Here is a 44,700-nt window from a genome sequence, read left to right on the forward strand (position 1 = left end):
CCAAGCTTAATTGATTCATATTGTAAGGCGGAAGGATTTTGGCCAGTTCACCCATAATGCTTGGACTTGCCACCGCATACCCCATCCGCAAGCCGGCAAAGCCGATTTTACTGATGGTGCGCATTACGACCAGATTTTCGACTTCACCCGCCCACGGAAGGAAACTGTCATGATGAAACGCGCCATATGCCTCATCGACAACCACAATGCCGGTAGCCGCACGAATGACCGCCTCCACTTCTTCCCGCTTAAAGCACACGCCGGTAGGGTTATTGGGATAGGCAATAAAAATTAATGACGGCTGATGTTGCTCAATCGCAGACAGAACGGCAGGAAGATTTAAAGAGAAATCCGGATTTAAGGGAACGCCGACATATTCCATGCCATAAAGCGCGGCATTATGACGATACATAACAAAACTTGGCTCAATACCCAATACCTTCGTATTTGGTTTGGCAACCAGCATAGTCAAAAATTGGATAAGCTCGTCGGAGCCGTTACCCAACGCGATTTCCGCCTTATCGGGAATACCGAAAACCTCCCTCAATTCTTCATAAATACCGCTCTTGGCAGTATGGGGATACAAATGAATCGGTGCCTGCTTTGCCAAGTCCGCCCATTCCGATAATAAAGATTCATACCCGGCGAAAGGATGATGCGGACACTCCATGGCATCCAACTTAATAAAACCTTCCGGCAAATCGGCAACCTGATAGGCTGTCATTACTTTAATATCATCACGGATAACATCAGCAACGCGATTCATGGTTTTCTATCCTCCTGAGATAAAGTATTTATAATAGTAGCACAATCTTTATTAGATATATATATTAATAAGACTATAAAATAAGATAAAGTTTCATTCGTTTGAAGAAAAAACAATAAATCCTTTCTTCAGCATCTTTAAGCAATATTCTTGGCTTACCCTGCCTTTTTAGCGGTATAATTTTAAGTTTCCCAGTACGGCTTACGCCCTCAATATTGTGAACGATACACGCTCCCCATTACCTTATCTTGCAACTTCCATAAGCCTTATCCTGCTGATTCTGCTTTCCTTGTCGTGGGAATTATGGATCGCGCCATTACGCGAAGGCGGCTCATGGTTGGCACTGAAAGCCCTGCCCCTGTGTCTGCCGTTGACCGGCATTTTGAAAAAACGCATCTACACTTATCAATACAGCTCCATGCTGATTCTGATTTACTTTGCCGAAGCCTGTATGCGCCTGGCTGACACAGCCGTCGCCAGCCGGATTTGCGCCGCCGTTTCCGTATTATTGTGCATTGCTTTTTTCCTCGGCTGCCTTGCATTTATCAAACAACAAAAACACACATCAAAATGACATACCACACACTTTCAGACGGCCTGACTGAATCTTCAGTGAAAACCTTTTGGCCTTTATGGCTCAGTTTTCTTTGGATTTGCGCTGTCCCTTTTCTTTCACTCTACCGAGTCGGTCCACTGCCCAGCTTTTATTTGGAAGCCATCTCACTGAGCGGCTCATTGGTACTGACATTGATTAGCACACACAAAGGCCTGTTGAACATCCGCCTTCCCGCACTCAGTATCGGTTTGTTTGCCATGGCTGCATTTTGGTCACTCCAAGCGCGCTTCATGCATTCTACCTACCCCGGTATGAGCGACATCACTGCCTGGACCTTTGTCATTTTGGCACTGGGCGCATGGTCGGTTCGCGGCTGGGTAACGGCCTACGGACAAGAACGCGTCGTCAGCATCTTCGCTTGGTCTTTATTGATAGGAGCAACCATACAGGCCGCCATCGTCTGGCTGCAATTTAAAGGCTGGTCCAACGTAGAGTGGTTGAACGGCATTATTGCCCGAAGCAACGGCACCGTAAACGGCCAACTCGGCCAACGAAACCATTTGGGACATTATTTAATGTGGGGCATTTTGGCGGCATCCTATTTATGGACGGCACGCAAAATGTCCAATACAGCAGGTTTTCTGTTTGTATTGGCTTTGACCGCAACCCTCGGCCTGGTCAACTCGCGCACTATCTTAGGCTACATTGCCGCCCTATTCCTGATTACGCCGTTATGGTTTTGGCGTACCCGTTTCCAACACAAACGCGCACTGTGCATTTTCCTTCTGACCGCCATCCTGGCCGCCGCTTTCCAATTTGGCATGGGCAGCCTGTTGGATTTGTTTGGCAACATCAAATACGAAACCGCTGTCGAACGCGCAGGCACCAGCGGTTTCGAAGGCTCCATGCGCCAAATCGAATGGAGCAAGGCATGGATTGCCTTTCAATCCGCACCTTGGTTCGGCCATGGTTGGAACAGCTTTGCCCAGCAAACCTTCCTGATCAATGCCCAACAACAATACTTCCCCAACAATATTCTCGGCGTACTGTTTACCCATTCGCACAATATCGTCATGCAGTTATTGTCCGAAATGGGCATTACTGGCACCTTGCTTGCAGCCTTAACCCTACTTACAGCCGTGTGGCGACTGTTGAGCCGCAACCAAACACCGGCCTCGCTGTTTTTACTGACTGCCGCCGCCGTCAGCCTTTGCCACAGCATGCTTGAATATCCTCTTTGGTATATCTACTTCCTCGCCGTATTCAGCCTGATTCTGTCGTTGACACCTTCTTATCCGAAAGATGTTTCAGACGGCCCTGTATCTACCCGAATCAGACAATGGGCAGGCGGTATAGCTGCTTTATCAATTTTAATCGGCATGGCAAACCTCAGCTGGGAATATCAAAATCTGACCCAATATAGCCGTGTAGGGAAAACCGATGATCAGCAAACGGTTCAAAACAAAATCGACGGCTTGCAACGACTTTCCAAAGAAAGCCCCATGCTTGCCTATTACGCCGATTTGAGCTTGAGCAAACGTGCCGACCCGACCGATGCTTACATCCGTCCGTGGGCGGAAGAAGCCGCACTCAAAGCCCTGACCTACCGCCCCTACTCCAGCGCCTACCAAGTCGGCCTTTACCTCTACCGACAAGGCAAAAAAGAAGAAGGTGCGCAATGGATGCAGGCAATGCAATATTATTATCCTTATATGATGTATTTCTACGCTGACAAAATACGCAGTCACCCGGCATTCGCTCCCTTGCTGCCCAAACTTTTGTCCGATTGCAAAGATTTCATCAACGCACCGAAACACCAAACCGCCCAATCATGCGACAAAGCCTGAACAAAACACGCCCAATTGTCAGTTTGTCCTTACAGGCCGTCTGAAAATGTAAAGAGCAGCGAGTTTCTATGCAAAAAAGCGCAAAAGCACAGAAAATTACGCTATCAACAAAAGCAGATTGCATGTTAAGATTGAACACAACTCTATTTTAAGCGCCGTACTGCCATTTAGTACCGCGGCGCATACAATCACGAAAAGGAAATTCCATGAGTCGCGTATTACTCGTAGATGACGATGCCCTCTTGACCGAATTGCTGACCGAATACCTGACTGCCGAAGGCCTCAACGTTCATAGCGTTCCTGACGGCGAAGCCGGCGTTCAAGAAATTCTGACCGGACAATACGATGTCGTCGTATTAGACTCCATGATGCCTAAAATGAACGGTTTGGACGTACTGAAAAACGTACGCACCCAAAGCACCGTGCCTATCATCATGCTGACCGCGAAAGGCGACGACATCGACCGCATTATCGGTCTGGAAATGGGTGCGGACGATTACGTACCGAAACCATGCACACCGCGCGAACTCTTGGCCCGCATCAACGCCATCTTGCGCCGTGCGCAACACAGCAACGAACAAAACAACGCGCCTAACAGCATTTCTGTCAGCGACGTTGTCCTGTACCCTGCCAAACGCCAAGCCAGCATCAAAGATACTCCGCTTGAATTGACCAGCACCGAGTTCAACCTGCTTGAAGTTTTGATGCGCCACGCCGGACAAGTTGTCAGCAAAGAAACTCTGTCTATCGAAGCACTCGACCGCAAACTGGCTAAATTTGACCGCAGCATCGACGTACACATCTCCAGTATCCGCCACAAATTGGGCGATGCCTCCTTGATTCAAACCGTACGCGGCTTAGGCTACCTGTTTGTTAAAAACTAAAGATTAAACAGATCAATGAAACTGTTTCAACGCATCTTCGCCACATTTTGCGCAGTCATCGTCTGCGCAATCTTTGTGGCGAGTTTTTCATTTTGGCTAGTACAAAACACTCTCGCCGAAAACCAATTCAACCAACGCCGCACCATCGAAACCACATTGATGAGCAGCATCATCTCCGCGTTCAACTCACGCGGAGACAGCGGTGCGCGTGAAATTCTTTCCGAATGGAAAAACAATCCGGTTTCCAATGCCGTTTATGTGATTACCGGCGACGATAAAAAAGATATTTTAGGCCGCAATATCGACAGCCTGTCCATCGAACGCGCCCGCATCTTTGCCATCAACAATCCCGAATCCGATTTAGCCCACATCGAATACGACCGTTTCGGCGAAGAATACCTCTTCTTCATTAAAGGCTGGGACAACCATCAAGCCCAACGCCTGCCCAGCCCGCTTTTCATTCCCGGCCTGCCGCTCTCGCCGATTTGGCACGAATTTATCATTCTGTCTTTCATCATCATCGTCGGCCTCTTGATGGCATATATCCTTGCCAACAACATAACCAAGCCCATTAAAATTCTTGGCGGCGGTATGGACAGGGTAGCCAACGGCGAACTCGAAACCCGCATTTCCCAGCAAGTTGACGACCGTGACGACGAATTGTCTCACCTTGCCGTGCAGTTCGACAAAATGGCCGAGAAACTGGAAAAACTTGTTGCCAAAGAGCGCCACCTGCTTCACCACGTTTCTCATGAAATGCGCTCGCCGCTGGCGCGTATGCAGGCGATTGTCGGCCTGATTCAATCTCAGCCGCAAAAACAAGAGCAATACCTCAAGCGACTCGAAGGCGAACTGGTACGCATGGATACTTTGGTCGGAGAATTGTTGACCCTCTCACGCCTGGAAACTTCCAATATTCCTTTGGAAAAAGAAAACCTCAAACTCGTTCCTTTCCTGACCAACTTGATTGAGGACAACCAAAGCATTGCCCACCAAAACAACCAAAGCGTTACCCTGAGCATTGATCCCAAAATCCCTGAAAATGCCGTAATCAGTGCCAACGAAGGCTATCTATACCGCGCCTTCGACAACGTTATCCGCAACGCCATCAACTACAGTCCGGAAGGCAGCACCATTCAAGCCCATATCGGACAAGACGGCAAAAACTGGATTATCGATGTGACCGACAACGGGCCTGGCGTAGACGAAATGCAGCTTCCACATATTTTCACTGCCTTTTATCGCGCCGACTCCAGCGCGCACAAGCCCGGTACAGGTTTAGGGCTTGCCTTGACGCAGCACATTATGGAACAGCACTGCGGTAAAATCATTGCTGAAAATGTCAAACCCAACGGCCTGAGGATGCGCTTCATCCTTCCCAAAAAGAAAGCCGGAGACAAAAAAGAAGTCTAAAAATAAGGCCGTCTGAAACTTTTCAGACGGCCCAAAACACAAATAAGGAACCATCATGAGTGCAACTGCCCAAACCGGCTACTTCTTCATGCCTGAACACATCATCCTCGTCGGCGCCAGCGAACGTCCGCACAGCCTTGGCGAACGCATTTTCAGCCACCTGCTCGGTTCCTCATATCAAGGCAAAATCACCCCCGTCAATCTTCGACACAGCAGTGTCGCTGGCATTCCCTCCTACTCCAACCTCAGCAAAATCCCGGGCCAAGCCGATTTGGTTGTTGCCGTTATCCCGCCCGATCATTACGACTCGCTGTTCAAAGCCTGCCGTAAAAAAGACCTGCGCCACATTATCCTGATTCAAGATTGGGAAAACCTGCCACCCGAATCCTGCAAAAATGCCCGTTCCATCATTCAAAAATATCACGGCGACGAATTGAACATCACCGTGTGCAACAGCGCAGGCATCCAACTCCCCTCGCTCAACCTCAACATCAGCACCCAAGCCGACTATCCAGCCGGCCATATCGCATTACTGACCGGCCACAGCACCGTCAGCCGCAACATCAACCACCTGCTGAACACGCTGCACCAAGGCATATCGCGCCACATCAGCCTCAACTTTGACCTAAGCCCCACCACATCCGCCGACTGGCTCAACCGCTTCGGCCACAACCGCCATACCAAAGTTGCCGTCATCCACTACAATCCGGCGGAAAACCAACGCGAGCTGTTCAGCGCCATCCGACACTTTACACGCCACACTCCGCTTATCCTGTTGTCCACACACTACACCGACAACACAGACAAAGCTATCCTACGCAGCCTCAGCCGCCATTGCAATTTCCAACCGGTATTCAATACCGCCGAACTGGAAGCAGCCCTAAAAGCCCACCTTTCCGGCATTCCCGTTATTACCCACCCCACCATATTGTCCGATACGCCGATAGAATGGCTGCGCACTACCGCCAATGCCTGCGAATTGACCCTCAACCTCCCAACCGATGTACCATCCGTCCGACAAGGCTGCATCGGCAGCAACCCCACGCCTGCACGCATCCACCGCTTGGCACTCGAACAATTACAAAATCCGCATACTCAAGCCCTGCTCGGCATTATTTCACCAGATACGCCGGATGCGTACAGCATTCATCAAACTCTGGATAATTTGGCACAAAAAACCAGCAAGCCCATTCTCATCAGCTATCGTTTTTCAGACGGCCTGACTCGGTTTAACACGCCGGAAGAAGCCTTGCTGACACTTTATTTCCGCAATCAAACAGCCTATTTGCAACAAGTACAAAATACCCCTGCCCCAGCCAAAACAGGCCGTCTGAAAACACCTAAAAGCAAAAGTATCGATAAAGCCATTGCGTCCGGCCAAACAGAACTGATGGCGGAAGCCCTATACCTGCCTCCGTGCCAAACCCAAAAACACAATGCCGTCCAGTTCCGGTTCAGCCGCCATGCCATTTACGGCAACATCCTTTCCGCCCATTACAACGGCAAAACCGAAGCCGCATTACCTCCATTTACCACACTCGATATCCAGCGTTTAAGCCAATTTGCAGAACTCAACAACACTTCCGTTCTCAATCAATTCCTGCATTCCCTAAACACGCTTATCCACAACGACCAGCATATCGGCGACATTATCCTCAACTACAACGGCAGCCAATACAGCAGCACCATCATTCCAGAAATCGTGGAAAAACCTGTTGCACCAACAACCAAAATTCCTAAAAAAGCCGTCCAAACCTTAGAACAGGCCGCTGCTAAAATGCAAAGTGCCGCCGCCTACCTCCAACAAAAAAATCCGGCCGCAGCCGAATTCCTACGCAGCACTGGCGAGGCCGCTTCCGAACTGCTGCATCCTAAAACCGAAACGCCCGAGATACAAAACGTACTCGCACCCTATCCGATCCAAACCGATACCTTTACCCTGCCCGACGGCAACACACTGCACATCCGCGCACTAGAACCTGAAGATGCCGAAGCCAAACAAAAATTTGTCCGCCAATTACCCTCGGCCGACCGCTATACGCGCTTCATGACCCATACCAACGAGTTGCCGCTGCCCACACTCACACGGCTGACCCATCCCGATTTCCATACCGAATGTGCGTGGGCCGCCTTCGCGTCAGACGGCCGTATCGTCGCAGTCAGCCGTTACAGCCGCATCAATCGTAATGAGTGCGAGTTCGGCATTACTTTAGCACCTGAAGCACGCAAAACCGGTTTGGCAGGCAAAATGATGAGCCTCATTATCCAAACTGCCACACAGCAAGGTTACCAAACCATGAATGCGGAAATCCTCAAAGAAAACACACCGATGCTCAAACTCGCTGAAAAATCAGGATTTACCGTCACCCCATCGGAAACCGACCGCGGCCTGTATCAAGCAAGCCTCGATTTGAACGAATGGCAAAACAGCAACAAAAACAAATAAAAACTTGCATAACCCGTGTGAAATATCCTAAAATTAGCGGTTTCTATATATCCGCATTTTTCAAAAGGACTCAAAATGGTAGTTATCCGTTTGGCTCGCGGCGGCTCAAAACACCGCCCTTTCTTCAACGTAGTCGTAACTGACTCTCGCAACCGTCGTGACGGCCGCTTCATCGAGCGCGTAGGCTTCTACAACCCCGTTGCCAACGAAAAACAAGAACGCGTACGTTTCGACGCAGACCGCATCAACCACTGGGTTGCTCAAGGCGCGAAAGTTAGCGACGCAGTTGCCAAACTGATTAAAGAGCAAAAAATCGCTGCTTAATCAGCTAAAACGACCATGACAGACACTCAAAAACGGGTAGCCATGGGCTACATCAAAGGCGTATTCGGCATTAAAGGCTGGCTTAAAATTGCCGCCAATACCGAATATACCGACAGTCTGCTGGACTACCCAGAGTGGCAGTTGTGCAAGGATGGCAAAACCCTGGATGTTGTGCTTGAGGCAGGTAAAATTGTCAATGGCGAACTTCAGGTCAAATTTGAAGGTATAGACGATCGCGACCAAGCCTTTGCCTTGCGCGGCTATACCATCGAAATCCCCAGAGAGTCATTCGCCCCTACCGAGGAAGACGAATACTACTGGGCAGATTTAGTCGGTATGACCGTCATCAACAAAGAAAACATTGTCCTCGGCAAAGTCAGCAACCTGATGGAAACCGGTGCAAATGATGTTTTGATGATTAAAGGCGAACACGGACAAATCCTGATTCCCTTTGTCTCCAACTATATCGAATCTGTCGATACCGACAGCAAAACCATTATTGCCGACTGGGGTTTGGACTACTGATGCTGATCCAAGCCATCACCATTTTCCCAGAGATGTTCGACAGCATTGTCGAATACGGCGTTACAGGCAGAGCAAGAAAACAAAATCTTTGGCAGTTTCAAGCCATCAATCCCCGAAAATTTGCCGACAACAAACTTGGCTATATTGATGATCGCCCCTTCGGAGGTGGTCCGGGAATGATTATGATGGCGCCACCGCTTCAATCTGCAATCGAAGAAGCCAAAGCAAACTCGCAAAAACCTGCCAAAGTAATTTATCTCAGTCCGCAAGGTCAGCCGCTGACGCATAAAAAGGCCGCAGATCTTGCCGAACTGCCCCATCTTATTCTTCTATGCGGACGCTATGAAGGCATAGATGAAAGACTATTGCAAAGCAGTGTGGACGAAGAAATCAGCATTGGCGACTTTGTCGTCTCAGGTGGCGAATTACCCGCCATGATGTTGATGGATGCCGTCTTAAGATTGGTTCCGGGTGTGTTGGGCGATATACAGTCAGCCGAACAAGACTCGTTTTCAGACGGCCTTTTAGACTGTCCTCATTACACCAGACCCGTAGAATTCCAAGGCATGATGGTTCCTGATGTCTTACGCTCAGGAAATCATGGCTTGATTGCCGAGTGGCGATTGAAACAATCGCTGCGACGCACTTTAGAGCGCCGACCTGATTTATTGGAAAAGCGCAGTTTAATCCCAAAGGAATCCCGCCTCTTAAAAGAAATCTTGCAAGAGCAACAGGAAATCCAATCATAACTTAGGAAAAACAAATGAACTTGATTCAACAATTAGAGCAAGAAGAAATCGCTCGCTTGAACAAAGAAATCCCTGAATTCGCTCCAGGCGACACCGTTGTCGTATCTGTACGCGTAGTTGAGGGCTCTCGCAGCCGTCTGCAAGCATACGAAGGTGTTGTTATCGCTCGCCGCAACCGTGGCCTGAACAGTAACTTCATCGTTCGCAAAATCTCTAGCGGCGAAGGTGTAGAACGTACTTTCCAACTGTACTCTCCTACCGTAGAAAAAATCGAAGTTAAACGCCGCGGTGACGTACGTCGCGCCAAACTGTACTACTTGCGCGGCCTGACCGGTAAAGCAGCTCGCATTAAAGAAAAATTGCCTGCTCGCAAAGGTTAATAGCCTTCATCAAAAACCCACTTCAATGAAGTGGGTTTTTGTTTTTATACAAGAACTCCTTGTCTTTCTTACACAATCCTGTAAGCCAATCACAATTCCCATCTCACGCATAAACTTAAACAGAATCATAACACCCCCTGCTTCTTTATAACCTTTATAACAAAGATAGTGTATTGCACAGTCAAACATCTTTACATTTATTGACGTTGCAAGAATACGCACCCCGACTTATTCGAGGTGTTTATTTTGTTTTGAATGTATTTAATGTTTTGATTTATGCTTTATTTTCAATAAATTAAAAATCGCCGGTGAAAGCCCGGTTTAATTTTTCATTTATATCTTTCCACTTGGAAATCTTGGCCGTTCTGCAAAAGCGTGAACGCTATTACCGCCAGTTTCCGCATCATGATGGCTATTAATATCAGCTTTATATGTTTTCCCTTGTTTTTCAGACGGCCTACAAATTCAGGAAAGGCATTACAACGGTATGCAACAACGGCAGGCATATAAAGGCTTTTCCGTATTTCTGAACTTCCTATTTTTGATATTCTGCTTTTTCCGTTTACGCTTGTTCCTGATTGATATTTTCTAGGGTCTAATCCTAGATAAGCCGTGAACTGTTTTGCATTTTTAAATTCATGTCTTTTATAGGTTGATAACAATACGGCTGTCGCTTGCTCGCCTATGCCTGTTATTGTTTTCAGCCTTTTGCGTAAATTGTTATAACTTGGATTGTCTTTGTAGAACTGGAGTAATTGCTTTTTGACTGTCTGTATTTGTGCTGTCAGATTTGAAATAGTTGTTTGAATATGGGATTTGATATAGTCGGGTGCTTCGTGGTGTTTGGCTTTTTCTGTTGCGCGTTGCTGTTTCAGATAGTCTAAATATCGGGCGATTTCCTGTAATTGCTTCTGTTCTTTTGCCGGCGGTTGCCATGCTTTTAATTTGTGCTTTCGGTCTTGGCAATATTGCGCTATCAACTTTGCGTCTTGTGTGTCTGTTTTTGATCGTTGTAGTTCTGCTATCGCATATCCTTTTATCTTTCGTGGATTCTCTACGGTAATTGTGTATCTTAAATAAAGATATTCGGCTAATGCTTCGTAATATGTGCCTGTTGCTTCGCACACGCAATGGAGCTTATCGGATACTTTATGACTTTGTAGCCACTTTGTTAATTGTTCAAATCCTACTTTGTTGTTCTGAAACTTCTTTTGATGATTTTGACCGTCTGCAATCAAACAGCAATCTATTGTGAGCTTTGAAACGTCTATTCCTAAGTACATGGTTTTACCTTATTAATTCGGGCTTTTTGCCCTAGATAGTGTTCAAACTTAAGATGTACGAAAGCCCACGCTTCTATCTTTGCTACAAGCTGTACGCTTTGGCCGTACTTTCGAAGTCGTGGGCTTTACTTGGTGTTTCGTCAAACGCCAAGCCCTCAATGGGCTGATTTACTCATTCAGGGCTTGAAGCTTATCGTGTGCTTGCCTTCGGCGACATTCGCCATGTGGCAGGGGTTGGTGCAAAAAACCGCACCAACCCTTCTTTAAAGCGTTTTCGGGTGGGCTAGCGTCAAGGGGTATCCAAAAAGATTTATAAAGACGATAAAGCTGTCTTTACAAATCTTTCTGGACATCCCCCCCCTGACTTGTGGTTAGGTGGGCTATTTGGCTATGTTATATCCATAATAAATAATTACTGCTGCTCCTATTAACGACATTATGAACATCGGAAGAACGAAATACTTAAAAAATCCTCGCCAGCCTTTACGCTCATACATTGTTGCAGCCCAAATTCCTAATAAAAAAGCTATACCTGAATTCACTAATTAACCTTTCCGCCCTCATTACTTAGGGCTTTTTCTTCGTATCCGTCATACATCAAATTCTGCGGACTCTTTCCACCCATTGTCAAGACTTGCGGTTTTTCTGAAACTGATGAATTTGAATCAGCCGTTAATGCTTCGTTTTGTTTAGTTTTATAAGGGTTGAATGGCAAGCCATCTTTAATATAGCTTAAACAGATTTTTTTACTGATTTCTGCAATCTTAGAACCTTGGTCTGTATAGCAGTTACAGCCATTATCGCTTTTAACGCACGCGGAGGGCCAAGGCATGGTTTTAACGGCTTTATTCATTCCGTCATACATCGGCGCTGTTTCTGGCCTATCTTCTATTCTCGGTTTAAAGTCGTCCTCGCTTATGTGCGGTTTCGGCGGTTCTTCTGCCTTTGTTTCTTGTTTCGGGTATTGCCCTAATCCGTCCGTTCCGTCCACCGCTGGAGCGGTTGCCGTACCGTCCGTTTTAGGGCTTTCCGCCAAGGCGGAAACTTCCGTTTTCGGTTTTTCGATCGGGGCGCTGATGTCTTTCCAGCTTTGCCATACATAAAAACAGCAGATTAATATCACGCCAAGGACAAAAGGGAAGATGAAAACTACTTTACTTAGTTTTGTTTTAATCTTCGTATGTTCTTCTGCTGATTTGTAAACGCCAAATGCTTTTTTATCAAGTTTATAAACGCTTTTAACGCCGTTTGCGACGTCGCTATTAGATTCTGGATTCGCGCACCTTTCCCATTCAATCATACGGCGCACGCCCAAACTGGTTTTGCCAATGTGGCAATGATGGCCTATCAGACTGCGTACATTAACGTCTATTAGGCGCGGATGTTGTGTAAGCAGGAATATATCAATGCCTTTATGACGGTGCGTTTCCAGTTCCGCTACGAAATCGGGAACTTTTGAACCGCTTGGCCGTGGCCTAAATACGCGCTGACATTCGTCAATAACAAGGATTGCACCCGTTGGCGCCCATTTGTGCCAAGTCTGCATACTTTCGCCTTCTGGAATAGGCAAGTTAGGAATAATTTTGTCATTTACTTCAGGGATACCGTCAAGATATAGCGGACGGTTTTTTAAATCTGACCTATTCATAAGGTCTGAAATCATTTTTAGGGTTTTACCCGAGCCGGGAACACCTGTAATTAGATAAAGCATAATTTACCCTTTTATTTACTTGCCATTATCGCTGACAGTTTGGACATTGTTTTGAGCGAAGCTATAAATGTGAATGTTCCGAAAATCCAGTTTAGACAAACCCCTATGCCTAAAATGTAAAGCACTTGCAAGGAATCCTCTGTCAAACCGCCTACTTGTTGGGATACGGCCTGCATAAGCTGATTTTGAAGGGCATCTAAACCTACATAAGTTATAAAACTTAGTCCTACGGCTGACATAATTTTTCCTGCAACAGTCGTTAATACGCTGGTTAATAACTTTGCCCACATATCACAATTCCTTTACTGCTGCATAAGCAGCCCAACCACAGCTAATAATGGTTACTAAAATTAAAATTGGCCTGATTTTTGAAGCTATGTAGCAAACGTTTTCATAGCTCATTTCAAAAGTACCTAAAATACCCATGTCAAATGTTTTGGGAGATGGGCAAACGCCGTCTGTTTTAAAGGTGTCAGTTGGTTTTATTGAGCCTATATCGATCGTATTTTGGGGAACTTCAGGTTCTTGCGCTTCAACCTCGCCCATATCTGCACACGCTGCGATGTTTGGAAACAGCGAACAAAGGCCATTTTCTTGCTGTTTTGGCGTTTGTTGATTGTTTGGACTATTCGGACTGTTCGGCTCATTGGGTGTATTGGGAGAATTAGGGCTATTGGGTGCGTTTGGCGTGTCCGGACTCTCCTGTCTGCTTGGTGTTGTCTTTTCGGGCTTATTCGGTGCTTCTGGACTGTTTGGCTTTAAATCTGGACGTGGCACATAATCAACGCCTACAGTGCCATCTTGATTCATTTTGAATCTTGTTTGTTGTGGGGTGCTGCTGCCTTCTGGGGTATAGGGCGCACTAAGTGCGGTATCAGGGCTAAATGTGCTTGGCTCGGCAGATTGATTCATAACGCCCATTTTTGCCAGTTGGTTCATCAATTCGGCATGATTTGTCTGATCGTTTTCAAGCATACGCTTAAGAATGTCTAAAATTTCTTTTTGTGTCAGCATGAAATCTGATGGATTTACTTGACCAGTATTCTTAGCTGCATTGGGAATATTGGGACTGCCTGCGGGGTATGATTTAAGCTCGTAATATATTCTATTGTTTTGAGAAAGATTTCCAATTTCTAAACTAATTTTTGACGGATTTTCTAAACCGGTGGAAATTACATTTCTAAAATTGTCATTCGTTATAAAACCGTTTGAATATATATTTAAATTAGAGTTATTTGAATAAACCTTGTAACTTTTATATGTAGTTGAAGCTTCAGATTTGTAAATGTTTGGTTGGAAAGTTTTCATAAGAATTAAATCATAAGCATAAAGCCCTTTTGCTTTGGCTTCTTCTTCTCTTTTCTGTTCTTCTTTTTTCTTTTGGTCTTGTTGTTGCGCTTTTTGCGCTGCTTCTGCTGCTTTTTTTGCTGCTGCTTGCGCTACTGCTTTTTGATAGTTGCCTTCGGCTTCTGCTTGGCGTTGGGATTGTTCATACTGTTGAGGTTCTTTCAATCCATTGCCAATGCCTGTAGCTATATCTCTGATTGCTCCGCCTAAAATACCATCTAAAGTAGCTCCTAAAGTCATTATTGAATTATGAGCAGCTTGTAAATAATTGCCGTTCTTAAACGCCTTTGCTGCTTCTGCTGCATAATTTTTTGTATAAGAATTATTAACAGCATTTGCAACAATGACTGTATTTGCAACAGTTTGAAGCCTACCTGTACCAACTCTTTGATTAACAGTTGTATTCATCGTGCCAGTTTCGCCATATCGGCCTGTAACCGTTACATTTTTGCCTTGACTACCACTAAAATCACTTCCGTTTTTGGTAATTGTCGGTTTGCCGTTGTTTTGTACATCAACCTTCCAAACGCCTGTTTTTGGATCGTAGCCACGACGTTGCAAGGCTTGGTCACTTGGGAAGCCTGCGTTTTGATGTTGTGCCGGCGGAGGAAGGCCGACTTCTGCAAACGCTGTTAACGGACTTAAAACTTGAGTGCCAAAACATACAAGCACAAGCAGGCGACTACATAGGGCGAAACGCCGAGAATAAAATAAACTTCTGGTATCATTCATTTTTCCTTTTCCCTTTTATTCATCATTTTTCATATTGGCCAGTTTTACGACTTTTAAGCAGACTACGACAATAAATAAACCTATAAAAGCAAATAGCATAGACTGTCCCAACTCTCTACCCTGATCATAAAAATCTTGATTATTGCACTGCGGAAAGTTGAGCTTTACTTGGCTTCCGTGATATTCCCATGCCGAACCAATAAAGACAGGGTGATTTAACACCCCGTCTTTATCGATTGTCGGTATGACTTGGGACATCACATGATTTTGAGCTTCTATCTGCGTGCCATAACAGATTTGGCCTACTCGATATCCCATATCAAACCTTATGCTTTATTGATTACTCGTTTTGCAACGGAAATAGTTGCAATCACAACGGCCAAACCAACTACAACTGCGCCAAATGCGATAATGCCAGTTTTCAAAGCGCCGATTTCTGTAGAGGCGGTATCGAGCAAGTTTGTATCAGCCATGACCGGAGCAGACATTGCAGAAACGGCAACAGTTGCCAGAGCATACTTCGCTTTGTTTTTCAGATTTTGGAATTTCATTTTGTTTTCCTTTAGTTAATGTTGAAAAAAAGTTTTGCGGTGTTTCGGGGTCAATTCAAGGCACACCGCAAAGCCTTGAATCTTGTTTATGCTTCGTCTGAAAAATAGATGTTGTCTTTAAATGCGCGTGGGAATACTTGCATTGATACAATTTGTTGAGGCTTATAGCCTTCATATTTTTCAGGGTGTTTGGTGCGAACTTCGCAAAGGCGCGTTTCAGTTTCGCTACGGATAATCAGGCCGACATAATGTGTCTTGGTAAACGTGCCGTCTTGGTTTTTGCGTTCACGCGTGAACATTCGATCAAAAGAGGCGATAACAAACATACCTTGTCGGCGTTCTGTTTCTTGTGTCATGTTTTTTCCTTTCTGTTTAAATCAGATTTACGATGGTTTCTCGGTTTTTAAATGCCCATTTTGGGCTTAGGTAATCAGATAAAATGTGATTGTAGTTGTCCTGATGGATTGATTCGTATGGACGCAATTTATAAAGGGGCATGGACTTTAAATAAGAGTCAATGCGATTAATCCATTTCCTTAGCTGTTCTCGCCATTTGCGAGAACCAGCAGATACAAAAGAAAAATTACTGTTTGCCATCTTCCAAAGGTGCTTTTTGTCAATAGTCGTTCTAATCAGGCGGAATCCTTTATCTTCAGGCAAACGGCTATCGATATGCTTTGCAATGTATTTGGCAACGTATCGGGCAAGGCCTTTACTATTTGTTTTAACTGGCAATAATTCAGAACGGCCAAAGCCATATTTACCCATGTTTTCACGGAGTAAAACCCAAAGCTGGCGAAGGGCTTTATTCGCGCTTGAGTAATTTTTAGCTTGAATTTGGCGGAAATTGAGGCCGTTTCTGATGTTTTGTCTTGTGTTTACGATTAAGTGAAAGTGAATACGACCGCTTTTCATGCGCTCGTAAACGCAGATATAGTGTTCAAAATGGCGTTTCAGAAAGTTTGTTCTAAGGCTATGAAAACGACGGCTTGCTTCTTTCACGTCTTGAACATCATCGGCAAACGTCAAAGTTAGGAAACCAACGTTATCAATTCCGAAAGCTTCGATGAATTGATGAACATTCATTTCTAAGGCCGAAGCAGACTTTTTGTGCGAAGTTGAAAATTCGTTTAGGTTTTCATTGGATTTAGCGAATTTTTCCGCATTTACTGGAAATTGTTTTCCTTGTTTTCAAAAGAGTTTTCAATCTCAATGCAGTTGTTACTATTTAGACAAGGAAGAGCGCGTTCCGCGCTTGCTGAAGCTGAACGGTTCATGCGTTATTCTCCTGATTCATGAAATCAGTAACGCATAACTCGCCATATAAAGAAGCGGTTTCTTCTGTTGCTTTTGGATTTTGGGGATTAGTTACAGGGAAGGCTCTTGTATTAATGAGCTTGGAATAGCCGTTTTTATCGGAGAAAAGACGGACGATGTAGGCAACTGGATTTTGTTCCGGTTGTGGTGTGATAGTGTAGAAACAAATTGACATTTTAGACCCCTCTCAAATATCGGTTAATAATATTTGTCAAGGGGTTTTAACTAAGATTTACACCCCTTGCTTGAGGCGTAATATATAAGGCCGTCTGAAACAAAAGATTCAGACGGCCTTTAATCACATCGGGCGGTTATTTAAACCATCTTGCCAATGCCGGGATACGCGACAACAACAGTGTATCCAAAATCCAAATAACAGCAATTGCAGCAATGGCTGTTGGGAAAATCACAGCCAAAATCAGAAGTGGCGCAGCCATTGCCCACCATACCGGCAATTTGATTTTCTGTGCCGGAGGAATCAAACCACGCGCTTCCGAAGGACGACGTTTCCACCACATCACACAGCCGCTAACGCAGATAAAAATAATCGCCAGACAGAACACAACATTCGCCAGCACGCTCCACCAACCCAGCGTACCCATATGCAAAGCAATGCTTGCCGCCATGAACTTGCCAAACCAGTTGTAATCGTCAAAATGAATATCCGCCAGGATTTTGCCACTGTATTGATCAATGTGTACCGTACGATCCGCAGTCGGACTAATCATATCGTAGCTCATTGAGTCTTGCGACAGCGTCCATACGCCGGTTTCACCTTTAGGCAGGTTCAACTGATAGCGACCTTTAAAGCCAATTTCGCGCGCAAAGCGGTCAACCGTCTCCAACGTCATCGGTTCGCTTGGATTAATACCGTTTTCGCCCATTGTCGTACCAGAAACCGGCATAGGCGTCAGTTCCAAAATCCATGGCACTTCTTTGGATTTACCGTCGTTCAGCACATCACCATGGGTTGGTACAGAAGATACCGGATTAGGCTCCACACCCCATTTACCCGCAGGAAATTGGCTCCACGCCTGAACCACTTTACCGCCCCAAATACCTGCCCAAGCAATACCTGACAGACAGAACAGCAATAAAATCAAAGAAACCCAAGAGCCAAATGCACCGTGCAGGTTGCGCCACCAAGAACGACCTTTGCCTGCTTTAGGCAAAAAAACAGCCTTCAGACTACGCTGTTTTATCCACCACAAATAAATACCGGTCACAATCATGATGATGGTTAGCGACGCAGCGGTTTCCAACAGGTAGTCACCAGTCGCACCCATCATCATATCGCCGTGGATTTCGTCCATCGTGTGATACCAGCCTTGACCGCGTGGCATTGTATTCACGACTTTTGCCGTATAAGGATCAACGGCAACCATAGTGGCTTTATCGTCGTTGTTCACACGGAATACGGCCACCATATCATCTGCGCGCGGCGCAATATACTGCACTACAGAAGCAGTTTCCGGATTCACAAACTGTCTAGCAGCTTCAGCCTGAGCCGACAAAGGCTGAACCACTGCCTGCGGCGTAACATGTATGCGTTCGCCTTCTTTACCGGTGATATTGGCAAATAGCAGCATTCCCAACCCTGTAACAGCCAGCAGGGTTAAAAACGGCGCAACCAAAAGCCCGGCATAAAAATGCCATCGCCAAACAGTCAAATAACGGCGGTTAGCCTGTTGTTCATTTTGGGAAGTTGGTTTTGTTTCCATATATTCTCTTTATATAATTAGATAAGACTAATCCTTAAGGATTATTAGCGAACATTTTAATCAAAACCATTCATTTAAGAAACCGTTTTTCCCATGCAGCTTTGAAAATACTTCAATATTTAGTTTTCAGGTCGTCTGAAAAAACAAAATAGAACAGAAAACAACACTTTACTGAAAATCCGTTTTAATCATTGCGGTTTCGGCAGAATTTGGTAGAATACAGGCATTACTTATTTATTCATCAAGCCGCCAAGCTTTGGCGGCTTGTATTTTTATTTCCAATCCGGCTACCGCGCGTGGCCGGATAAAATTTTAAAAGCATCATCATGCTTTCATGGAGAACTCTATGCAAAAAATCCCTTTGACCGTCCGTGGTGCAGAATTGTTGAAACAAGAACTTCAACACCTCAAAAGCGTAGCACGTCCAGAAGTCATTGAAGCCATCGCCGAAGCACGTTCGCACGGCGACTTGTCTGAAAACGCAGAATACGAAGCCGCCAAAGAGCGTCAAGGCTTTATCGAAGGCCGCATCGCCGAGTTGGAACACAAACTCTCTATGGCGCACATCATCAACCCTGCCGAAATCCACGCCGAAGGCAAAATCGTATTCGGCACAACTGTGACACTGGAAGATTTGGAAACTGAAGAACAAGTTACCTACCAAATCGTCGGTGAAGATGAAGCAGACATCAAAGAACGCAAAATCTACGTTGGCTCCCCCATTGCCCGCGCCCTGATCGGCAAAGAAGAAGGCGACGTTGCAGAAGTTCAGGCACCCGGCGGTGTGCGTGAATATGACATTATTGCCGTACAATATATCTAAATAAACAAAAGGCCGTTTGAAAACATTTTCAGACGGCCTTTTGTTGTACCTAAAAACACCATAATCAAAGAAAATAAAATCTTCCCAGGAGAAGCATAATGAATCTACTGTACAAAATTATCCAAACCGCTGCCGCCATGTGGTTTGGTATGCAGCTGACAGCAGGCTATGTTACTGCACCTATCCTATTCCGTCTTTTACCTAAAATGCAGGCAGGAGAAATTGCCGGCATTTTGTTTGCCATTACAGCACTATGTGGCTTAGTTATTTTTGGCGCAGCCTATGCCTTTTTCAGAAAGCAACTGGCCTCACTATCTTGGTGGATCTTAGTACTTTGGCTACTCTTAGCCTGTAATCATCTTTTGGTTACGCCGGTTATCGAGGCACACAAGTACGGACTGGATAACTGGCTGCTGTCCCTAGTAGGTGGAACATTCGGCGTTTGGCACGGCTTATCCAGTACCATCTTTTTGATTTGTACAATACTCGCCGCTATTTGCGTATGGAAATGGCCCAAGCCAAACTAATCTGTCTTAATAAAAGGCCGTCTGAAAATAAGTCTTTCAGACGGCCTTTTATTTTGAATCATGAATTCCCCGACTCTTCAAATATAAACCATAAAAAAAATGCCCTACATATTGCAGGGCATTTTTCAAAAACCGATTAAGGTTTAGCGTAACCGTGAACGCCATTGTAAGGAGCTGGGATCCAACCTTCATCAGTAGCAGGCAATTCGCCTTGACCTTCGATAGTTTGACCTGGAGCAACTTGACGAGTAACAACGCTGCGGATTTTAACATCAACGCGACGGTCAGGTTCGATACAAGCGATAAGGGCAGCACGTTTCTTAGCTTTAGAAACTTTTTTACCCAGTTTAGCAACTTCAGCTTCACAAGTAGCAGTCATTTGAGCTTGAGACTCGCCCAGACCTACTGCAGAGATTTTGCTAGAAGCAACGCCACGGCCTACCAAGTAGTTAGCAACTACGTTAGCACGACGCTCAGACAGAGCTTGGTTGTATTCTTCAGAACCCATGAAGTCAGTGTGACCTTCAACACGTACAGTTTGTACGCTGTCGTTGCTCAGGCGTTGAGCCAAAGCGTTCAGGTTTTCTTGAGCCTCAGGACGCAGGTTGTCTTTGTCGAAGCCGAACAGAGTTTTAGTAGACAGGGAAACAGTTTCATCAACATACTCAGGAGCTTGTTGTACAGGAGCAACTGCTTCACGATCACCACATTCAACGCGGCCTTCGGTAGCTTTGTCGAAGTAGCTGTTTTTCCAGCATTCGCCGTAGTTGTTACGGACGATTTCTTGAGATTGGCTGCTTACGGTGTAACCGTGTTTGGTGTGCGCTTCGCTGGCCATAGCGGTGCCAGAGGCAACCAAGGCAACGAACAATGCGCTTAATTTCAGCTGTTTGGTCATTTTATTCCCTCATCAAATTGTTATGCGGCGGACTAGGAAAGCAACCGCTGCAAAGTACCAATATACAGGCCGCAGTATCAAAACAGCGGCAAATCGGATATATCAGGTTGCACTATAAAGAAGCGCAAGGCAAACTGTCAATACTCGATGCCTTCAAACAATCATGAAGTGCCTGCTTCCTAGTAGTTAATCATGCCGAAAAATCAATCTTGTGTCATTAATTTAGGGCAAAATCAGACAATTCACCTACCTAAAGTTGTACAAAAACAACAAAACCCCTTTCCCCCTTCTTTCCTGAATTTCCTGTTTTCATATCATTAAAAGATATTTTCATTAAAAACAAACGTTTTCAAAACTCAGGGCAAAACCGGGCAAAATATGTTAAATTACAGACCGTTTGTCGCACAAAATCCACAATAACAACGTATCCGATACTGCTACCATGAAACTGCAACAATTACGTTACGCCCTTGAAGTTTACCGGCACAATCTGAATGTCTCCGAGGCTGCCGATGCGCTTTTTACATCCCAGCCCGGCATTTCCAAACAAATCCGCCTGCTTGAAGAAGAATTGGGTATCCAAATTTTTATCCGCAGCGGCAAGCGTGTGGTTTCCGTTTCGCAACCGGGCAAAGCCGTGTTAGAGATTTCGGAACGAATTTTGCGCGATGTACAGAACATTAAAAATATCGGCAGCGAATTTACCGATCATGACAGCGGCTCGCTAACCATCGCGACAACGCATACCCAGGCGCGTTATGCTTTGCCCAAAATCGTTGCGGAATTTGTCAAAAACTACCCTAAAGTCAATTTGACCATCAAACAAGGCAGCCCTTCTGCTATTGCGCAAATGGTCAGCAGCGGAGAAGCAGATTTGGCAATTATTACCGAACGCATTGATGATCACCCCGAGTTGGGCAAACTACCCTGCTATGAATGGAACCATGCCGTCATTGTTCCGCACGACCACCCTCTTTTAGACTGCCGCAACCCTTTAAGCCTTGAAGATTTGGCTTCTTTTCCGCTGGTTACTTACGAATTTGCTTTTAATTCCGGCAGCAGTATCGCGCGTACATTTAATAAAGCGCATATTGAGCAACCTGATGTTGCCTTATCGGCTGCCGATACAGATGTGTTGAAGACGTATGTCCGCTTAGGCTTGGGCGTTGGTTTGATGGCCAAAATGGCGTACGATCCCGTTGTCGATCAAGATTTACAGCTGATTGATGCGGCACACTTATTTGAACCGTCGCCCACTTGGATAGCCTTACGCTCGGATACCTACCTGCGCGGTTACGCGTATGACTTTATCCAGATGTTTGCACCGAAACTGACCAGAGAAGTAGTCGACCGCATTCTGTACACGCCGGTTGTTGAAGATTTTTCAATTTAATATCTGACTATCACTTGCGTAACTTAACAATTATTCTTTAATTCTTGTTAAAAGGCCGTCTGAAATATTTCAGACGGCCTAAGATTCAGATAGCGTGCGAACAACCGGAAACCATTTTCTTCAAGGTTGTCGCATCTAAGATTTTGATGTGCTTGTGTTCAACCGAAATCAAGCCTTCATGATGGAATTTAGACAAGGTGCGGCTAACTGTTTCCAGTTTTAGCCCCAAATAACTGCCGATTTCCTCACGCGACATCCGCAAGATAAAATCATTGGCGGCGAATCCTCGTGAATAGAGTCGCTGGGACAGGTTAAGCAAGAATGCTGCCAATCGCTCTTCAGCGCGCATATTGCCCAAAAGCAGCATAACGCCCTGATCTCGGACAATTTCGCGGCTCATCAAGCGGAAAAAGTGAGAACGAAGGCTGGGAATATCCTGACCGAGTTCTTCAATATGTGTAAACGGAAGCTCGCATACCTCGCTGTCTTCCAAAGCCACAGCATCACAGCTGTGAATATGGGAACAAATCCCATCCATACCGATCAGCTCGCCTGACATAAAAAAGCCGGTTACCTGATCTCGTCCATCTTGGCTGGCGACTGTTGTCTTAAAGAAGCCCGCACGGATGGCAAACAAAGAGGTAAACGGCTCGCCGGCACGGAACAGGTATTCACCTTTTTTCAGACGGCGGCTTTGACGAATAACCGCGTCTAATTGTGAAAATTCGTTAGGCATCAGTCCGACAGGCAAACACAGCTCGCGTAAAGAACATGTGGAACACAAGGTTTTCATTTGATGTGTTGCATTGTGTGTAGCCATAACGCACCTTTAATTTGCTTAGTTCTCTCAATCCCTGATTAAGCCGAATAACTATTGACCCATGTCAAAGTCGGCATATCATTATGAGGCATTCTACCAAACTATCGAAATTTTGACTAAAATTTTCCCTAATTTCCTTACTTCATACTACAAGCCCCGACCATGAAAATCATCCCCATCTCAAATAACACGAACACAAACAATGAATTACCGGAATTCGACCGCGAATTGATTGCCAGTTTGCCATCAAGCGGTCCACGTTATACATCCTATCCGACCGCCGACCGCTTCCATGAAGGCTTTAAAGAAGCCGAATATATCCAAGCTTTAAACCTGCGCAACATGGGTGCGCTCAACAAACCCCTTTCGCTCTACATCCATATTCCCTTCTGCAATACCATCTGCTACTACTGCGGCTGTAACAAAATCATTACCAAAGACAAAAGCCGTGCCGATGCCTATATCCAGTATCTAGAAAAAGAAATGGAATTGCTGGCACCGCATTTAGGCGGAAGACACCAGCTCGCGCAGCTCCACTTCGGCGGCGGTACGCCCACATTCCTGAGCGATGACCAACTCGAACGCGTCTTCGACATGATCCGCAAATACTTTCAGCTGATTCCAAACGGCGAATACTCCATCGAAATCGACCCACGCAAAGTCAGCCGTGAAACCGTCCTCAAGTTGGGCAACCTCGGTTTCAACCGCATGAGTGTCGGTATTCAAGACTTCGATCCTAAAGTGCAGGAAGCCGTCAACCGTATCCAAAGTTACGAAGAAACCAAAGAAGTCATCGATGCCGCGCGTGAAGCCGGATTTAAATCGGTCAGCGTTGATTTGATTTACGGCCTGCCGCACCAAAACACCGAAAGCATCAAAACCACCATCGACACGGTCTTGTCCCTCGACCCCGACCGCCTCGCCCTCTACCACTACGCCCACCTGCCGCATATCTTCAAACCGCAACGCCGTATCGACACCAATGTCGTCCCCGGCAGCGAAGAAAAACTCGATATGCTGCAATATTGCGTTCAAACCCTGACCGAGCGCGGCTATGTTTTCATCGGCATGGACCACTTTGCCAAACCTGACGATGAACTCTCCATCGCCCTCAAAGAAGGCTTCCTGCAACGCAACTTCCAAGGCTACTCGACTTATGCCGACTGCGACTTGGTGGCAATCGGCGTATCCTCTATCGGCAAAATCGGCAGCACCTACTCCCAAAACGAGCGCGACATCGATGCCTATTACGCCGCACTCGATGCCGGACATCTACCGATTATGCGCGGCTACCAGCTCAATCAAGACGATATTTTGCGCCGCAACATCATTCAGGATTTAATGTGCCGCTTCTCGCTTGATTATCAAATTTACGAAAGCGTGTTCGGCATTCCGTTTAGCCGCTATTTTGTAGCGGAACTGGAAGATATGAAGCAACTGGAAACCCTCGGTCTGGTTCGTCTCAAACCGCACGGCCTGACCGTTACGCCGAAGGGACGCTTCCTGATCCGCAACATCGCCATGGTGTTCGACTACCATCTGCGCCATAAAGAAACCAAAGCCAAATACTCGCAAACTGTATAAACAGGAATGGAAAAGGTCGTCTGAAAATTTTCAGACGACCTTGTTTTTATTCTCAATACTTTCGGGTAACATAAAACCATATTTTCCGCTTTATCAGAATTCAAAGTTAATTTGTATAGGCGCGTATCCTATGGTTACCGAACAGCAAAACGATATCCTCAGCATCAATCAAGTACAGCTTCTCCTTGCTGAAAAACGCACGGCACTTGCTATCATGCGTACGGGTATTGCCGTTTTCGCACTCCCTTTGTCTATTTTCAGTGCGCTGATTGCGACATCGAAATGGTATGAGGCCGTTGATGTTTGGCCTTTGCTCGTACTGGTCAGTCTGATGAACATCAGTTTGATTTTTTTCTCGGTCTATCTGATTACCCGCTCGCTCCGTAGAATGCACCAATACGACCGAATGATTGCCGATATCAAATACAACAACCAGTCTTTGCGTAAACTGATTAAATCATAAAGTGCAAATAGTTGGAGCTGGGCATAAGGTCGTCTGAAAATCAAAATATAGAGGAACTCTAGATTTGTATTAAAACATGATTCTGCCAAACATACCGTAATTGATCTTGGAGACCTTACTGTACACTTTGCTCCCCCATTTGGAATCGATACGATACCATTGCAGTACAAGATATAATCTGCAATATATTTATGGTTTCTCTTAGGTTTTTTATGCCTAGAACTTATTGAAATGATCAACTCAATTGGATATTAGGAACCCTGCTGGATACACCGATCGTGTTTAGACAAATACGAATGCAGTCTACAATTTTGGTTTGTCCGGTCTCTTGTCTCAAACGCTTTTAAAATATGGAACAACCCGATTTTTTCCCCATCCCCAGTCCCTGTATAGGTGTCTGCGAAGCCAATGCCAAAGGTTATTGCAAAGGCTGCCTGCGCAGCCGGGAAGAGCGCTTGTACTGGCTCCAGATGACCGACAGCCAAAAGCATCAAGTCATGCACCTTCTATCCCTCAGGAAAGCCAAAATCCGCAACCGCAAAATGGAAAAACCCGAAACGGGAGAACATCCGGTTCAAAACCTGCTCGATTTCTAAATTGCCCTTGCCTACCGCACACCACAATAAGGAAAAACATGAAAAAACTGCTTGCCTGCCTGCTTGTGCCATTGACCGCCCTTGCCCTGGGCGCCTGCAAACCCGCCTCGACCTCACCCGAAAACAAACCTGCCGAACTTAACTTGCATCAGCCTAAACTGACCAGCAATGTTTGGAAAATCAGCAAAGAAGGCCAACCAGACTCCTATCTGCTCGGCACCATCCACATGGGACAAACCAATCAAACTTTGTCTTCCGATGCCCTCAAACTGTTGCAATCCACCGACCAACTGACCACAGAAGTTGACGCATTGCCGGACAGCAGTCCGGAAACGAAAAAAATGTATCAAAAATACTTCAAAGAAGTCATGAGTACCGAACCGCTTAGCCGCAAGCTTGGCAAAACAGATTTCCGTCTTTTACAAGAAATCTATTCAAAAAATGAAGAAAGCCGACCCATCGCCAGAATTGCCGACAAACTCCACCCGTGGGCAGCATTGGTTTTTGCCGGCAACGCATTTCCCCAAGGATATAGCGCAGAAACCGGTGCAGATATGTTGCTGACCAACGCAGCAGTCAATATCAACAAACCGCGTGGTTCATTAGAAAGCTTGGACGATGTTACCGCGATCTTCAAAGCACAGCCTGAAGAAACCATGCTCAACTTTCTGAAAGCCAGCATTAAAACCAATAAAGAAGAAACCGAAGATATCAAAAAACTCCATCAAGCCTATTCAGACGGCCGCTTTGAAGAACTCATTCCACTTTTGGAAGAAACCGAACAGCGCACCCTCAAACTTGTTGATACCAAGTACGCCAAAGCCATGTCCGATTGGCTGAAAAACGACCTCCTGATCCGCCGCAACTTGGCATGGCTGCCTGAAATCCGCAAGCAATCGGCCAAACAAAGCACCCTCTTTGCTGTCGGCATTGCCCATTTACCCAGCGAAAAAGGCCTAATCGAACTATTGCGTCAAGAAGGCTATCAAGTAACGCCCGAACCCAAAGTCCTGATTTGGCAATAAACCCAATCAAACAACAAGGCCGTCTGAAAGTCTTTCTTTCAGACGGCCTTTATTTAATCTCTATTAAATGAAGCGGTAAGCAGCGTTGAGCGCAAAACTCAATCGCCCAATGCCGCTACCATTACTGCTTTAATCGTGTGCATCCGGTTTTCTGCCTGATCAAACACAATGCTGGCTTCGCTTTCAAAGACTTCTTCCGTTACTTCCACACCATTCAGGCCGAATGTCTCATAAATCCATTCGCCGACTTTAGTTTCGCGATTATGGAAAGCAGGCAGGCAATGCATAAACTTGACTTGCGGATTTTCCGCCGCCGCCATCAATTCGGGGGTAACGCGGTAACCTTTCAGCAAATCAATACGTTCCTGCCAAGCCTCTTTAGGCTCGCCCATGCTGACCCACACATCGGTATGGATAAAATCTACGCCTTTCACGGCTTCTTTCACATTTTCCGTCAACAGAATCCGTCCGCCGGTTTCTTTGGCAACAGCCTGCACCGTCTTGATAATGTTTTCAGACGGCCACAGGCTTTTCGGCGCACCGATACGCACATCCATGCCCAGTTTCGCAGCCAACACCAGCAACGAATTGGCCATGTTGTAACGCGCATCGCCGACATAGGCAAACGCAATTTGGTTCAAAGGCTTGTCGCTATGCTCGCGCATCGTCAGCGCATCGGCGAGCATTTGAGTCGGGTGGAACTCGTTGGTCAAACCATTGAACACAGGCACACCTGCATACTTGGCCAGCTCTTCCACTACATCCTGTCCAAAACCGCGATACTCGATACCGTCAAACATCCGCCCTAAAACACGCGCCGTATCCTTAATGCTTTCCTTATGCCCGATTTGGCTGGCAGACGGCTCCAGATAAGTTACCCCTGCCCCTTGGTCGCGTGCGGCCACTTCAAACGCGCAACGGGTGCGAGTCGATGTTTTCTCAAAAATCAAGGCGATGTTTTTTCCCTTCATCCGCTGCACCTCGCGCCCTGCTTTTTTAGCGGCCTTCAATTCGGCGGCAAGATCGAGATAGGTGGTAATTTCTTCCGGCGTAAAATCCAAAAGTTTTAAAAAATGGCGGTTTTTCAGGCTCATGTCTTATTTCTCTTTTTCTAGTGTGGGCATTGCCCAACATTTTTCTCCATGCAGATTTCGTCGGGCTTCCACCGACCTTCTGCTGCTCAATTTTTTTAACGTGCGAAGCCTGCTCGAAGCATGACCCCTTATCCTCTATCAAAACTCAAAACAAGGCCGTCTGAACCTCGCCGCGCTCCAAGGCAAGCAACGATTGTTTGCGGTTCAAGCCGCCTGCGTAGCCGGTCAGTTTACCGTCGCTGCCGATGACGCGGTGGCAGGGAATCAGGATGGACACTTTGTTCTGCCCGTTAGCTGCGGCAACGGCGCGGACGGCTTTGGGATTACCCAACTGTTGCGCCTGCTCCTTATAACTGCGCGTTTCGCCGTAAGGAATAGTCAGCAGCGCATTCCACACCTGCTGCTGAAAGGCCGTGCCTATCGTTTCCAAAGGCGTTGTAAAAACTTTCAGACGGCCTTGAAAGTATAAATCCAATTCTTGGCGCAAAAGTTGCGTTTGCTCATTTTCTTGGAAAATAAACTGCCCGCGCAAAGCTTTTTGGACAGCCATGATTTCCTGTTCCATATGTTTCTGCCCGACAAATTCCAACAGACACAAACCCTTGCTGCCGAACACCGCCAACATCTCGCCCAACGACGTGGCAACCGCAGCCGCAGTCAGTTCGTTCGGACTATTAGGATAACGCGTTTCCAACAGTCGGACAGCTCGGCGGATACGGACATATTCTTCAGGCGTACAACCAATACAGTCAATAAAATCCTGCTCAAACTGCTTGGTTTCGTGCTCAGTAAGACACTCTTGCAGCAGGGCTTCGAGAGAGGCGGGCAAGTCAGTTTCCAACTGCACTCGGATTTCATTCCACTTTGATGGAAGGTCGTTTAAAGAAGGCAGAGTAATCATATTTTGCCTTGTCCAATTATCGATAACTTAAGAGAAAACAAAAAGAGCAAAAGAATCATATCGCCCTATCGTTTTTCAAAGCCTATACGGCCTTTTTCACTTCAACAAGCGTTTCAACATACCTTCATATACTGACGACAGCTTCGGAATATCTTCCAAACGTACGTTTTCGTTGATTTGGTGGATGGTCGCATTGGACGGGCCTAATTCGATAAGTTCTTTCGCAATGGCTTTGATGAAGCGTCCGTCCGAAGTGCCGCCGGTGGTGGACAATTCAGCCTCAACGCCACAAATCTCGGCAATGGCTTCGCGTGCCACATCGGTCAGTTTTCCTGCTTGAGTCAGGAAAGGTTGGCCTGAGCAAGACCACTGCAAATCGTATTGCACGCCGTGTTTGTCCAAAATGGCGTGGACGCGTTGTCTCAGACCTTCTTCGGTGGACTCGGTAGAGAAACGGAAATTGAATTTGACGTTCAGCTCGCCTGGAATGACGTTGGTCGCGCCTGTGCCGCCGTTGATATTGGAAATTTGGAAACTGGTCGGCGGAAAGTATTCATTGCCCTCGTCCCAGACTTCTTGTGTCAGCTCCAGCAAGGCCGGGGCAAAAGTATGCACGGGATTGATTGCCAAATGCGGATAGGCAATATGGCCTTGCTTGCCTTTGACGGTCAGATTGCCCGACAACGAGCCGCGTCGGCCGTTTTTCAACATATCGCCCAATTTATCCACGGCAGTCGGTTCGCCGACGATACAGTAATCAATCAACTCACCGCGCGCTTTCAACACATCGACAACTTTAGTCGTACCGTCCAACGCATCGCCCTCTTCGTCGGAAGTAATCAGAAGCGCGATGCTGCCTTGGTGATCGGGATGTTCGGCAACGAAGCGTTCGCAGGCGGTAACGAAACAGGCAATGCTGGTTTTCATATCCGCCGCGCCGCGACCATACAGACAGCCTTCACGTTCGGTCGGTTCAAACGGTGGCGAATCCCATTTTTCAACAGGGCCTGTCGGCACGACGTCGGTATGTCCGGCAAAGCAGAACACCGGAGCCTGCGTACCGCGTCGTAACCAAATGTTTTTGGTGTCGCCAAAATGAAGCTCCTCTACGGCAAAACCGATTTTTTGCAGGCGTTCGGCCAGCAGTTGTTGGCAGTTTTGGTCATCCGGTGTAACGGACGGGCGGGAAATCAGCGCTTTGGCAAGCTCTAGGGATTGGGTCTCGGTCATATTTGTTCACTTTGAGAAACAGGCCGTCTGAAACGTTCTGAATATAATTTTCAGACGGCCTTGAGTTCATTTGAAGATACTGAATGGGCCGTCTGCCTTTCGGTATTCTGAGTTATTTTCCATGGCAAGCTTCATAAAGTGGCAGTAAGTCTTCCACTGTTTCCACTATCCATTTCGCGACATCCTGCTTGCCTAAATCATCACGTTCGATGTGCTTCCCGATACAGAAGAAATCTTTGTCGTCTCGAAGCTTTCTATCGCCGTCGCTTTGCTGTGCGACGGTACGATAATCGTCATATTCGCTTTCCGCACCGTGCCACATATCGAATGAAGCGTATTTTTCAGTATCAAAATTATCCAGCCAGCGGTTGTAATCAGGCAGCGCAATAGGTGAAACATCGGCTTTATAGCAGTGCCAATCCAAGCTGACACTCAAACGGCGGCGATTCAGCAAAATCGATAAAATCGCTGCGGAATTTTTATATTGTTCGTATTTGAAATAGGCAAAGAAATGAGCGCGAACCTGCCAGCCGTTACACCAGCGTTCGATATGCGGCGGCGCAAACGGTGCACCCAATTCGGCGGCAACCTGCTGGATCAGCTGCTGCCATACCTGCCAGTTTTCTTTATAGTCTGCCTTGATTTGCGGAATGCTTTCAGGCTGGTATTTTTTAAGCTGGGAAAACTGGAAAAAAGGGATATTGAACAAATCGCAACTTTTTGGGGTCAGCATAGTGTATTCCTTGAGACGATTGTTTCAGACGGCCTTATTTGCGGCGGCGTGCAGCCATAATTTCGCCGATTTCGGTCAGTTTTTCTTTGGGGATAAAGGTTTTGCCCATATCAAACAGCGGCTCTTCAATCGCCAGATGAACATCATATCCTGCGACAAAACGTTTGAATGCTTCGGCATCAGGGATATAGGCGTTATCCGCTTCAAGCTTGGCAAACTCAGCCGCTACGCCGTCCCAGTTACTATGCAGGCTGACATGTTGGCGCAAAAGCTCGTCAACGCTTTCTTGAGCTTGCGGCGCATATTGCAATAGAAGCGGGAAGAAATTTTCTTCTTCGTCTTCATGGTGCAACGGCGCGGCAACATTAAAATATTGGGCAATCTGGCGGATGGTTTGCAAAACGATTTGATTGCAGCCGTTTTCGGCAATATAGTCCGACAACATGGCAACCTGGCTGCAGAAACGGCGCACTTTACCATGACAGGCGTACAGCATTTCAATGGGTTCGGCAAAAGTAACGCTTTTGGTTTCAAACGGATTCATGGTTTTGAGGTTTTATTCTTAAATTAATGTTTCCAGATTATAACAAAACAGCCTGCGCAAGGCAGGCTGTCTGTTTTCGAGCTTTAGACGGATTAGTCAACCAAAGTAACTTTACCGTTCATCAAAGCGCCGTGACCTGGGAAGGTACAAGCAAATTTGTATTCACCGCCAGCCAATTTAGCAGGATCCAGAGTCAGGGAAGCTTCTTCGCCGCCGCCAACCAGTTTGGTGTGGGCAACAACGCGTGCGTCGTCAGGTTTAACGTAGTCAGTTGCAGCAGCACCGGCACCATCTTTGAAAATACCGTCCATGTCTTCGGCTTTACCGATGACGATGTTGTGACCCATGCTTTCTTTAGGTTGGGTACCGGTGTGTTTCAAAGTGATGGTGAATTCTTTACAAGCTTTGCTTACTTGGATTTCTTTAGTGTTGAACTGCATAGCGTCGTTGGCTTCAACAGTAGTTGCACAGTTGCCGGCAGCAGGAGCGGCGGCAGCATCAGCCGGAGCAGCTTCAGAGGCAGGAGCGGCATCGGCAGGTGCAGTAGTTTCTGCAGGAGCAGCTTCAGAAGCAGCGGAAGCAGCAGGTGCTTCAGCAGGTTTTGCAGCTTCTTGAGAGCATGCAGCCAAGCCGATAACGGCAGCGGAAATCAGAGCCAGATAAGCTTTCATTGATGTATCTCCTAATGATGAGAGTCTTGTTAAGTTCTATTAATAGAACCCGCGCGAATATATTAACAAAGGCAAATGCCAAACTTAAACTTATTCACGCAGAGTGATAAGAAATTCAGGCGTTATTTTGCTACAAACTTCACACGAAATCAAAGTTTCAGGCCAAGTTTACATCAGTTTACCTAAAAGAAAACAGTTACTGTTTAGGTCGTATTTCTTTAGTATTAGATACTATCGGTCAAATGAAATAAGTTTTAACATTTATTAACTATAATCTCATTCGGCATGATTTTAGCGGCTGTGCTTGCGTACCAATTCTGCCAATGCCGCTGCCAATTCGGGATGCCTGCCTTCCAATTTGGCCGCAGCCGCATCGAAGCTGTCCAAAGCAGCCTCGCTCAATCGCAAGCTGTTGGTTTTCGGCTGAGTAGGTGGCTTGGGGACTACCCTGACCACTACTTCCCGTATTCCATCATGCAATGCTTGCAACTTGGGCAACATGGCAGGCAGGATCATTTTCAAACGCGAAGCAGCCATATTGTTGGCGGCCAGCAAAACCAGTCTTCCGTCTTCAATACAGGCCGTCTGAAAATGCGGATGCAGGTTGATCGGCAAAACCATTTTGATTTTTGCATCCAATTTCCGCCATTGTTGCGATTGTTGCAACAAGCCCGCCAATAAGCGGTCGCGCTTGCCCAATTGTGCTAAATCCATATATTTCAGACGGCCTTTCAGTAAATTAACCAAACAATTACAATTGAAATACAGCAAAACCACCTTTATTTCAAACAGCATTACCGCGTTATACAAGCGCTTGTGTTAAAATCCCAATTTCGCCCACTATTATATCAAGGCGCAGGAATTATTCATGCTGACAAACATTGCTAAGAAAATCTTCGGCAGCCGCAACGACCGCCTGCTGAAACAATATCGTAAATCCGTTGCTAAAATCAATGCACTCGAAGAACAGATGAAAGCGTTGAGCGACGCAGATTTACAGGCCAAAACCGCCGAATTCAAACAACGCCTCGCTGACGGACAAACGCTAGATGATATTTTGGTTGAAGCCTTTGCCGTCTGCCGCGAGGCATCCCGCCGCGTATTGGGCATGCGCCACTTCGATGTACAGCTGATCGGCGGTATGGTCCTGCACAACGGCAAAATCGCCGAAATGCGTACCGGTGAAGGTAAAACTCTGGTGGCCACCCTTGCCGTTTACCTGAATGCATTGTCAGGAAAAGGCGTACACGTCGTTACTGTCAACGACTACCTCGCCTCCCGTGACGCGGGCATTATGGAGCCGTTGTACAACTTCTTAGGCTTGAGCGTCGGCGTGATCGTTGCCGATTTGCAACCTTTCGAACGCCAAACCGCTTACGGTGCCGACATTACTTACGGTACAAACAACGAATTCGGCTTCGACTACCTGCGCGATAATATGGTTACCGACCAATACGACAAAGTTCAGCGCGAATTGAACTTTGCCGTTGTCGACGAAGTGGACTCCATTCTGATCGACGAAGCGCGTACGCCGTTGATTATTTCCGGCCAAGCGGATGACAACATCCAGCTCTACCGCGTGATGGACGCTGTTCCGGCCCACCTTATCCGCCAAGAAACCGAAGAAGGCGAAGGCGATTACTGGGTGGACGAAAAAGCACACCAAGTTATTCTGAGCGAAGCCGGTCACGAACACGCCGAGCAAATCCTGACCCAAATGGGCTTATTGCAGGAAAACGACTCGCTCTACTCTGCCGCCAATATTTCCCTGATGCACCACCTCATGGCGGCATTACGTGCGCACACCCTGTTCCACAAAGACCAACACTACGTCATTCAAGATGGTGAAATCGTGATTGTGGACGAATTCACAGGCCGTCTGATGGCCGGTCGCCGTTGGTCCGAAGGCTTGCACCAAGCCGTTGAAGCCAAAGAAGGCGTAGAAATCAAACGCGAAAACCAAACGCTTGCATCTATTACCTTCCAAAACTACTTCCGCCTGTACAGCAAACTGTCCGGCATGACCGGTACGGCCGACACCGAAGCCTTCGAGTTCCAAAGCATTTACAACCTCGAAACCGTCATCATCCCGACCAACCGTCCTGTCCAACGTAAAGACTTCAACGACCAAATCTTCCGCTCAGCCGAAGAAAAATTTGAAGCTGTTGTTAAAGATATCGCCGAATGCCATAAAAACGGCCAACCGGTTTTGGTCGGTACAACCAGCATCGAAAACTCCGAACTGGTTTCCCGCTTGTTACACGAAGCAGGTCTGCCGCATAACGTTCTGAACGCCAAAGAACACGAGCGCGAGGCATTGATTGTGGCCCAAGCCGGTAAAGTCGGCGCGATTACCGTTGCCACCAACATGGCCGGCCGCGGTACCGATATTGTCTTGGGCGGCAACCTCAAACATCAAATCGAAGCCATCCATGCAGATGAAACCTTGAGCGAACAGCAAAAACAAGCGCAAATTTCCGCCCTTGAAAGTGGCTGGCAAACCGAACACGACCAAGTTGTGGCCGCAGGCGGTTTGCACATTATCGGTACAGAACGCCATGAAAGCCGCCGTATCGACAACCAGTTACGCGGTCGTGCCGGTCGTCAGGGTGACCCCGGCTCCAGCCGTTTCTATCTGTCGTTTGAAGACCCATTGTTGCGCCTGTTTGCACTCGACCGTGCCGCAGCCATCCTCAACCGCCTGGCACCTGAACGCGGCGTTGCCATCGAACACGGCCTGCTGACCCGTCAAATCGAAGGCGCGCAACGTAAAGTCGAAGGCCGCAACTTCGATATGCGTAAACAGGTTTTGGAATACGATGACGTTGCCAATGACCAACGTAAAGTGATTTACCATCAACGTAACGAAATCCTGACGACTAAAGACGTCAGTGATTTGACCCGCGAAATCCGCGCCGACGTTGTCAGCGACTTGGTTGACTACCACATCCCGCCTGACAGCATGGAAGAGCAATGGGACATTCCGGCACTGGAACACCAACTTGCCGCCGATTTCCGCCTGCATGTCGATATCAAAGGCTGGCTGAAAGAAGACAGTACTTTGGACAACCAAGACATTAAAGAACGCCTCATCAAGCGTATCGAAGACGAATATGCCGAAAAAGTCGAATTGGTCGGCAAACAGGCTATGTCTGACTTTGAACGCAATGTTATGCTGCAAGTTATCGACAACCAATGGCGCGAACATCTCGCCGCTATGGACTACTTGCGCCAAGGCATCCACCTGCGCAGCTATGCTCAGAAAAATCCGAAACAGGAATACAAACGCGAAGCTTTCGCCATGTTTGAAAATCTGTGGCGCGGTATCAAACAAAACATTGCCGCTTTGCTGACCGCCGTTCAAATCGAGCGCAACAGCGAATACGACCACACTGCCGCACAAAGCGTCAGCGATGTTCAAACCGTCCACTCCGATGCGCCTGATATGGAAGAATTGCTCGGTCAATCGCAAACCGATTTGGTTACCGAAGCATTCGATCCTGACGGCACAGACTTCAGCCCTGAAGCGCTTGCACAAAACGGCCTGATTGTTCACCGCAACGATCCTTGCCCTTGCGGCAGTGGCCTGAAATACAAACAGTGCCACGGTAAATTGAACTAAGCAGTCATCTCAAAAGGCCGTCTGAACAGATGTGACAACGAAATCAAAGATTCTCGTTTCACCGTTCAGACGGCCTGAGAATTATCCAAACAAGCAAAAAATTTCCAAACCCAATTTCAAAAGAGTATCCCTATGGCAGGCAACACCTTCGGACAAATCTTTACCGTTACCACTTTCGGCGAAAGCCACGGCGCAGGCTTGGGCTGCATCATTGATGGCTGCCCGCCCGGATTAGAATTGAGCGAAGCGGATATCCAATATGACCTTGACCGTCGCAAACCCGGCACCAGCCGCCACGTTACCCAGCGCCGCGAAGCCGACCAAGTCGAAATCCTCTCCGGCGTATTCGAAGGCAAAACCACCGGCACACCCATCGCCCTCCTGATCCGCAATACCGACCAACGCAGCAAAGACTATGGCAATATCGCCACCAGCTTCCGCCCCGGTCACGCCGATTACACCTACTGGCACAAATACGGTACACGCGACTATCGCGGCGGCGGTAGAAGTTCCGCCCGCGAAACCGCTGCCCGCGTTGCCGCCGGAGCAGTCGCTAAAAAATGGCTAAAAGAAAAATTCGGCACGGAAATTACCGCCTACGTTACCCAAGTAGGCGAAAAAGAAATCCAGTTTGAAGGTTACGAATATATTTCCCAAAACCCTTTTTTTGCCGCCAACCAAAGCCAAATTGAGGACTTGGAAAACTATATGGACAGCGTGCGCAAATCATTGGATTCTGTCGGCGCAAAACTTCATATCGAAGCAGCCAACGTCCCTGTTGGCCTGGGCGAACCGGTTTTTGACCGCCTCGATGCAGAAATTGCCTATGCCATGATGGGCATTAATGCCGTCAAAGGCGTTGAAATCGGTGCAGGTTTTAATAGCGTAACGCAACGCGGCAGCGAGCATGGCGACGAGCTCACGCCTCAAGGCTTTCTATCCAACCACTCAGGCGGCATCTTGGGCGGCATCAGCACCGGACAAGACATTCATGTAAATATTGCCATCAAACCGACCAGCTCCATCGCCACACCGCGCCGCAGCATCGATATAGAAGGCAACCCCATCGAACTCGCCACACACGGCCGCCATGACCCCTGCGTCGGATTACGCGCCGCTCCGATTGCAGAAGCCATGCTGGCATTGGTCTTGATCGACCACGCCTTACGCCATCGTGCGCAAAATGCCGATGTTCAGGTTAATACACCGGACATTGCCAAATTGGAAAAATAACCGTTTATTTCTGAATATTCTCAGAAAAATTTAGCCAAATCACAGTCTTTATACTACAATAGCACCTTATTGCCGTATGACGAAAATACGGATTTATATTAGAGGAATACAACCGCAATGGCACAAGAAACCGCTTTGGGCGCTGCGCTGAAATCTGCCGTCCAAACCATGAGCAAGAAAAAACAGACAGACATGATTGCCGACCACATTTACGGCAAATATGATGTTTTCAAACGATTCAAACCGTTGGCCGTCGGCATCGACCAAGACTTGGTTGCCGCCCTACCCCAATACGACCCTGCACTGATTGCACGCGTACTGGCTAACCACTGCCGCCGTCCGCGCTATCTGAAAGCCCTAGCTCGCGGCGGCAAACGTTTTGACTTGAACAACCGCTTCAAAGGCGAAGTCAGCGCAGAAGAACAAACCATCGCCCAACAGCACCCAGCCGTTCAACAGGCATTGGCTGCACAAGCCGAACGCCAAGCCGCTAAGGCTACCGCTGAAACAGAAGCGGCTCCTGTACAAGCGGAGACCAACAAAGCTGCCGAATAATGTTCAGACGGCTTGATAAGGCTTGCACTAAATAAATAGAGACCCCAATTCAATACGACATCTTTAACGTCGATGAATTGGGGCTCTTTTATTGCCTTAACCTTATAGTAGGCTGATTAAAAATAGCTTTGCTTGCCCTCACTAAGCCAAGTTTTGAAACCAAAAATCTTTTCTAAAATATTCCCAATAAGGTATTTCTCTATTACCTTAATTATTCTTGTATCAGTGTAAACATTAAACAGCATGATTTATGCATCGCTAAAACAAACTAAAATCTACCCCTTACAAAAATAAGTAAAGGCCGTCTGAAATCTATCTTTCAGACGGCCTTTTGAAATTAAATAATCAATTAAAACACAGCTTGCAAAACCAAATAGCTGACAACAGACAAAACGGCAGCAGCAGGCAAGGTAATAACCCAAGCAAGACCAATCGGTTTCATCAATTTCCAGTTAGCATTGCGGTTAACCAAGCCGATACCCAAAACTGCACCCACCAAGATATGGGTACTGGAAACAGGCAAGCCCATAAATGATGCGGCCATCACGACGGCGGCGGCAGAAAGCTCGGCTGAGAAGCCTGACGCGGGGTGCATTTCTGCCAAGCTGGTGCCTACGGTTTTAATCACTTCTTTACCGACAAACCACAAGCCGACGATCAAAGCGATACCGAAAGTCAACATGGCAATCGGCGGCACGGCGTTTTGAGCAGTAATGCTGTTGGTACGCAGCACATCCATAATCGCGGCAAACGGACCAATCGCATTGGCAATATCGTTCGCACCATGGCTGAATGCGAAACCGCAAGCGGTAAATACCTGCATCCATGAGAACATTTGGAAAGTCGATTTATCCAAATCTTTGCGTTTCAAACTTTTGGCAAATACAAACGTACCCATCCAAATAGCCGCACCGATCATGAAAATGGTCAGGAAGCTGTTTACATTGCTCATGCCCAAATGCAGATTTTTCAGACCTTTGAAAATCAACATGGCCGCAATCATCATGCCGCCAACAGAAGCAATAAACGGCACCCAGGAATGCAGGGCTTTGTAAGAATCAACTTCTCCCTTACGGCTGTCAAAGCGGTGCAGACCGCGATAATACTCAGACTGCAATTCTTCAGGATCAAAGTCCGGCTCATCATAAATTTGGGCATCGTGCGCCATTTTGGTAGCGTATTCGACTTTTTCAGATTCACTCAAGGCTTCAAAAAACAGGCGGTGTTCTTCTTTATAGGCTTTCTTCTCCAGCTTGATGCCTTTGAGCGTATTATCGGCCCAAGAGTTGTAGTCCAAAACGTTTTTCTTAATTCGTGAAAACAACAGATAAGAAACGATGCCACCCAAAACCGGAGACAAAATCCAAGACAAGGCAATTTCGCCCAACTTGTCCCATTGAATCAGCGCAACAGAATCCACACCGTTCAATGCTGCCATACACAGGGCGCTACCGACGATACCGCCGATAATGGCGTGTGTCGTAGAAACCGGCAGACCTTTGCGCGATGCAAAAAGTAGCCACAATGCCGCAGCCAAAAGCGCAGACATCATAATAAAGACAAACTGCATCGGATCCAGATGCATGCCATTCAAATCGACAATACCCTTACGGATGGTATCTGTTACCTCGCCACCGGCAATCACTGCGCCGCTGACTTCAAATACTGCCGCAATCAGCAAAGCTTGCGGAATGGTCAATGTGCCGGAGCCGACACTTGTACCGAAAGAGTTGGCAATATCGTTGCCACCCACATTAAACGCCATGAAGACGCCGAAAAAGGTAGCAAGGATAAACAGGCCGGAGTGGTTGTAGTGGGTATAACCCAAACCCCAATAAATAAAATAGCCGACCATGCTCACAAGCATAGCGGCAAAAACCGTATTAATCAGTTTCAAGTTCGCACTCGACTGAGTTTGAGCCATGGAAAGTTTCCTTTTGGAAAACATGTTGAGTCGCGTTATTTTAACCTTTTTGTAATCTTTCTTGCACCAACTATTTACATTAAATGCCGAAATTCCCGTAAAAACGTCAAAAGGCGTTAAAATGTCGTTTTACCTTCTCTTTCTGTAACCGAAATGCAACCCCAATACTATATCGGCATCATGTCAGGAACCAGCATGGACGGTGCCGATGCCGTACTGATTCAAATGCAGGGCAAGCAATGGCAACGAGCCGTTGCCCACAGCTTTCTACCCTATTCAGACGGCCTGCGCCAAGAATTGTTGGCACTGCAAGACATAGGCGAAAATGAATTGCACAGAAGCAATATCCTGGCGCAAACACTCAGCCGCCTATACGCCCAAACCGTCCAACAACTATTGGCAGAACAAAACCTGTCGGCCAAAGACATTGCCGCGATCGGCTGCCACGGACAAACCATCCGCCATGCGCCTGAACACGGTTACAGCATTCAACTGGTCAACCTCTCCCTGTTAGCCGAACTGACCGGCATTTTCACGGTAGGCGACTTCCGCAGCCGCGACCTTGCCTGCAACGGTCAAGGTGCGCCCCTCGTCCCCGCTTTTCACGAAGCGCTGTTTCAAGATGCGAATGAAACCCGCGCCGTACTCAACATTGGCGGCATTTCCAATATCAGCATCCTCCCGCCCGACAGCCCTTCTTTCGGCTTCGATACCGGCCCTGGAAATATGTTGATGGATGCATGGATGCAACATATTTGGCAGCAGCCTTACGACAAAAACGGGGAAAAAGCCGCACAAGGCAAAATCCTCCCCGACCTGCTCACTAACCTGCTTGACCATCCTTACTTCAGCCGCCCTTATCCCAAAAGTACAGGCCGAGAGTTGTTTTCCCTAAGCTGGCTTCAAGGCCATCTGAAAGGTAATGAAAAGCCGGAAGATGTGATACGCACATTGGTCTTTTATACCGCACAAACCATTTTTGATGCGACCAAACAAGCTGCTCCGGCAATTCATCATCTTTATATCTGCGGCGGCGGCATCCGCAATCCGGTGTTAATGCAAGACTTGGAAACCCTGTTTTCTCCCGACACCAAATTGCACAGCACAGCTAAGCTCCATCTTGATCCGCAATGGGTCGAAGCCGCCGCTTTTGCCTGGCTTGCCGCCTGTTGGTGCAATCAAGTTCCGAGCAATCCCCACCATGCAACCGGCGCACATTCACACCGAATCTTAGGCTCAGGACATTACGGCAACTAAAGTTGAATCAATAAAAAGGCCGTCTGAACATTTTCAGATGGCCTTTACTATATTAGCCTTTACTTATTCTTCTTCCGGCAAACGGTTGATTTTCACACGGGCAATACGTTGTCCGTCCTTCTCAACCACTTCAAAACGCCAACCATGGTAATCGATGAAATCGCCCACATCAGGAATACTTTGCAATTCTTCCATAATCAAGCCGGCAACGGTATGAAAGTCCGCGTCTTCCTCTTGAGCAGGCAGATTTAACTGAGAAGCCAATTCCACATACTCCAATGCACCATCCACAGACAGCGTTTCATCCTGACTGGCTGGAGCAGCTTCTTCTTCCTCACGCTCAAACTCTTCAGGGAACTCACCGGCAATGGTTTCCAACAAATCTTTCATGGTCACCATACCCAACACCGCGCCAAACTCATCCACCACCAACGCATAATCTGCGCTGCTTTGACGGAACAATTCAATCGCATTCAACGCCGTCGTACTGTCCGGTAAAATCAATGGCTGGCGCAAGGCTGTCTGAATATTGATTTCTCCCGATTCAAGCAGCTGGTTCAGTAAATCTTTTTTACTGATATAGCCCAAAGGCTCATCTACACCTGCCTTGCCGACAACCAACAAACGGCTATACGGCGTATTTTTCAACTGCGCATTTTGTTCTTCCCGACTTTGGGAAATATCCAATTTCTCGATTTCCCGACGCGGAATCATCACGCCCATAATCGGGCGTTCCGCCAAAGTCAGCACGCTGCGAATCATGGATTTTTCGTTTTCTTCAAAATGCTCGTCATCGCCACCATTATCGCCTGCTTTTGCCAAAATGCTTTCGCGGATACCCATCATACCCAACACATTTTCAGCGGTACGCTTACGCCAAGAAGTGCTGATGTAGTCATTTTTGCGGGCATTCTTTTGCGAAACCTGATTAAACAGTTCGATCAAAATCGAGAAGCCGATCGCCGCATACAAATAGCCTTTCGGAATATGGAAATGGAAGGCTTCCGCAATCAGACTAAAACCAATCATCAACAAGAAACCCAGACACAACATTACAACGGTCGGATGCTTGTCCACAAATGCAGTCAACGGTTTGCTGGCAGAAATCATCACAGTCATCGCCACAACAACCGCCCCCATTGCCACCACAATATGATCCACCATCGCCACTGCCGTAATAACAGAATCGATAGAGAAAACTGCATCCAAAATCAAGATTTGCGCCACAACACCCCAAAAAGAAGAATGCTTTTTCTGTCCTTCAGCAACCGCAAATTGATTGTGGCCTTCAAGGCGTTCGTGCAGCTCGGTAGTCGCTTTATAAAGCAGGAAAATACCGCCGGCAAACATAATCATGTCTTTACCGGAAATCTCCAGGCCGCCCAGCTCAAACAAAGGACGCGTCAGTGTCATGATGTGTGCCATGAAGCCCAGCATGAAAATCCGAATAACGACAGCCAAACCCAAGCCCGTTATCCGCGCCCTATCCCGTTGCAACGGTTTGACCTTGTTTGCCAAAATCGCTACGAAAACAAGGTTATCAATACCTAAAACAACTTCCAAAACCAGAAGCGTGGCAAAGCCTATCCAAGTATGCGGCTCGGCCAACCAACTGAAATCCATAATGATTGCGTTCCTTTAAAATACAAAAAGGCAGCCGTTCCGCTTAAAACGGACAGACTGCCAAATTTCGGGCATAAATAAAGGGAAAGAAGCGGTATAACAACTACTCTGCTCTGCGTCTTTCATGAAAAATTTATGCCCCGGTCAAAAATAATGGCAAACAGTTTATCAGTTTGACGAAAGAAAGGCAAAGTCTGACAGCATATTTTCTTTTAAAAACAGCCTATACCATCACTTACCAGCTTTCAGACGGCCTTTTCTTACTTGATAAAACCATCAATCGGCGCATAACCCAAAAAATCTGCCTGTTCATTCAAGATTACCACCCATTCCTTGTTTCGCGTACTGGTAAACGGCAAGAAATACAACTCTTTCCCATCATTTCTCAGCAAAGCCTGTTTAAAAATTGACTCCTCACTTATACCACGGGCTTTTGCCAAGACAGACAACGGTTTCATTGCCTTACGAATTTTCTCACGTTCCTGCTGAGAATCTGGCAACCACCAAAAAGGCCTCATACTCGGTTCAACACCTTTCAAAGACAAATCGATACCTTTGCAAAACTCCCCAAACTCCCCTAAATTCCCACCAAAACATTTAGGGGATTTTCCATGAGCACCTTCTTCCAGCAAACAGCCCAAGCCATGATTGCCAAACACATCGACCGCTTCCCACTATTGAAGTTGGATCAGGTGATTGATTGGCAACTGATCGAATAAAACCTAAATCGTCAAAGAACCCGTTACCTTCGAGACCACTGCGGCCGTCCCGCCTATCCCCTGTTGTCCATGTTCAAAGCTGTCCTGCTCGGACAATGGCACAACCTCTCCGATCCCGAACACAGCCTCATCACCCGCATAGATTTCAACCTGTTTTGCCGTTTTAACGAACTGAGATCCTTGCCGATTAAGTAAAAATCAGCAATCTTCTTCTTAAGAATTCAATATACGAAACAAATAACTACATATAAAAATACTAAAATTTTATTAGATTTAGCTCTCAAAGAACAACAGAACCAGAAAAAAGGCATATATTATTAACAACATCGACAATGAAATGATTCTTAACCCTTAAAATATAAAAAAGCTGTCTGATATTCCTCAGACAGCCCAATAACAAACTTACATTCAAGTATATAGAACACTTAGAAGGAGTTAATTCTTTATTTAAAATAAATGAATTTTACTAAAACATCTTAAAATACAAATATCTTAACAAACTATAATTTCAATATTATATCCATTAGAAATACTTCAAATATAATATATGGTTACATAGCACAAAATATTTATTAAGAATAGTACATTGCATAAGACTACTTTAACATTTTAGATTTTTAGAAGGACTCATCAAAACTCCTAATTCACAATCTATGAATACTTTCTTATATCTTATTTCTTTTTATTTTTCCCTTCCTCTTCCAATTTTTTGTTAGATTCTTTTGAAGAATTAACACCAGCCTGAACAGCTTGACTCGTAGCCATACCTGCAAATAGTTTATTAAACATAATTACTGTTCCCTCTGGAGTTGCCTTGCTTCCTAAAAAATTCATGGGGTTTACATGAGGAACTCCTGCTTTTTCGAACATACTGTGTCCTGCTGCACCTGTAAGACCTCCTACAGCTGCGGCAGCTACTACATTCCTTGGATCAACCTCAGTCACACAATTTGAACGACCTTGGGAGATACAAGCAGCTATTTGAGAACCTGCATTAAAAGTACCACTTACCGCTGCACCTGTTGCGGTTGACTTCAACATAGTTGGAGGATTTTGAACTCTTGGAACATTATTGATAACCGCAGGAGCAATCATGATTACACCATTAACAATTTCAACTACCCCATTTCGGTAATAGCCCTTAGCAATCTTCTCTGCCCCTTGTTCAACCTTATAGGCTCCTGCTAGAGCTGAACCACCTCTAACGACAAAACCAGCTGGCCCTCCTAATAAATAAAGCGCAGGTTGAGCAGCAACCGCTGCTTTATAATCAAAAGAATCATAACGACTTAATGCTCGATGTGCATTGTTCAAAGCTTCCTTTGTAGGAATATCCATCCGCCCACGACCACGTAATATAGCATTCGCTCTAGATGCATTACCACCTGAAGCATCATTGATATACATTGCAAGCTCATATTTTTCATTCGCAGTCAAACTGTTAGGATTTTTTTGATATTTAACCAATAAAATATCCGAACGGCGGTCTTTTTCTATGTAATAGACAAGTTGACGAGCTTCTGCCTCTGTAAGGCTTCCCCAGCTTTCCTCCGCCTTCTTAATCAACTTATTACGTCTAACATACTCATTTGGACTCAATAAGTTATTCTCAATTGCAGTAACTGCCGTATTAGCTGCTGCATTTACATCACCCTGAAACAGAGCAGCTACACTACCAGCTATCACCTTGGTATAGTTAGTAATTTTCAGCCTAACCTTTTCGCGTTCATTTGGCTCGAAACTATTGATATCACGTCCACCCAATAGCGCTTCACCAACCACTTCTCCAACAGCTGCACCGATTGCACCATCACGACACTTGCCTTGTCGTGCCGCAGCAGCAGCTGCACAGCCTGCTACAGCATGGGCGATTTTGTGAGCAATATAGTTTTCGCTGAAATTAACTTTGATCT

42 protein-coding genes and 3 pseudogenes (1 of these 45 running past the window's edge) are annotated in these 44,700 nt (G+C 46.5%); 21 read left to right on the top strand and 24 right to left on the bottom strand.

The genetic code is table 11. The features are described 5' to 3' along the window. On the bottom strand, positions 1–766 hold the 5' portion of the coding sequence (gene hisC / locus ACTHTY_RS09565) for a histidinol-phosphate transaminase (protein ID WP_440367400.1). The gene continues 320 nt to the left of window position 1, outside the view; 766 of the gene's 1,086 nt are visible here — the first part of the coding sequence; the start codon lies at positions 764–766; its stop codon lies beyond the left edge, outside the window. Between the two features lie 217 nt (positions 767–983). Here hisC and ACTHTY_RS09570 point away from each other — a divergent pair, with 217 nt between their 5' ends. The 9 genes from ACTHTY_RS09570 (at position 984) to rplS (ending at position 9,890) form a co-directional block, all read left to right on the top strand. Next, complete coding sequence (locus tag ACTHTY_RS09570) at positions 984–1,340, top strand: DUF2069 domain-containing protein (RefSeq protein WP_440367401.1); 357 nt, start codon at positions 984–986, stop codon at positions 1,338–1,340. Continuing rightward, complete coding sequence (locus ACTHTY_RS09575; protein WP_440367403.1) at positions 1,337–3,169, top strand: Wzy polymerase domain-containing protein; 1,833 nt, start codon at positions 1,337–1,339, stop codon at positions 3,167–3,169. Before ACTHTY_RS09570 ends, ACTHTY_RS09575 begins: the two co-directional genes overlap by 4 nt. 206 nt (positions 3,170–3,375) lie before the next feature. Beyond that, the gene (misR, locus tag ACTHTY_RS09580) at positions 3,376–4,053 is read left to right on the top strand and encodes a two-component system response regulator MisR (protein WP_003748666.1); all 678 of its coding nucleotides are present in this window, start codon (positions 3,376–3,378) and stop codon (positions 4,051–4,053) included. A gap of 15 nt (positions 4,054–4,068) precedes the next feature. Continuing rightward, complete coding sequence (locus ACTHTY_RS09585; RefSeq protein WP_300481352.1) at positions 4,069–5,466, top strand: HAMP domain-containing sensor histidine kinase; 1,398 nt, start codon at positions 4,069–4,071, stop codon at positions 5,464–5,466. Positions 5,467–5,521: 55 nt separating this feature from the next. Further along, positions 5,522–7,912, top strand: coding sequence for a GNAT family N-acetyltransferase (locus ACTHTY_RS09590; protein ID WP_440367406.1), 2,391 nt, complete (start codon positions 5,522–5,524; stop codon positions 7,910–7,912). A gap of 75 nt (positions 7,913–7,987) precedes the next feature. Further along, positions 7,988–8,236, top strand: coding sequence for a 30S ribosomal protein S16 (rpsP, locus tag ACTHTY_RS09595; protein ID WP_003684452.1), 249 nt, complete (start codon positions 7,988–7,990; stop codon positions 8,234–8,236). A gap of 15 nt (positions 8,237–8,251) precedes the next feature. Then, complete coding sequence (gene rimM, locus ACTHTY_RS09600) at positions 8,252–8,761, top strand: ribosome maturation factor RimM (RefSeq protein ID WP_070836875.1); 510 nt, start codon at positions 8,252–8,254, stop codon at positions 8,759–8,761. Further along, positions 8,761–9,510 (top strand): tRNA (guanosine(37)-N1)-methyltransferase TrmD, encoded by a 750-nt coding sequence (gene trmD / locus ACTHTY_RS09605; protein ID WP_440367408.1) that lies wholly within the window; start codon positions 8,761–8,763, stop codon positions 9,508–9,510. The genes rimM and trmD overlap by 1 nt, the downstream gene beginning before the upstream one ends. Positions 9,511–9,524: 14 nt before the next feature. After that, the gene (rplS, locus tag ACTHTY_RS09610) at positions 9,525–9,890 is read left to right on the top strand and encodes a 50S ribosomal protein L19 (protein WP_003679470.1); all 366 of its coding nucleotides are present in this window, start codon (positions 9,525–9,527) and stop codon (positions 9,888–9,890) included. Positions 9,891–10,219: 329 nt separating this feature from the next. Here the strand turns inward: rplS and ACTHTY_RS09615 are convergent, their stop codons facing one another. The 10 genes and pseudogenes from ACTHTY_RS09615 to ACTHTY_RS09660 all read right to left on the bottom strand — a co-directional run bounded on the left by ACTHTY_RS09615 (position 10,220) and on the right by ACTHTY_RS09660 (position 18,552). Beyond that, entirely contained in the window at positions 10,220–11,173 is a 954-nt protein-coding gene (locus tag ACTHTY_RS09615; protein WP_440367410.1) for an IS110 family transposase, read from the bottom strand. 541 nt (positions 11,174–11,714) lie between these two features. Further along, positions 11,715–12,884 (bottom strand): zonular occludens toxin family protein, encoded by a 1,170-nt coding sequence (locus ACTHTY_RS09620; protein WP_440367412.1) that lies wholly within the window; start codon positions 12,882–12,884, stop codon positions 11,715–11,717. Between the two features lie 11 nt (positions 12,885–12,895). Next, positions 12,896–13,174 carry a DUF2523 family protein gene (locus ACTHTY_RS09625; RefSeq protein WP_049336528.1) on the bottom strand — a complete coding sequence of 93 codons (279 nt, stop codon included), beginning with the start codon at positions 13,172–13,174 and terminating at the stop codon, positions 12,896–12,898. A 1-nt stretch (position 13,175) separates the two neighbouring features. Continuing rightward, positions 13,176–14,963 (bottom strand): IgG-binding virulence factor TspB family protein, encoded by a 1,788-nt coding sequence (locus ACTHTY_RS09630; protein WP_440367413.1) that lies wholly within the window; start codon positions 14,961–14,963, stop codon positions 13,176–13,178. 15 nt (positions 14,964–14,978) lie between these two features. Further along, entirely contained in the window at positions 14,979–15,281 is a 303-nt protein-coding gene (locus ACTHTY_RS09635; protein ID WP_063067829.1) for a hypothetical protein, read from the bottom strand. An 8-nt stretch (positions 15,282–15,289) separates the two neighbouring features. Continuing rightward, positions 15,290–15,514 (bottom strand): hypothetical protein, encoded by a 225-nt coding sequence (locus ACTHTY_RS09640; RefSeq protein ID WP_063067830.1) that lies wholly within the window; start codon positions 15,512–15,514, stop codon positions 15,290–15,292. Between the two features lie 86 nt (positions 15,515–15,600). Then, positions 15,601–15,870, bottom strand: coding sequence for a hypothetical protein (locus ACTHTY_RS09645; RefSeq protein WP_004520283.1), 270 nt, complete (start codon positions 15,868–15,870; stop codon positions 15,601–15,603). 16 nt (positions 15,871–15,886) lie between these two features. After that, positions 15,887–16,791: pseudogene (locus tag ACTHTY_RS09650) on the bottom strand (rolling circle replication-associated protein). After that, positions 16,788–17,006 carry a hypothetical protein gene (locus ACTHTY_RS09655; protein WP_440367416.1) on the bottom strand — a complete coding sequence of 73 codons (219 nt, stop codon included), beginning with the start codon at positions 17,004–17,006 and terminating at the stop codon, positions 16,788–16,790. The pseudogene ACTHTY_RS09650 and the gene ACTHTY_RS09655 overlap by 4 nt, the downstream one beginning before the upstream one ends. 136 nt (positions 17,007–17,142) lie before the next feature. Next, a complete protein-coding gene (locus ACTHTY_RS09660) occupies positions 17,143–18,552 on the bottom strand; it encodes a PepSY-associated TM helix domain-containing protein (protein WP_440367418.1) in 1,410 nt (469 codons plus the stop codon). Between the two features lie 346 nt (positions 18,553–18,898). Between ACTHTY_RS09660 and greA the strand changes: the two genes are divergently transcribed. After that, on the top strand, positions 18,899–19,375 hold the full coding sequence (gene greA, locus ACTHTY_RS09665; protein WP_003684304.1) for a transcription elongation factor GreA: 477 nt from the start codon (positions 18,899–18,901) through the stop codon (positions 19,373–19,375). A 98-nt stretch (positions 19,376–19,473) separates the two neighbouring features. Further along, entirely contained in the window at positions 19,474–19,902 is a 429-nt protein-coding gene (locus ACTHTY_RS09670) for a DUF4149 domain-containing protein (protein WP_440367419.1), read from the top strand. A gap of 136 nt (positions 19,903–20,038) precedes the next feature. On the opposite strand, the gene ACTHTY_RS09675 is transcribed toward ACTHTY_RS09670, so the two are convergent. Further along, on the bottom strand, positions 20,039–20,800 hold the full coding sequence (locus tag ACTHTY_RS09675; RefSeq protein WP_049323939.1) for an OmpA family protein: 762 nt from the start codon (positions 20,798–20,800) through the stop codon (positions 20,039–20,041). Positions 20,801–21,242: 442 nt separating this feature from the next. On the opposite strand from ACTHTY_RS09675, the gene ACTHTY_RS09680 reads away from it, so the two are divergent. Beyond that, a complete protein-coding gene (locus tag ACTHTY_RS09680) occupies positions 21,243–22,193 on the top strand; it encodes a CysB family HTH-type transcriptional regulator (protein ID WP_063069237.1) in 951 nt (316 codons plus the stop codon). Between the two features lie 85 nt (positions 22,194–22,278). Here the strand turns inward: ACTHTY_RS09680 and fnr are convergent, their stop codons facing one another. Next, positions 22,279–23,013, bottom strand: a complete 735-nt coding sequence (gene fnr, locus ACTHTY_RS09685; protein WP_039862092.1) for a fumarate/nitrate reduction transcriptional regulator Fnr — start codon at positions 23,011–23,013, stop codon at positions 22,279–22,281. A gap of 162 nt (positions 23,014–23,175) precedes the next feature. On the opposite strand from fnr, the gene hemN reads away from it, so the two are divergent. The 4 genes from hemN to ACTHTY_RS09705 all read left to right on the top strand — a co-directional run bounded on the left by hemN (position 23,176) and on the right by ACTHTY_RS09705 (position 26,681). Continuing rightward, a complete protein-coding gene (gene hemN, locus ACTHTY_RS09690) occupies positions 23,176–24,597 on the top strand; it encodes an oxygen-independent coproporphyrinogen III oxidase (protein ID WP_440367420.1) in 1,422 nt (473 codons plus the stop codon). Positions 24,598–24,727: 130 nt separating this feature from the next. Beyond that, positions 24,728–25,060 carry a hypothetical protein gene (locus ACTHTY_RS09695; RefSeq protein WP_070646679.1) on the top strand — a complete coding sequence of 111 codons (333 nt, stop codon included), beginning with the start codon at positions 24,728–24,730 and terminating at the stop codon, positions 25,058–25,060. A gap of 350 nt (positions 25,061–25,410) precedes the next feature. Further along, on the top strand, positions 25,411–25,656 hold the full coding sequence (locus ACTHTY_RS09700; RefSeq protein ID WP_049329517.1) for a DUF1289 domain-containing protein: 246 nt from the start codon (positions 25,411–25,413) through the stop codon (positions 25,654–25,656). 38 nt (positions 25,657–25,694) lie between these two features. Beyond that, positions 25,695–26,681 carry a TraB/GumN family protein gene (locus ACTHTY_RS09705; protein ID WP_440367423.1) on the top strand — a complete coding sequence of 329 codons (987 nt, stop codon included), beginning with the start codon at positions 25,695–25,697 and terminating at the stop codon, positions 26,679–26,681. A 98-nt stretch (positions 26,682–26,779) separates the two neighbouring features. Here the strand turns inward: ACTHTY_RS09705 and ACTHTY_RS09710 are convergent, their stop codons facing one another. The 7 genes from ACTHTY_RS09710 to ACTHTY_RS09740 all read right to left on the bottom strand — a co-directional run bounded on the left by ACTHTY_RS09710 (position 26,780) and on the right by ACTHTY_RS09740 (position 32,568). Continuing rightward, positions 26,780–27,775: an ornithine carbamoyltransferase gene (locus ACTHTY_RS09710; protein ID WP_440367425.1), complete on the bottom strand. Its 996-nt coding sequence runs from the start codon at positions 27,773–27,775 to the stop codon at positions 26,780–26,782. A 145-nt stretch (positions 27,776–27,920) separates the two neighbouring features. Beyond that, positions 27,921–28,676, bottom strand: a complete 756-nt coding sequence (locus tag ACTHTY_RS09715; protein ID WP_440367426.1) for a methylated-DNA--[protein]-cysteine S-methyltransferase — start codon at positions 28,674–28,676, stop codon at positions 27,921–27,923. Between the two features lie 96 nt (positions 28,677–28,772). Further along, entirely contained in the window at positions 28,773–29,906 is a 1,134-nt protein-coding gene (dapE, locus tag ACTHTY_RS09720; RefSeq protein WP_440367428.1) for a succinyl-diaminopimelate desuccinylase, read from the bottom strand. Positions 29,907–30,018: 112 nt separating this feature from the next. Then, positions 30,019–30,639 carry a glucose-6-phosphate 1-dehydrogenase family protein gene (locus ACTHTY_RS09725; protein WP_004519621.1) on the bottom strand — a complete coding sequence of 207 codons (621 nt, stop codon included), beginning with the start codon at positions 30,637–30,639 and terminating at the stop codon, positions 30,019–30,021. A gap of 34 nt (positions 30,640–30,673) precedes the next feature. After that, a complete protein-coding gene (locus ACTHTY_RS09730; protein WP_300483020.1) occupies positions 30,674–31,183 on the bottom strand; it encodes a hemerythrin domain-containing protein in 510 nt (169 codons plus the stop codon). A 92-nt stretch (positions 31,184–31,275) separates the two neighbouring features. Next, on the bottom strand, positions 31,276–31,854 hold the full coding sequence (gene azu / locus ACTHTY_RS09735) for an azurin (RefSeq protein WP_003748712.1): 579 nt from the start codon (positions 31,852–31,854) through the stop codon (positions 31,276–31,278). A 291-nt stretch (positions 31,855–32,145) separates the two neighbouring features. Beyond that, a complete protein-coding gene (locus ACTHTY_RS09740) occupies positions 32,146–32,568 on the bottom strand; it encodes a DciA family protein (RefSeq protein ID WP_440367431.1) in 423 nt (140 codons plus the stop codon). Between the two features lie 154 nt (positions 32,569–32,722). On the opposite strand from ACTHTY_RS09740, the gene secA reads away from it, so the two are divergent. The 3 genes from secA to ACTHTY_RS09755 all read left to right on the top strand — a co-directional run bounded on the left by secA (position 32,723) and on the right by ACTHTY_RS09755 (position 37,264). Beyond that, entirely contained in the window at positions 32,723–35,476 is a 2,754-nt protein-coding gene (secA, locus tag ACTHTY_RS09745) for a preprotein translocase subunit SecA (RefSeq protein ID WP_440367432.1), read from the top strand. Positions 35,477–35,608: 132 nt separating this feature from the next. Continuing rightward, a complete protein-coding gene (aroC, locus tag ACTHTY_RS09750; RefSeq protein WP_440367434.1) occupies positions 35,609–36,709 on the top strand; it encodes a chorismate synthase in 1,101 nt (366 codons plus the stop codon). 117 nt (positions 36,710–36,826) lie between these two features. Next, positions 36,827–37,264 (top strand): ProQ/FINO family protein, encoded by a 438-nt coding sequence (locus ACTHTY_RS09755; RefSeq protein ID WP_254324541.1) that lies wholly within the window; start codon positions 36,827–36,829, stop codon positions 37,262–37,264. Between the two features lie 349 nt (positions 37,265–37,613). Here the strand turns inward: ACTHTY_RS09755 and ACTHTY_RS09760 are convergent, their stop codons facing one another. After that, positions 37,614–39,188 (bottom strand): inorganic phosphate transporter, encoded by a 1,575-nt coding sequence (locus tag ACTHTY_RS09760; RefSeq protein ID WP_070584891.1) that lies wholly within the window; start codon positions 39,186–39,188, stop codon positions 37,614–37,616. A gap of 153 nt (positions 39,189–39,341) precedes the next feature. Here ACTHTY_RS09760 and ACTHTY_RS09765 point away from each other — a divergent pair, with 153 nt between their 5' ends. Continuing rightward, entirely contained in the window at positions 39,342–40,445 is a 1,104-nt protein-coding gene (locus ACTHTY_RS09765; RefSeq protein ID WP_440367436.1) for an anhydro-N-acetylmuramic acid kinase, read from the top strand. Between the two features lie 63 nt (positions 40,446–40,508). Here ACTHTY_RS09765 and ACTHTY_RS09770 read toward each other — a convergent pair whose 3' ends face one another. Both ACTHTY_RS09770 and ACTHTY_RS09775 read right to left on the bottom strand, forming a co-directional pair. Beyond that, complete coding sequence (locus ACTHTY_RS09770; RefSeq protein ID WP_440362230.1) at positions 40,509–42,068, bottom strand: TerC family protein; 1,560 nt, start codon at positions 42,066–42,068, stop codon at positions 40,509–40,511. 260 nt (positions 42,069–42,328) lie between these two features. After that, a pseudogene (locus ACTHTY_RS09775) lies at positions 42,329–42,625 on the bottom strand (fimb protein); the annotation flags it as partial. A 54-nt stretch (positions 42,626–42,679) separates the two neighbouring features. Between ACTHTY_RS09775 and ACTHTY_RS09780 the strand changes: the two are divergent. Next, positions 42,680–42,973 (top strand): annotated as a pseudogene (locus ACTHTY_RS09780) (transposase); the annotation flags it as partial. Positions 42,974–43,459: 486 nt separating this feature from the next. Here the strand turns inward: ACTHTY_RS09780 and ACTHTY_RS09785 are convergent. After that, the coding region (locus ACTHTY_RS09785; RefSeq protein ID WP_440367438.1) for a VENN motif pre-toxin domain-containing protein at positions 43,460–44,700 on the bottom strand (1,241 nt) is incomplete at its 5' end.

Source organism: Neisseria sp. P0019.S002 (assembly GCF_051957155.1).
Taxonomy (GTDB): Bacteria; Pseudomonadota; Gammaproteobacteria; order Burkholderiales; family Neisseriaceae; genus Neisseria; species Neisseria perflava.

Coding starts and splice junctions, on each gene's coding strand:
- ACTHTY_RS09575 (WP_440367403.1), top strand. CDS start 1,337: ATGACATACCACACACTTTCAGACGGCCTGACTGAATCTTCAGTGAAA.
- misR (WP_003748666.1), top strand. CDS start 3,376: ATGAGTCGCGTATTACTCGTAGATGACGATGCCCTCTTGACCGAATTG.
- ACTHTY_RS09585 (WP_300481352.1), top strand. CDS start 4,069: ATGAAACTGTTTCAACGCATCTTCGCCACATTTTGCGCAGTCATCGTC.
- ACTHTY_RS09590 (WP_440367406.1), top strand. CDS start 5,522: ATGAGTGCAACTGCCCAAACCGGCTACTTCTTCATGCCTGAACACATC.
- rpsP (WP_003684452.1), top strand. CDS start 7,988: ATGGTAGTTATCCGTTTGGCTCGCGGCGGCTCAAAACACCGCCCTTTC.
- rimM (WP_070836875.1), top strand. CDS start 8,252: ATGACAGACACTCAAAAACGGGTAGCCATGGGCTACATCAAAGGCGTA.
- trmD (WP_440367408.1), top strand. CDS start 8,761: ATGCTGATCCAAGCCATCACCATTTTCCCAGAGATGTTCGACAGCATT.
- rplS (WP_003679470.1), top strand. CDS start 9,525: ATGAACTTGATTCAACAATTAGAGCAAGAAGAAATCGCTCGCTTGAAC.
- ACTHTY_RS09615 (WP_440367410.1), bottom strand. CDS start 11,173: ATGTACTTAGGAATAGACGTTTCAAAGCTCACAATAGATTGCTGTTTG.
- ACTHTY_RS09620 (WP_440367412.1), bottom strand. CDS start 12,884: ATGCTTTATCTAATTACAGGTGTTCCCGGCTCGGGTAAAACCCTAAAA.
- ACTHTY_RS09625 (WP_049336528.1), bottom strand. CDS start 13,174: ATGTGGGCAAAGTTATTAACCAGCGTATTAACGACTGTTGCAGGAAAA.
- ACTHTY_RS09630 (WP_440367413.1), bottom strand. CDS start 14,963: ATGAATGATACCAGAAGTTTATTTTATTCTCGGCGTTTCGCCCTATGT.
- ACTHTY_RS09635 (WP_063067829.1), bottom strand. CDS start 15,281: ATGGGATATCGAGTAGGCCAAATCTGTTATGGCACGCAGATAGAAGCT.
- ACTHTY_RS09640 (WP_063067830.1), bottom strand. CDS start 15,514: ATGAAATTCCAAAATCTGAAAAACAAAGCGAAGTATGCTCTGGCAACT.
- ACTHTY_RS09645 (WP_004520283.1), bottom strand. CDS start 15,870: ATGACACAAGAAACAGAACGCCGACAAGGTATGTTTGTTATCGCCTCT.
- ACTHTY_RS09655 (WP_440367416.1), bottom strand. CDS start 17,006: ATGTCAATTTGTTTCTACACTATCACACCACAACCGGAACAAAATCCA.
- ACTHTY_RS09660 (WP_440367418.1), bottom strand. CDS start 18,552: ATGGAAACAAAACCAACTTCCCAAAATGAACAACAGGCTAACCGCCGT.
- greA (WP_003684304.1), top strand. CDS start 18,899: ATGCAAAAAATCCCTTTGACCGTCCGTGGTGCAGAATTGTTGAAACAA.
- ACTHTY_RS09670 (WP_440367419.1), top strand. CDS start 19,474: ATGAATCTACTGTACAAAATTATCCAAACCGCTGCCGCCATGTGGTTT.
- ACTHTY_RS09675 (WP_049323939.1), bottom strand. CDS start 20,800: ATGACCAAACAGCTGAAATTAAGCGCATTGTTCGTTGCCTTGGTTGCC.
- ACTHTY_RS09680 (WP_063069237.1), top strand. CDS start 21,243: ATGAAACTGCAACAATTACGTTACGCCCTTGAAGTTTACCGGCACAAT.
- fnr (WP_039862092.1), bottom strand. CDS start 23,013: ATGGCTACACACAATGCAACACATCAAATGAAAACCTTGTGTTCCACA.
- hemN (WP_440367420.1), top strand. CDS start 23,176: ATGAAAATCATCCCCATCTCAAATAACACGAACACAAACAATGAATTA.
- ACTHTY_RS09695 (WP_070646679.1), top strand. CDS start 24,728: ATGGTTACCGAACAGCAAAACGATATCCTCAGCATCAATCAAGTACAG.
- ACTHTY_RS09700 (WP_049329517.1), top strand. CDS start 25,411: ATGGAACAACCCGATTTTTTCCCCATCCCCAGTCCCTGTATAGGTGTC.
- ACTHTY_RS09705 (WP_440367423.1), top strand. CDS start 25,695: ATGAAAAAACTGCTTGCCTGCCTGCTTGTGCCATTGACCGCCCTTGCC.
- ACTHTY_RS09710 (WP_440367425.1), bottom strand. CDS start 27,775: ATGAGCCTGAAAAACCGCCATTTTTTAAAACTTTTGGATTTTACGCCG.
- ACTHTY_RS09715 (WP_440367426.1), bottom strand. CDS start 28,676: ATGATTACTCTGCCTTCTTTAAACGACCTTCCATCAAAGTGGAATGAA.
- dapE (WP_440367428.1), bottom strand. CDS start 29,906: ATGACCGAGACCCAATCCCTAGAGCTTGCCAAAGCGCTGATTTCCCGC.
- ACTHTY_RS09725 (WP_004519621.1), bottom strand. CDS start 30,639: ATGCTGACCCCAAAAAGTTGCGATTTGTTCAATATCCCTTTTTTCCAG.
- ACTHTY_RS09730 (WP_300483020.1), bottom strand. CDS start 31,183: ATGAATCCGTTTGAAACCAAAAGCGTTACTTTTGCCGAACCCATTGAA.
- azu (WP_003748712.1), bottom strand. CDS start 31,854: ATGAAAGCTTATCTGGCTCTGATTTCCGCTGCCGTTATCGGCTTGGCT.
- ACTHTY_RS09740 (WP_440367431.1), bottom strand. CDS start 32,568: ATGGATTTAGCACAATTGGGCAAGCGCGACCGCTTATTGGCGGGCTTG.
- secA (WP_440367432.1), top strand. CDS start 32,723: ATGCTGACAAACATTGCTAAGAAAATCTTCGGCAGCCGCAACGACCGC.
- aroC (WP_440367434.1), top strand. CDS start 35,609: ATGGCAGGCAACACCTTCGGACAAATCTTTACCGTTACCACTTTCGGC.
- ACTHTY_RS09755 (WP_254324541.1), top strand. CDS start 36,827: ATGGCACAAGAAACCGCTTTGGGCGCTGCGCTGAAATCTGCCGTCCAA.
- ACTHTY_RS09760 (WP_070584891.1), bottom strand. CDS start 39,188: ATGGCTCAAACTCAGTCGAGTGCGAACTTGAAACTGATTAATACGGTT.
- ACTHTY_RS09765 (WP_440367436.1), top strand. CDS start 39,342: ATGCAACCCCAATACTATATCGGCATCATGTCAGGAACCAGCATGGAC.
- ACTHTY_RS09770 (WP_440362230.1), bottom strand. CDS start 42,068: ATGGATTTCAGTTGGTTGGCCGAGCCGCATACTTGGATAGGCTTTGCC.